A 57,671-nucleotide genomic window follows, 5' to 3' on the forward strand; every position below is an offset into this window, starting at 1 on the left:
ATACCGGCAACGCCGTGATCGTGGACGATCATGGACCGGGCGCTGACGTGCCCGCGCTCACCGTGTCCGACGCCGGCGACGTGAACGAAGGCAGCAACGCGGTCTTCAATGTCGCCCTGACCAAGCCCGTCGACGCGAATACCACGCTGACCTTCACGCTCGGCGGCCAGATCGAAGCCGGCGATGTCGGCACGCCCACCGTCACCATCGGCGGCCAGTCGGTTGTCGTGACCAATAACGGCAACAACACCTACAGCATCACCGTGCCCGCCGGCACCACCGGCGGCATCGTCGTCACCGTGCCGACCACCGACGACACGGTCTTCGAGGGCCGCGAGAGCCTGACGCTGGAAGCCACGCTCACCGGCAGCACCGCCAGCGGCGTGGCCCTGCCCGGCGGCATCACCGATACCGGCAGCGCCACCATCGTCGATACCCAGGGCGGCGGCAAGGATGTGCCTGCGCTCAACGTGTCCGACGCGGGCAATGTGACGGAAGGCAATACCGCGAGCTTCAACGTCTCGCTGAGCAAAGCCGTAGACGCCGAAACCACCCTTACCTTCACGCTGGGCGGCCAGATCACGGCGGCCGATCACGGCATGCCGACGGTGACGGTCGGCGGGCAGAGCGTCACCGTCTCGGCCAACGCCGACGGTTCTTACAGCTTCAAGGTTCCCGCCGGCACGACGGGCGGCATCGTGGTCCAGGTGCCCACTACCGCCGACGGCATCTACGAAGGCAACGAGAGCATGACGCTCTCGGCCACGCTTTCGGGCCAGACTGCCAGCGGTACTGCCCTGCCCCCGGGCATCTCGGACAGCGGCAACGCCGTCATCGTCGACATCAACAAGCCGCCCGTGGTCGGCAGCGCGTCCACCGCGGTGTCCGAGGAAGGGTTGAACGGCGGCATCAAGGACAACACGGGCACGTCGGACACGACCGACTCGGCGCAAGCCAACGGCCAGCTGAGCATTACGGACGACAATAGCAACGCGTCCTACACCATCACGCTGGTGGCGCCCGCCAACGGCAGCCTCAGTTCCGATGGCGTGCCCATCGTCTGGACGCTGTCGGACAATGGTCACACCCTGACCGGCCGCGCCGGCTCGACCGACGCGATCGTGATCAAGATCGACAACACGGGCGCCTACACAGTCCAGATGCTCGCCCCCGTCGACCATCCGGACACGACCCGCGAAGACACGCTCAGCCTGTCGGTGGGCGTCAAGGTGGCGGACGGCGTGAATGCGCCCGTCTCCAGCACGCTGGATGTCACGATCGAAGACGACGCGCCCGTGGTGCACCAGAGCGCGCCCGTGAACGTCGAATCCACCGGCATTCCCGACGTCTATACCGGCAAGGTTTCCTTCGCGGGCAGCTCCTCCAGCAATAGCCAGTGGAAGTTCACGTTCGGCGACGGCGCCGTGGAAGTGACGGCCAAGGGCTTCACGTCCAAGAACGACATCACGCTCATCGACGCTCAGGTCAACCAGAGCGCCTCGGGCCTGGGTGTGGCAAGCGTCGGGTCGCCTTACCACAACATCGCCAACGAGATCGACTATCGCGAGCTGAATGGCCAGGGCGCGTCCGAAGAGCTGACGATCCGCCTCACCGGCGGCAAGATCGCCTACGGCGCGACCATCGACTTCGCCGCCATGTACGGCGGGGAAGTCGAGAGCGGTATCGCCCGCTTCTACCGCGACGGCGTGCTGATCGCCGAACGCACCTTCACGTCCGACCAGAGCGGCGGCGATTACGCGGCGAACTTCCGGGTGGAGGAAGGCGGCTTCGACACGATCGTGGTGTCGGCCACCGACAATCACAAGAACTCGTCCAGCGACAACAGCGACTTCACTGTCACGGGCGTGACCTTCCTGGGCAGCCAGGACGTCCATGCCATTGCCTACGCCGACGGCACGCTGTCGTATGCCTACGGCGCGGACGGTCCGGGCAAGCTGCAGCTCATGGGTGTGGAAAGCGGCCTGACCACGCGCGACGGCGGCGCCATCACCACCAATGTGGCCACCAACGGCAATCTGATCCAGGGGCTGGATTCGTCCGGCAATCTGGTGTTCGAGATCCGCCTGACGCCGGCCACGGGCAAGTGGGAGTTCTACCAGTACCAGCCCATGAACGGCACGGCCGACGGCCTGATCGACTTCACGTATCGCGCCACGGACGCCGACGGCGATTACGCCACCGGCCAGTTCCAGGTGGGCGGCGTGGAACCTCCTGCTCCCACCCTGGTCATCGACGATAACAACGCGGGCGCGCCGGGCGTGTTGAGCGTGTCGGAAGCCCAGGCAAGCGGCGCCGGCTCCTTCACCATTACCGCGGCGGCGGGATTGAAATCGATCACCCTCGATGGCGCGGGCAACGCGGATGCCACGCTGACGCTGGACCGCCTGGCCGGCCTGGCCGGCAACCCGCTCACGTTGACCACCAGCAAGGGCACGCTGACCCTCACGAACTACGATGCCGCCACCGGCAAGGTGAGCTACACCTACCAGACCAGCGGGGCCCAGCAGCACACCGGCGACGACACCAACGTCCAGGACCATTTCACGGTCACGGTCGAGGATCAGTTCGGCGGCAAGGCCACGGGCGACCTGGGTGTGCTCGTTACCGACACCGCTCCGGCGCTGACCTCGATTGCACAGAGCGCGGCCCTGGCCTCGCACGGCACCAATATCATGCTGATCCTCGACAGCTCGGGCAGCATGAAAGACGGCAGCGGCGTATACAAAAACAACTCGCAGCTCTCCCGCATGGATGTCTTGAAGTCGTCCGTCGCCACGCTGCTGGACAAGTACGGCGAAAACGGCGACGTGCGCGTCCTCATCGTGGACTTCGACTCCACGGCCACCCAGAAGGGCGGCGGCTGGATGTCGCTCGCCGACGCGAAGACGCTGGTCGCGACGCTGGACACGGTGGGCGGCACGAACTACAAGGATGCGCTCAACACCGCGATGAGCTCGTGGAACAACTCCGTGTCCGGCAAGCTCGAAGGCGACAACGTCCAGAACGTGTCGTACTTCTTCACCGACGGCGAGCCCGAGAACGGCGCGGTGAATTCCACCCAGCAGGCCACGTGGGAGCAGTTCCTCGCGGCCAACGGCATCAACTCGTTCGGCATCGGCCTGGGCACCAGCGCCACGGGCACGTACATCAACCCCGTGTCGTACGATCCCGATGCGCCGAATGCGCCGGCCAGCAACAACACGATCCTGGTGACCGATCTCAACGGTCTGGACGCCGCTATCGCCGGCACCATCGCCTCGCCCATCATCGGCGACATCGCCACGGACGGCACACTCGGGGCGGACCTCGCCGGCGCGCGCATCACGCAGCTGGTGATCGATGGCAAGACCTACAACTACGACGTCGCGACCAACAAGGTCACGGCCACGTCCGGCGCGGTCTACAGCTTCGATACGGCCACGTCCGAACTGACCGTGACGACCTCGCATGGCAAGCTCACCATCGACCTGGCGGGCGAGAACCTGGGCGACTACCGCTACCAGCCGCAAAGCGCCGGCACCGACACCATCCAGTACACGGTGAAGGACGGCGACGGCGACACGGCCAGCGCCAGCCTCACCCTGAACGTGTCGGCGCCGGTTTACCAGACGCCCGATGCGGTGAACGACAGCGTCATCACCAACATCCTGAGCCCGCAACTGACGGTGCAGTCCGGCTCGCTGCTCGCCAACGACGTGCGCGGCACGGGCGCGCTGACGATGGGGCCGCTGACGGTGAATACGGGGTGGAAGGACAAGGGAAGCGATTTCACGTCGAAGTCCAAGACGCCAATCGACTTCACGGATGGCTTCCTCTCCGGCAAATCGTCCTTGACCGTGAGCCGCGGCAGCTTCACGCAGATCGGCCAGGATCTGGCACAGGTCAAGATAAACGGCGAACTGGCCGCGGTGGGAGGCTCTTGGTACCGCAGCGATACCGACATCATCACCGTCTCGCTGCTGGCCGGCGAGGTGCTCTCGTTGAGCCACAATCTCGGCGCAAACGAGATCTCCGTCCAGTACCGCGTGGCAGGCAGCTCGGGAAGCTACGCGGACGTGCCGGCCAACGGCATCGCCGCCACGCAGGACACCAGCTACGAAATCCGCATCGTCAACCTCGACGACAATGGGCCGAACAAGTCGGGGGGCACCGGTGCTGAAGACTACTACCAGCTCACGATGACCGTCGACTACTCGCACGCCGTCAGCACGCCGGACGCCAACGCTTCCTACACCATCCAGACCGCGGATGGCCACAGCGACAGCGCCAATGTCTCGGTGTCGTACCAGGCGGGCGACCACCTGCTCGGCACCGACAAGGGCGAAATCCTGCTGGCCGGCAGCGGCAACGACACCCTGGATGGCGGCAAGGGCAACGACGTGCTGGTCGGCGGCCAGGGCAACGACACGCTGATCGGCGGCGACGGTTCCGATACGTTCCGCTGGGAGCTGGGCGACCAGGGCACGACCGCCACCCCCGCGGTCGACCGGATCAAGGACTTCTCGCTGGACAAGCCGGCCGACGGCGGCGATGTGCTGGACCTGAAGGACCTGCTGGTGGGCGAAAAGGACGGCAACCTGTCGCAGTACCTGAACTTCCACAAGGAAGGCAACGACACGGTCATCGACGTCAACACCCAGGGCAAGCTCGGCTCCCAGGGCGCGGACCAGAAGATCGTGCTCGAGAACGTCGACCTGACCCACGACGCCAGCGGCCAGGCCCTGACCAACCAGGCCATCATCAATGACCTGCTGCAGAAGGGGAAGCTCAACGTCGATCACCACTGATCCCGCGGCGGGGAGCCGGCGGCGCGCGGCCGGCTCCCGGCGGACCGGGCCGGCGCGGCGCGCGGCCATGGTTGCATGGATGTTCCCGGAATCGTCCTCAGATGAGGCGATTCCGGTTTTTTTCATGGATGAAACGGCGGAAATCGGACGAAAAATGTGAAAATCCGTTTCATGCCTTCTCTCCTCCGCTACCGACGCGTGCTGAACCTGTGCCGCCTGGTGTTGCTGTGCCTGGCTTGCGCCTGGGGAGTCAGCGTCGCCCTGGAGATCGACGCGGGCCGGCTGCAGGGCCTGGCTGCGCGCTATGGCGCCAAAGGGTCCCGCGCGGTGGCAAGCTGGCTGCAACTGCTCAACGCGCCCCCGCCGCCGCAGGAGAAAGACCGGCTGACGCTGGTGAACGACTTCTGGAACCGCTCCCTGCTCTCCGGCGAAGACATGACGATCTGGGGCCAGACCGATTTCTGGGCCACGCCGCTGGAGTCCCTGGGCAAGGGGGCCGGCGATTGCGAAGACTATGTCATCGGCAAATATTTCAGCCTGCTGGCGCTGGGCGTGCCGGCGGAAAAGCTCCGCTTCATTTATGTGCGCGCGCGCATCGGCGGCGCCTATAGCAGCACCCAGGTGGCGCACATGGTGCTGGGCTATTACGAGAAACCCAATGCAGTGCCGCTGGTGCTCGACAGCCTGATTTCCACCATTCTGCCGGCCACGGAACGGCGTGATCTCACGCCGGTTTTCAGTTTCAATGCCAACGGCGTGTACGTCGACGGCAAGCCCGCCGCCTCGGTCGACCGGCTGAGCCGCTGGCGCAATCTTCTTCAACGCATGGAACGGGAAGGCATCCGTCCGTGATGCGCCTGTGATGTCCCCGGGAAACAGATCATGTCCATACTCAGACAGCTCCTGCTCAGCGTAACCCTCGCCATCGGCGTGATCCTGCTCGGCACGCTGGCGCTCAGCGTGAACGCGGCGCGCGAATACCTCTCCGGCCAGCTGCGCGTGCAAAGCACGGACGCCGCCGTGTCGCTCGCCCTGTCGCTCTCGCAACCCGCCAATAACGACCCGGTGGTGCAGGAGCTGCTGGTTTCGGCGCTCTTCGACGGCGGCCACTTCTCGCTGGTGAGACTGAGCGACCCGGAAGGGAAAGTGCTGATCGAACGGCGCTCGAATGCAACGGCAGTCTCGGTGCCCGGCTGGTTCAAGGCGCTGGCGCCCTTGACTTCCGAATCCGCGACCCACACCGTCAGCGACGGCTGGCGACAGATCGGCGAAGTGACGCTGGTGGCCAACGACGCCTATGCCTGGGAAGCGCTCTGGCGCAGCAGCCTGAAGATGATCGCGCTGGTGGTGGGCGCGGGCCTGCTGTGGGCTCTCTTCGCATTTGCGCTGGTGGGCTGGATCAAGAACCGCCTGCTGCGCGAGATCAGCGACCACGTGCGCAAGATCGGCCAGCACGCGCCGCCCGAGCAGGTGCAAGCGCGCGTGCCGGAGCTCTCGGGCGTGGTGCAGGCGCTGAACCAGACCCGCGAGCGGGTCTACGCCAGCGCGGAGGAGCAGCATGCCAAGATCGAGTCGCTGGAACTGGAGCTGAACCAGGACCCCGTCACGGGCCTGCCCAACCGCAAGTATTTCATCAACGAGTTCCGCCGCACGCTCGAAACCGCCGCCCCGGCCGCGGGCGGCCACATCCTGGTCTTCCGCCAGCGCGATCTGGCCGATCTCAACCGACATATGCCACGGGAGTTCATCGACCACTGGCTGCGCGCCGCGTGCGAACGCATCCAGGGCACGCTCACGTCGCTCGGCTCGGGCACGGCCATGCTGGCCCGCCTGAACGGCTCGGATTTCGCGCTGCTCATGCCCGGCAGCGCCGCTCCCCAGGCCATGCTGGCCGCCGAGCGCGTACGCGCCGACCTGCATGCTTCGCGCATTCCAGTGGGAGAAGGCCACTTGTGCCGCTGGGCGCTGGCCATGACGGACTACGCGGCGGGCCAGCCGGTGGGACCGGTGCTGGCGCGGCTGGACTTCGGCCTGATGCAGGCCGAAAGCGCGGGCAGCGACCACGTGGTGTCGGTGGGCGAGACCGATGCGCAGGGCCCGTCGGCCACAGGCGAACGGGCCTGGAAGGATGCCATCCTGACGGCGCTGGAGGCGCAGCGGTTCGAACTTGCCACCGCCTCCCTGCTGGACGAGCGCGGCGAACCGCTGCGCGCCGAAGCCATGCTGATGCTGCGCATGGACCCTGCCCAGCCGCCCATTCCCGCCACGCTGTTCATTCCTCCGGCGGTGCGCCTGGACCTGGTGGCCGACTGCGACCTGGAAGCGGTGCGGCTGGGGCTGGACTGGCTGGCCAGCCACGCCGGCGAACTGGCGGTGCGCGTCGCGCTGCCCACGCTGCGCTCGCCGAAGTTCATGCGCCAGCTCGCGCTGCTCTTCACCGAGCGGCGGCCGCTGGCGTCACGGCTCTATCTTGAGGTCGACGCCCACAGCCTGGTGGAATGTCACGAGCAGGTAACGGCGCTGGCGCGCATCGCCTCGGAATTCGGCGCGCACCTCGGTGTGCGGCGCCTGGCCCAGCAATTCGGAGCGGTGGCCCAACTGCACACGCTGCCGCTGTCGTACGTGAAACTCGGCGGGGGATTCGTGGGCGGCATGCGCGCCAGCCCGGGCAGCCAGCAGCTCACGGCCTCGGTCATGGAAACCGCGCGCGCGCTGGGCATCGCCGTCTATGCGGAAGACGTGCCCGACGCGGAAACGCGCCGCATCCTCGCCGGCCTGGGCATCCGCCACATGCGGGGACCGGGCGTGCCCGAGAGCGGCGCCTGAGGCGCGGCGCCGGCCGCGCCCCGGTTCATGCGCCCGCCGGGGTCAGCGCGCGGCGGACTTGCCCCTGGCCTGCTCGTAGAGCGGCAGCACCTGCTGCGAGGCTGCCTGCAGATCGGCAATGCGCGACTGGGCCGACGGGTGGGTGGAGAGAATCTCGGGCGGCGCGCTGCCCTGCTCGGCCGCGCCCATCTTCTGCCAGAGCGTAACGGCCGCCCGCGGGTCGAATCCGGCCCGGGCCGCGAGCTCGACGCCCATGCGGTCCGCCTCGGTTTCGTGGGTGCGGCTGTTGGGCAGGGTGAACATGACGCTGGTGAGCTGCTCGCCCAGGTCCGAGGCCACCTGCGAGCCGGTTGCGATGGACAGAACCTGCAGGCCCAGGCTGGTGGCCATCTGCTGCGAGACGCGCTCGCGCGCATGCTCACGCAATGCGTGGGAAATTTCGTGGCCCAGCACGGCGGCGAGCTCGTCGTCGGTCGGCTTGATCTTCGTCAGCAGCCCCGTGTAGACCGCGATCTTGCCGCCGGGCATGCACCAGGCGTTGACCTCGTCGCTGGAAAGCACGTGGACTTCCCATTTCCAGCTCGACGCGTCCGGCCGGAACACGGGCGCCTGAGCGATGAGCCGCTGCGAAATCGCGCGCACGCGGCTCGTCTGCTGCGCGTCGCGGTCCAGCAGGCCCTTGGCCCTGGCCTGGCCGATGATCTCGGTGTATTGCTGGCTCGCCTCCTGGTTGAGCGTTTCGGAGGGCACCAGGCTGGACATGTACTGCGTGCGGTTCACGCCTATGGCGCCGGATTGCGTGGTATTGACGCCCGCGCAGCCGGCGATGGCAACACAGGCGAGCGCGGCGGCGGCGCCGCGCAGGAACGTGTGAGTGGGGCTCATCGGACTCTCCGGTTGGGTCGGCGTAGCGCGGCGGCCGCGCGTGCCGTCAATACTGACCGCCGCACTGGCCGCGATGGCGCAGCGCGTGATCGATCAGGACCAGCGCCAGCATCGCTTCAGCGATGGGCGTGGCGCGTATGCCTACGCAGGGATCGTGCCTTCCGAGGGTCTGCACCATAACGGGTTCGTTGGCGCGGTTCACGGAACGGCGCTCCACGCGGATGCTGGACGTGGGCTTGATGGCCAGCGACACGGTGATGGGCTGCCCGGTGGAAATGCCGCCCAGCACCCCGCCCGCGTTGTTGGTGAGAAAACCGTCCGGCGTGATTTCGTCGCCATGCTCCGAGCCCCGCTGCGCAATGCAGTCGAAGCCCGCGCCGATGGATACGCCCTTGACCGCGTTCAGGCCCATCATCACGTGGGCGATGTCGGCGTCGAGCCGGTCGTAGATGGGTTCGCCCCACCCGGCGGGCAGGTTCTCGGCCACGACTTCGATGCGGGCCCCGACCGAATCGCCGTCGCGGCGAAGCTGATCCATATAGGCCTCGAGCTCGGGCACGATGCCGGCGTTGGGCGCATAGAAAGGATTGTTCGGAACCTCGTCCCAGGATTCGAACGGAATGGCGATCGGGCCCAGCTGGCTCATGTAGCCGCGGATGCGCACCCCATGCTGCTCGGCCAGCCATTTCCTGGCGATCGCGCCCGCGGCCACCGTGGGCGCGGTCAGGCGCGCCGACGACCGGCCGCCGCCGCGCGGGTCGCGCAGGCCGAACTTGCGCCAATAGGCGTAGTCGGCATGCCCGGGACGGAACGTGTCGGCAATATTGGAATAGTCTTTGCTGCGCGCGTCGGTGTTGCGGATCAGGAGCGCGATGGGCGTGCCGGTGGTCATGCCCTCGTACACCCCGGACAGGATCTCGACCTGGTCGGCTTCCTGGCGCTGGGTCACGTGCCGCGACGTGCCGGGGCGGCGGCGGTCGAGCTCGCGCTGGATGTCGGAGGCGTCGAGCAGCATCCCCGGGGGGCAGCCGTCCACCACGCAGCCGATGGCGGGGCCGTGCGATTCGCCGAAATTGGTGACGCAGAAAAGAGTGCCTAAGGTATTACCGGACATAGGGTCTAGGGTTGGGTTGCGGGCAACCCTGATTATGACACCCCTGCCGCCAAAGCCTGGATCTCGCAAGCGGGCGCGGGGCGCCCCAGCAGGAAGCCCTGCATGACCCGGCAGCCCAGCGCCTTGAGGATTTCGCGCTGGCCCTCGGTTTCGACGCCCTCGGCCACCACGGGCAGGCGCATGGCCTGGCACAGCCCGAACAGGGCCGATACCACTTCCCGGCTTCCGGCATCGGATTCCAGGGTCGAAATGAAGCTGCGGTCGATCTTCACCCAGTCGATGGGCAGGTGACGCAGATGGTTAAGGCTGGAGTAGCCGCAGCCGAAATCGTCCAGGGCCACCGAAACGCCCATGGACCGCAGCGCGTTGAGGATTTTTATGTGCTTTTCGTAGTGCAGGATGAACAGCGACTCGGTGATCTCGAGCACCAGCTTGCGCGGCGACAGGCCGGTGGCCTCCAGCACCCGGGCCACCAGCGGCACCAGGCCATCCGCCTCCATCTGCTTGACGGAAAGGTTGACGTGCACCCGCCAGGCCGCCGGCCATTGCACCGCCTGCGAGCAGGCGCGTTCGAGAATCCAGGCGCCCAGGGGCACGATGAGCCCGCTGCGCTCGGCGATCTCGATGGTGATGCCGGGCGATACGCTGCCCAGCACCGGATGGTGCCAGCGCAGCAGCGCCTCGCAGCCTTGCACCGTGCCCGTGCCGCCGTCGCACACCGGCTGGTAATAGAGCTCGAACTGCTCCATGTCGGGCGTGGACAGCGCCAGCCGCAGGTCGTTCTCCAGGCCCTGGCGGTCGCGCTCGCGCGCCAGCATGCGGAAATTGAAGAGAGTCCACGACGCCCCCTCCTGCCCGTCCGGGGGCAGCAGGGCCACGCGCGCGCAGCGCTGCAGCTCTTGCACGCTGCGCCCGTGGTCGGGATACAGGGCCGCGCCGACGCGGAACAGGGCGATGATCTGGCGTCCGCCCAGCCTGTAGGGCGCGTTCAGGTCGCCCAGCAGCTTCGCGCAAACCTGGGCCGCGCCGTCCTCGTCCACGTCCGGGATGCACAGCGTGAAGGTATGGATGCCGGTGCGGGCGACCATGCCGCCCAGCGCGCGCGCCGTCACGCGCAGGCGCTGGGCCACCTGGACCAGCAGCTCACGGTCTTCGCCGGCGCGCAGCAGGGCGCAGATCTCGGCATATTGCTCGAACCGGACCAGGAAAAATGCGCCGCGGCGCGCGCGCTCCCGGGCTCGCTCCAGCCATGCGCCCGCGCGGCGGTCCAGCTCCCGCTGGCTCAGTCCGCCGGTAAGTTCGTCCTGCATGAGGGCGCGCCGCAGCACGCGCTCCCTGCGCAGGAAAAGCACGCTAATCGCCGCCAATGCGCCGACCAGCGTCAGGCACAGTGCGAGCAGATAGCTCTCACGCACGGAGCCTCCTTTTCATGAAGCCTTGACGTTGCGGTCCGAGCCTGGGCCCAAGGCACATAACATTTCTTAAATAGTGCATTATTGTTGCAAAAACACCTCGATCCAGAGGCAACGCGCCCTGTTCTGCTGCAATAGGAAGATTTGCGTGTGCCGCCATGCAGGGCGGGCGGCCTCCCGCGGCATCTCCCGTGACTTGAACCCGGATTTGGTAGTACTACGACATCAGGCCACCGAAAATTAATACGTCCTCTCGCAATAGTTCTCACCCCCACGGTCCGGCAGGCGAAATAATTGCATAGCTTGTCTGATGTCTTCGTAGATTTCGTAATATTCTGTATGTTCTATGACGCCGAGGATTACACCCCAGGCGGCGCGGATGCGGTATTAGTAACGTGTGTCACGTTTCTTATCCATATCAACCGCTCACGGGAAACAAGAACCGCCCGGCGCCGTCCAGCGCGCGCGGGCAGGACAAGCGAGCGAATCCGTCCCGCCGTTCGCTGGAAGGGGAAAAGACCATACACATGCTCTCGATACGCAGGCTCCTCGTATTCAGCGCGTGCCTGATCGGCCTGGTCGTATTGGGCACCCAGGCCCTGAGCATGCTCGCGGCCCATCGCTACCTGCACGGCCAGCTCGCGCAGCAGAGCCAGGGCGGCGCGCAGGCGCTGGCCTGGGCGCTTTCGCATGCGCCCGGCGACGCCCGCAGGCGCGCAACGCTGGCCGACGAGTTGTTCGGCCAGGGAGCCTACGCCCTGGTCAGGATCACCAACGAGCGCGGCGCCACCGACATCGAGCGCAGCGCGCCGCCGCCCGACGCCGGCGACGGGGCCGACGAATGGGTGGAGCATTGGCTCATGCCCGAAGCGCCGGAGTCGTCCCAGCCCTTCGTCTCGGACGACGGCCGGTTCCGGGGCATGGTCACGGTGCGCGCCGACGCTCACACCGCCCGCGAAACGCTGTGGCAGGGAGGGCTGAGGGTAGTCGGGCTGGCGCTCGCGGCCGCGGTCTGCTGGCTGCTCTTCGCGACCGAGCTGCTCAAGTGGCTGGACAAGCGCGCCCCGCGGACCTCCCTTTTCTCCGGCTGGCCCGGCGAGGCCGCCGCCCGCCCCGACGCGGCCGCGCAGACCGAGGCGCAACGGGTGGCGGCGGCGATCGAGGCGCAGAACGCGCGCATCGAATCCCTGCAGAGCGAAGTCTACCGGGATGCCATCACCCGCCTGCCCAACCGCCGGTACTTCGTCGAGCAGTTCCGGGCGGCCCTGGCGGACGCCGCATCCGCCGGCGCGGGACACATCCTGATGTTCCGCCAGCGCGACCTGGCGCAGATCAACCGGCATCTTTCGCGCGCTTTCACGGATCAGTGGCTGCGCGCGTCCGCCGAACGCCTGCGCCGGCTGGTGGCCGCCCACGGCGGACCGTCAGCGACGCTGGCCCGCATCAGCGGATCGGACTTCGTGCTGCTGATGCCGGGCAGCACGGCGCCGCAGGCGAGCCTGCTGGCCGAACGCGTGCGCCGCGAGCTGCGCGCGCTGCGCGTGCCCATGGACGGGCATTCGTGGTGCCGCTGGGCCCTGGCGATCGCGGATTTCTCGCCCGGCGACGGCATGAGCGAAATACTGGCCGGGCTGGATCACGCCCTGATGTGCGCGGAAAGCGCCGACGACGACCAGGTCACGCCCGCCAGCCAGGCGCCCCAGGGATCGCGCATCGGCGAGTACAGCTGGCACGACGCGCTGCTCACGGCGCTGGACCAGCACCGGTTCTCGCTTGCCGCCCGGCCCCTGCACGACATCGGCGGAACGCTGCTGCAGTACGAGGGCTGCCTCACCCTGCATGACCAAAGCGGCACGCCGCCCGTGCCGGCCAGCGTTTTCATGCCCCCCGCCGTCCGGCTGGGGCTGTCCGCCGAATGCGACATCCAGGCGGTCCGCCTCGGCCTGGATTGGCTGGTCACGCATGCCGAAACGCTGGCGGTTCCCATTGCCCTGGCCTCGCTGTCGCAGGACACCTTCCTGCCGCGGCTGCGCCGCATGCTGGCCGACCGCCCCGACGTGGCGCGCCGGCTCATCCTGGAAATGGACGCCTCGGGCCTGGCCGCCAACGAAACCGAGACGCAGCAGCTGTGCGAGATCGTCACCGGCGCGGGCGCGCGGCTGGGCGCGGCGCGCCTGTCGCAGGACTTCGGCGCCATGGAACACCTGCACGAGTATCCCCTCGCCTACGTGAAGCTATGCGGACGGTTCGTGGCCGGCATCGTCCAGAGCCCGGGCAGCCAGCAGCTCGCCGTTACGGTGGTCGCCATGGCCCGCACGCTGGGCATGGACGTATATGCCGACGACGTGCCCGACGATGCCGCCGCCGAGGTGCTCAAGCGCATCGGTGTGCGCGCCCTCAACGGCCCTGTCGTAAACTCCGGGCGCGGCTGCGATCTCGCGCTCGATCATCGATGGATTTCCAGTTGACGGAAGGACTGTTGTTTCGCCCCTTCGGAATTTTTCGCGCACGCGCGCGCGGCCGGCGGTTTCCGCGCATCCCCGGCGCGCTGGGTCTTTTGCTCGCCCTGCTGGCCTGGCCGCATGCCGCATTGGCGTTCGAAATGTCCGGCTACATCCCCACCCTGCAGGCGGGCATCGTGGCGGGCGCGGCGCTGGCGGGCGTGGTTGTCTGCCTGGCCCGCTGGGCCTTTGCGCGCTCGGCCGCCTTCGCGGCGGGCACGGTCTTTTTCCTGGTGGAAGGGGCCTACCGGTCGTTTCCGGGCCTGCTTCCGCCCGCGGCCATGCAGGCCGGATCGGCGGCCACGCTGCTCGCGGCGGCCGCGCCGCTGCTGGCGGACCATTCCTCGCGCCTGGCGGCCGCCGCCCGCGCCGCGAGCCTGGCCTTGGTCGCCGCCGCGGCGCTCACCCTCATCTTCATCTATCAGACCGACGCGCCGGGCCTGACGGCAGCCATCGAGATCGCCTGTGCGCTCGCCAGCCTGGCGCTGTGCGCCGCCCTGCTGCGGCAGGCCGCCAGGCACGGCGTGCGGTGGCCCAGCGCCGCGCTGGCCCTGGTTTTCGTGCTGTCGGCGGGGCTGTGGGCGCGCGACGCCTTGTCCAACACGATGGCCCCGGCTTTCACGCTGGCGCTGCTGCGCATGCTGGGAGTCCTGGCAACCCTGGCGGCGCTGCCCGGGCATGCCAGCCATGGCAGGCATGACGCCGACCCCGCCGGCCGGGGCGAGCTGCGGCTGTCGGAGATGGCCGGCGCTCTCGAAAGCCAGCGGCAGATGAACGCGCTGGTGTCGCACGAACTGCGCGCGCCGCTGGCCACGATCAGCGCGGCCGCCCAGTCGCTGGACATGATGCTCGCCGATACCGACGAAGCCGTGGACAGCCGCCTCGCGCGCATCCACCGTTCGGTGACGCGCATGACCGAGCTGGTGGAGCAGTTGCTCAGCCAGGACAGGCTGGGCCAGCAGGCGCTCACGCCCCGCGCCGAATGCGCCGACATGGCCGACATCGCGCACGACGTCGCGGCGGCCATGCGGCCCGACACTGCCCATCCCCTGGAAATCAAGGCCGAGCGGGGCATTCCCGTATTCTGCGACCGGCCGCTGACCAGCGTGGTGGTGCGCAACCTGGTGCACAACGCCATCAAGTATTCCCCCGCCAGCGAACCCGTGCGCATCGAGGCCGGGCAAGGCGAGGAGAACGGCCAGCCCGTGGCCTGGCTGTCGGTCACCGACCGCGGGCCGGGCATCAGCGAAGAAGACCAGGCAAGAATTTTCGAACCGCATTTCCGCCGGGCGGCGCACCGCGAAACCAAGGGCCTGGGCATCGGGCTCTACCTGGCACGCAACATCTGCGAAAACCAGGGCGGCTCGCTCACGCTGCACAGCAAAATCGGCGAAGGTACGCGCTTCGTCGTGACGCTGCCCGCGCTTTCGCCGGCGACCTCGCAAGCGCGTCAGGCGGCGAAGACGTAACCCTGGCCGCGCACGGAAAGCACCGGCAGCTTGAGGCCCGCGCTCTGTGCCTTGGCCCGCAGGCGGCTCACCAGCACGTCGATGCGCCGCAACTCGAAGCCCTCGGGGCTTTCGGGCAGGAACATCTCCGCCAGCTCCTGGCGGCTCACCGCATTGCCCGCGGCGTCCATCAGCGCCATCAGGAAGGTGCGCTCCTGCGCCGACAAATGCAGCGAAGCGCCGTCCGGCGCCACCAGTATCCAGCCGCCGTCCTGCAGCGACCAGGACGAATCGGCCGCCGGGCGGGCCTCGGCATCCGCGGCACGCGGCGCCTTGGCCAGGCGCATGCGGCGCGCCAGACTACGAATCACGGAACTGAGTTCGAGCAGGTCGACAGGCTTGGTCATGTAGACGTCGGCGCCGCCCTCCAGGCCGCGGACGCGGTCTTCGAGCGCGCTGCGCCCGGTCAGCATGACGATGCCCACCGGACTCAGCGCGCGCAGCCGGGTGGCGACCGAAAAACCGTCTTCTCCGGGCAAGTGCACATCGAGAATCACGATATCGCAGGGCTGTTCCTGCAGCCGGCGATAGAACGCCCCGGCGTTATCACAGGCAAACGCCACCCGGAATCCATAGCCACCCAGACCCAAGGCCAATTCCTCGCGGAAGTCGGCATCGTCTTCCAGGAGACCGATACATAGCAAACCATCAGCGCCAGGCATTTTTAGAGTGCTTTATATTGAAAATTGTCGACAAAAGCCCCCGGACACGGCGAGCCATGTAGAATTTCGCGCAAGGACAATCTTACGTCTTTTACAATGGAAACGAATAATTGCACTGAAAAAAAATGCGGTTTCCAGGCATTCGTGGTTTTTTTTGTCCGCGCTGGGGATTTTTTTCCGATTTTCTGCCGTAAATATAGAAAACCGGCCGGTCAGGACGAACAGCTCACCTCGATGGACGAAGCCCAGTCCGGCGGCAACGCGGCATACTTTTCGTAACCAGGACGGGCCTGGCACGGCGCGCGCAGCAAGGTCAGCAAAGTGTCGATTTCGCCAGCATCGCCGCGCTTCGCGGCCTGGATGGCTTCTTCGGCAAGATGGTTGCGCAATACATAAAGCGGATTGACCGCGTCCATGGCTTGCGCCACCTCGGCGGGCGACCTTCCGTCCCCGGCCTGGCGCGCCAGCAGGCGATCGAGCCAGGCGCCGGCCGCGGGCCGGTCGATGAACAGATCCTCGAACGCCTGCCGCTCTCCCCGGACCGCATCCGACAGCCTGCGCCAGCTCAGCGTGAAATCGGCGTGGTTCGCGTGCATCAGCCTGAGCAGGTCGTCCAGCAGCGGCTCGTCGTCCGGCCGCCATGCGGCCAGCCCCAGCTTGGCGCGCGCGCGTTCGTGGAACGCCCGGGTGAAAATGCCTTCGAATTCGTCCAGCACGGCGCGCAGCGCGTCCACGTCCTGCACCAGCATGTGCAGGCTGCCCCCGAGGCGGTACAGATTCCAGAGCGCGACCGAAGGCTGCCGATTCCAGGAATAGCGCCCTTCGGAATCGGAGTGGTTGCAGACATGATCGAGGCGGAATCCGTCCATGAAACCATACGGCCCGTAATCGAGCGTCAGCCCCAGGATCGACATATTGTCGGTGTTCATGACGCCGTGGCAGAAACCCACGGCCTGCCAGTCCGCCATCAGTTCGGCCGTGCGGCGGGTGACTTCGCGCAGCAGCGCCACGTACGGCGCCTTGTCGTCCGCCGGCTCGCCCGCGGGCGGCATCCTGCATTCGGGGTAATCATGGTCGATCACGTAGTCGGCCAGCGTGCGCAGCATGTCCGGCTGGCGGCGCGCCGACCAATGCTCGAACGAACCGAAACGCACGAAACTGGGCGACATACGCGTCACGATGGCGGCCGTTTCCACGGTTTCGCGCATGACCGGATCGTCCGAAACCACCAGGGCCAGGGCGCGCGTGGTGGGAATGCCCAGCCCATGCATGGCTTCGCTGGCCAGGTATTCGCGCACGGACGAGCGCAGCACGGCGCGTCCGTCGCCCATGCGCGAGTACGGCGTCATGCCCGAGCCCTTGAGCTGGAGCTCCCACCGGCCTTGCGGCCCCGCCACCTCGCCCAGCAGGTGCGCCCGGCCGTCGCCCAGCTGGCCGGCCCAGATGCCGAACTGATGGCCGCTGTAGACCGCCGCCAGCGTGTCTCCGCCGGGCAAAGGCTGGGCGCCCGAGAACACGGCAAGGAACTCCGGCGTGCCGAGCGCGCCGCGATCCAGTCCGATAAGGGCGGCCGCCTCCGGATTCGCATGCAGCAGGCGCGGCGCGTTGAGCGGCTGGGGAGACAGCCGCGTATAGAACGGCGCCGGCAGCGCCGCATAAGTATTGAGGACGCGCAGCTCGTCCAGGGTATGTGCGGTCATGCGCGTTGGCTCCGGGCAGCCCGCTTGGCGGGCCGCACATAAAAAATGGCGCTCAGGAAGAAGACGCCGGACAGCAGGATTTCCCCCCAGGCCATGACGACCGACAGCGGCGCCGGGTCGGACATGGCGCGCACCGCGCCCTCCATGAGGTAGAGCAGCGACAGCATGGACGCCCACTGGTATGTATAGAGGTTGCCGCGCACGATGCCGCGCAGTGGAAAGGCCAGCGGCAGCGCCTTCAGGAGCAGCCAGGACCCGCCCGGCCGGACCGGCGCGATCACGGTTTCCCAGGCCGCGCAAAGCACGATCAGCGCCAGCAGCGATGCCGTGGCCGCCAGGCGCAGGCGAGGATTGAGATCGGGGTTCATACTGCTATTATCGCCTGATGAACCGCCCCGCAGAGCCTGCCCCCGCCGCGACGGTGGCGCCCGAGCCCCCTGCTTCGCGCTCTTCATGGATCGCGAAGGCCGGGCGCGCATTGCTCTTCACGGCGCAGCGCGCCAACGAAGAAAAGCTGTTGCAGGTCGCATCCAGCCTCACGTTCACCACCGTGCTCGCCATCGTGCCCATGCTGGCGGTGGTGCTGTCCCTTTTCACCGCCTTTCCCGTATTCCAGGAATTCCGCATCGCGCTGGAACATTTTCTCTCCACCAGCCTGATGCCGCCGTCCGTCTCGGACAACATCATGGAATACCTCAACCAGTTCGCCCGCCAGGCGTCCCGGCTCACCGCCATCGGCGGCGCGTTCCTGCTCGTCACGTCCGTGCTGCTCATCATGACCATCGACACGGCGTTCAACGACATCTGGCACGTGACGCGGCAGCGCCCCCTGCAGCAGCGGGCGCTGGTGTACTGGGCCGTGATCACGCTGGGGCCGGTGGTGGCGGGCGCCAGCCTGTGGGCCACTTCGTTCGTGGCGCGCGAGTCGCTGGGCCTGGTCAAGGACGTGCCGGAAGCGGTCAGCGTGCTCGTGTCGTTCATTCCGGTCGTCCTGACCGCGCTGGGCTTCGCGGCCCTGTTCGTGGTGGTGCCCAACCGCAAGGTGCTGTGGCGCGACGCGCTGATCGGCGGTTGCGTCACCGCGGTGGCGCTGGAAGTCATGAAATCGGGCTTCGCGTATTACCTCACCCGATTCCCCACCTACACCGTCATCTACGGCGCCTTCGCCACCCTGCCGATCTTCCTGCTCTGGATCTACCTGTCATGGCTGGCGGTCCTGCTGGGCGCAACGCTGGCGGCCAGCGCGCCGCTGATCCGGCTGGGCCGCTGGGAAATCAACCGCTACCCCGGCGCCGCCTTCGTGGACGCCCTGGACGCGCTGCGCGCCCTGCGCCGCAACCAGACCGCGGGCGGCGCGGGGCTGCCCTCCAGCTCCCTGGCGGCCCGCCTGCGCCTGCACCAGGACGAGCTGCTCGCCGTGCTCGAGGAGCTGAGCGACATGGGCCTGGCCACCCGCACGCAGAACGATCACTGGGTGCTCACCTGCGACGCGCGCGAAACCTCGCTTGCGCCCGTGGTCGATCATTTCCTGATCGACCGCAGCCGGCCGCGCGTGCGCGACGACGCCGCCATCGTGCGCGTCGCATCGTCCGTCCTGTGCGGAGAAGACGCCCCCACGCTGGAAGATCTCTGCCAAGAAGCGCAGAATACGGAAAATACCGTCGCCGCCCTGTTGCAATGGGAAGCGAAAAAGAAATAGCGATTGAAATCGGGGCAATGCCCTGGGAGGAACCGATGTTGAAGGTCAGCGAAATCTTGCGCGTCAAAGGAGACACGCTTTATACGGCATCGCCGGACACGCCCGTTTCGGAAGCGGTGCGCACCATGAGCGAGCAGGACATCGGCTCGCTGGTCATCATGGAATTCGGCACCCTGACCGGCATGCTCACCTTCCGCGAAATCATCCGCCACATGCACAAGCACGGCGCGGCGGCGGGCGAAACCACCATACGCTCCATCATGGACGACGCGCCCGTGAGCGTCTCGCCCAACACCAGCGCGGAAGAAGTGCAGCGCCTCATGCTGGAAAAGCACGCGCGCTACATCCCGGTCATGGACGGCCCCACCCTCATGGGCGTGATCTCGTTCTACGACATGGCGCAGGCCATCGTGGCAGCCCAGCAGTTCGAGAACAACATGCTCAAGGCCTATATCCGCGACTGGCCCAACGAAGAGAGCGCCGAAGCCGCGAAAGGCTGAAACGCCGCATCCGGCCGCGCGGCCGGCCCGCCGTGCGCTCAGCCCGCCGCGGGCGCGGCGTCGGCGGCCAGCGCCTGCTGGCCGGCGGGCCTGCGCTGGGTCGCCCGCCATGCTTCGTAGATCAGTGCCGGATCATTTTCCGCGAGGCGGGCCGGATCGGACAGCATGCGCCGCCAGCGGCGCGCGCCGGCCTGCCCGTTCACCAGGCCCAGCATGGGCCGCGTCATGACGCGCAGCGGCACGCCCTGCGCCACCTGGCGCGCCGCGTAGGCCATCATGGCGTCGACCACCTGCGCGTCGCCCGGCAACCGCACCGAGGGCCACAACTGCAGCGACACCTCGGAAAGCACGCGCGGGGTATGCCACGCCGCGCGCCCCAGCATGACCCCGTCGAACTCGTTGGCCGCTCTCACGGACTGGGCCGCGTCGGCCAAACCGCCGTTGAGCACGAAAATGCTGTCCGGGAAGTCCTGCTTGAGCCGCTTGACCACGTCGTAGCGCAGCGGCGGAATCTCGCGGTTGTCCTTCGGCGACAGCCCCTTGAGCACCGCATTGCGGGCATGGGCGATGAAGACGCGGCACCCGGCATCGTGCAGCTTGCCCACGAAATCCCGCACGAACCCGTACGATTCGTCGTAGTCCAGGCCCAGCCGGTGCTTGACGGTCACCGGCAGGTCCACCGCGTCCTGCATAGCCTTCACGCAATCAGCCACGAGGCCGGGCTCGGCCATCAGACAGGCGCCGAAAGCGCCCTTCTGCACGCGTTCGGACGGGCAGCCGCAATTCAGGTTGATTTCGTCGTACCCCCACTTCGCGCCCAGGCGCGCGGCCTGGGCCAGCGCGTCGGGTTCGCTGCCGCCGAGCTGCAGCGCGACGGGATGCTCGCTGTCATCGAAGTCCAGGTGGCGCGAGACATTGCCGTGCAGCAGCGCGCCCGTGGTGATCATTTCCGTGTAGAGGCGCGCGCGCGGCGCCAGCAGCCGGTGGAAGAAACGGCAATGGCGATCGGTAACGTCGATCATGGGGGCGACGCACAGCCGCCAGTCGGGGGAGTTCAAGAATCGCTCTGCAAAACAAGGGGATGCGCCTATTTTACGGTGCCTGGCCGGCGGGCGGCTCGCCCCCCGGGGCTCCGCCTCCCCGAGGCGGCGCAGGAACCCCGCGCGCCCGCGCCGGGCGCCCCGCATCCCGGCGCGGGCATTGATCGCCTCCATGTGGTCTAAAATTGCCGCGCCGCCGCACCGTCTTTGCCGGGCGCCCCTCAACCGCTCATCATCCACACCAATGGCCGTATTCACCCCCGTATCCGACGACGACGCGCGCGCCCTGCTGGCGCATTTCGACCTGGGCGAATTCGTCTCTCTCCGAGGGATCACCGCAGGCATCGAGAACACCAATTACTTTCTCCATACGACCCGCGGCGAATACGTGCTCACGCTGTTCGAGGTGCTGACCGAGGCGCAGCTTCCGTTCTACATCGAGCTCATGTACCACCTGGCGCAGCGCGGCATTCCGGTGCCCAGCCCGCAGACGCTGCGCGACGGCAGCCGCCTGACCGCCATGCATGGCAAGCCCTGCGCCATCGTGACCCGGCTGCCCGGGGGCTACGAGCCCGCCCCCGGCCCGGCACACTGTGCGCTGGCGGGCGCCACCCTGGCCCGCGCCCACCTGGCCGGCCAGGACTTCCCCCTGAAGCAGCCCAATCTGCGCGGGCTGGCGTGGTGGGTGGAAACCGCGCCCAAGGTGCTGCCCTTCCTGGAAGCCGGCCAGGCCGCGCTGCTGAACGCCGAGCTCACCGCCCAGCAGGCCGCCGCGGCCACCCCGCTGTGGCAAAGCCTGCCCGCAGGGCCGGCGCATTGCGACCTGTTCCGCGACAACGTGCTGTTCGCGGGTACGTTCGAGAATCCGCTCATGGGCGGCATCATTGATTTCTATTTCGCCGGCTGCGACACCTGGCTCTTCGATGTTGCCGTCAGCGTAAACGACTGGTGCATCGAACGGGAAACCGGCGTTTTCGTGCCCGAGCTCGCCGACGCCTGGCTGCGCGCATACGCCGGAGTCCGTCCGTTCACGCAGGCCGAGCGCGAGGCATGGCCGCTCATGCTGCGCGGCGCCGCCCTGCGCTTCTGGCTCTCCCGCCTGTACGATTTCTACCTGCCTCGCCCGGCCCAGACGCTCAAGCCGCACGACCCCCGCCATTTCGAAAGGGTGTTGCAAGCGCGCCACCGGCCCGGCCTGCCCGTCTTGCCGTAATCCGCATGCCCCCCATAATGGGCATGGCGAGTCCCTATCCGAGAGCCTCCATCTGAAAGAGACCATGCAAGCTGCATTCCTTCCCGCGTCATCTGGCTGGCAATGGGTTCGAGACGGTTTTCGTCTGTTCCGCAAGCAACCGCTCGCCATGTTCGCCTGGGCGATGGCCATCAGCCTCCTGGTTATCTTTGCGAGCGCCATCCCGCCGCTGGGGCCCATCCTGTTCGTAGCGTTGATGCCCATCGTCACCCTCATGACGCTCTCGGCCTGCAAGCACGTGGAAGCCGACCGCGTCATGCTGCCCTCCATGTGGCCCAAGCCGCTGCAAAAACCAGGAGTGTTCAAGAAGCTCTTCACCATGGGGCTGCTCTATGCGGGGCTCTGCATGCTGGCGGGGCTCGTGTCATTCCTGCCTTTCTCGGGCGCCCTCACGGAAGGCATGCGCGCAGCCTCGGTCGAACAGAGCCTGGCGCCGCTGCTCTCCGCCATGGCCTGGCCGCTCACGGTGTTCGCCGCGCTGTATGTCTGCATCGCCGCCCTCTTCTGGCATGCGCCGGTGCTGGTGGCCTGGCACGGCCTGCGCCTGGCGCAGGCCATGTTCTTCTCCGGGGTGGCTTGCTGGCGCAACAAGTGGGCGTTCCTGGTGTACGGCCTGGTGTGGGTCATGGTGTTCATGTTCATCGACCTGTGCGCCGGCCTGCTGGTCTCCGTGGGCCTGCCTCCCAACGTCGCGAGCACCATCCAGATTCCTTTCAACATCGCGGCGGGCGGCGTGCTGTATTGCAGCTTCTATCCGGCCTATACCTCCGTGTTCGGCATCAACGACACCAGCTCTCAGCTCGACCACGGCAACAGCGCGCAGGCATAGCGCCACTCTGCCCGGCGCAAGCCCCCGCCGCACGGAGATCACCCTTCCCTGCGGACCCACGAACGCCACGTCGATGGCATGACGCATGCCGAAGGTATGCACGGCGCGGCATGGCGCCAGCAGGATGCCCGAACGCGGCCCGGGCGCGGGGCGGCACAGCAGGCCCCGCAGCCGTCCCGTCCAGTTTTCCACCCGCAGCAGCCTGAGCCGCACCCGCGGCGCCCGGGCTTGCGCTTTCATTCGAGCCCCTGCAGCAGCTGCATCGCGATGGGATAGGCCAACACGATGAACGTGCACGGGAAAATGCACGCGATCAGGGGCAGCAGCATCTTCAGGGGCGCCTGCATGGCCAACTGCTCCGCTCGCGTATGGCGCTCGTTGCGGCATTGGGCCGCCTGCGCCCTCAGCACCGGCCCGAGGCTGATGCCCAGGCTGTCGGCCTGCTCCAGCGCCGCGGCCCAATTGCGCAGCAGCGGGCTGCCGCCCCGCTCGGCCATGGCGCGTATCGCGGCCGAACGGCCCAGCCCCGCGCGCATGTCCGCGAGCGCGGCGCCGAGCTCGTCGCGCAAGGGCCCGGCCGGACCGGCGTGGGCGGCCTGCTGCAGCGCGGCCTGCACGCCCAGGCCGGCTTCCACGCACAAGGTCATCATGTCGAACAGAAACGGCAGGTCGCGCTCCATGCGCGCAAGCCGCCGGCGGCCCGCCGCCCTCAGCCACGCCAACGGTGAACACGCCGCCACGCCCGCGCACAGGACCGCCGCCGCCAACGCCGGCAGGCGTTCCGCGCCCGCCGCCAGCCCCCCTCCCATCGCAATGCCCGCGGCGGCCAGGGCCGCGCACAGGCACAAGGCCGCCACGCGAGCGTGGTCCGCGTCCGGCGGCAGGCCGGCCCGGGCGGCGGCCTGCTGCAGCCGCCTGCGCACCCGCCAGGTGCACAGCGTGCCCGCCCAGGGAGCCAGCGCCTCGGCCCAGGGCCACAACGAGCGCCACCACCAGGGCAAGGCGGTGGCCGCATCCCGTGGCCGGACATGCGCAGGCCCCGTCCATGACGCGAGAAGCGGGCCGACGAGCGCGCGCAGCGCAGGGCCGGCCAGGCGGAACGCCAGCCAGCCCGCGCTCAACGCGCCCGCGGCCATGGCCACATAGATCAGCATCGGCGTGCCCTCAGAATTCGATGCGCATGATGCGCCGGATCAGCAGCACGCCCGCCGCTTCCAGCACCAGGATCAGGGCCAGCACGGCCCAGCCGGCGGGCGTCGTCCAGAGCGGCCGCATGAGCGCGGGCTCCAGGCTGTTGAGCACGGCCAGCAGCACCAGCGGCAACGCGCCGACGATCCAGGCCTGCAGCCGGCCCTGCGAGGTGAGCGCCTGCAGCTTGGCCTGCAATTGCAGCCGGCCCCTGAGGGTTTGCGAAATATTGTCGAGCGCCTCGGCCAGGTTGCCGCCCGCCTGACTCGCGATCCGCATGGCCGCCACCACCAGCGTGGTGGCATCGGAGGGCATGCGCTGCCCCAGGTTTTCCAGCGCGCGGTCCCAGGGCAGCCCCAGCCGCTGCTCCCGCAGCATCAGGCCGAATTCCTGGGCCAGCGGCGCGTCGGCCCGCTCCACCACGTGCTTCAGGGCCGTGTTGAGCGCGATTCCCGCGCGCAGGGCCGCGGCCACCATGAGCAGGGCCAGCGGCAATTGCTGCTCGAAGCGCCGCACCCGCCGCCGCCGCAATGCGGCCAGCGCCAGCCCCGGGATGCGCGCCGCGCCCAGGGCGGCCGCGCCCGCCAGCACGCCGCTGCCCGAGACGGCAAGCGCGAGGGCGCCCCCGGCCGCCGCGCACCCCAGGGCCGCGCCCCAGAGCTGCCCGGGTTCGATGAACAGAAAGACCTCTTCGAGGCGGACGGCTGCCTCGTGGGTATAGACCTCCCGGTATCGCCGCATCGCCGGCGCGAACCAGGCGTGCGCGCGCCAGGCGAGCAGGGCCGCGCATGTCATTGCCGAAAGCGCCGCGATCCAGATCATGGCGCCCCCTGCGCCCCGTCATGCGCGGAGGAAAACCACCGCGGCTCGAATCCGATGCCGCTTTCGCGCCAGGCCTGTGCGAACGAAGGCGGCGCACCGCAGCCCGCGAAGCCCGAGGACCGGTCGAAGCGGAACAGCTCCTGGATCTGGATCCTGCCGCTTTCCATGCCGACGAGTTCCACGACGGACGTCACCACCCGGCGGCCGCACGCCAGGCGCGCCTGCTGGACCACGATGTCGACGCTGGCGGCGATGTGCTCGCGCACGGCCGCCAGCGGCAGGTCCAGGCCGGCCATGAGAATCATGGACTCCAGCCGGGACAGCGCGTCCCGCGGAGAATTGGCATGCAACGTGGTGAGCGACCCTTCGTGGCCGGTGTTCATGGCGGTCAGCATGTCGAACGCCTCGGGGCCGCGGCACTCGCCCACCACGATGCGGTCGGGACGCATGCGCAACGCATTGCGCACCAGTTCGCGGATGTCGACGCGACCCCGCCCTTCCTGGTTGCTCGGCCGTGCTTCCAGCGCCACCAGATGCGCGTGCCGCAAGCGCAGTTCCGCGGCATCTTCGATGGTGACCACCCGCTCGCCCTCGGGGATCTCGTTCGAGAGAATGTTGAGCAGCGTGGTCTTGCCCGACCCGGTGCCGCCCGACACCACGATGTTCCTGCGCGTGGCGACGCACTGCGACAGAAAGGCCGCCATCTCCGCGCTCAGCGTGGCGCCCCGGACCAGGTCGGGCATGGCGGGACGCGCCGCGGGAAACTTGCGTATCGTGAGGCTCGACCCCTTGAGCGCCACGGGCGGAATGATGGCGTGCACGCGCGACCCGTCGGGCAGCCGCGCGTCCACCATGGGCGAACTCTCGTCGATGCGCCGCCCCAGCGGCGTGACGATGCGCTCGATGACCCAGCGCACCGACGCTTCGCTGCTGAAACTGCCCGCATGCCGCTGGAGTTTTCCCGCCCGCTCGACGTAGATCTCGTCATGGCGGTTGACCATGATTTCGCTGATGCCCGGCTCGGCCAGCAGCGGCTCCAGCGGCCCCAGCCCGACCGCCTCGTCCAGGACCTCGCGGCACAACGCGGCCCGTTCTTCGTCGCTGCGCAGGCCGCGGTCTTCGAGGACCAGGCGCTCGAGCAGTTCCCGCGCCTCCGCGCGCAGCGCGGAGTCACTCATCGAGGCCACGTCGCGGCGGCGCAGGTTGAGCGCGCCGAGCAGCGCGGCATGCAGACGGCGCCGCTGCTCCCGCGAGAAGGTTTCCGCTGCCGGGAATGCCGTGTCATCAGACACGCACGAGGCGGCGCCCGCATCTCCGGCCGGCGCCGGCAAGCACGCAACCGCCGCGCCGGCGTCCCTGCCGGCCGGCCCGGCCGGCAAGACGGCGGCCGACGGCGCCTGCATGCGCTCCGCCCCGACGCATGCATCCGTGACGCGCAGGCGGCAGGGCCCGATGAGGATCTCGTCCGAGGGCAGCACGGGCTCGTGCCGGGCGACCCGCACGCCATTGACCAGGGTGCCTCCCAGCGTGCCCAGGTCTTCCAGCGCGATGTGAGGCCCACGGCGCAGGAACCGCGCGTGCTGCCTGCCCACCCGCCAGTTCACGATGCGCAGCGCGCACGCCGGGCTGCGCCCGACCAGCAGCGGCGCCGTGTACACCTGCCGCCTCGGCGCCGACGCCTCGAAGGTGATTTCCATTTCGAACATGCTTACTCCTTGGAGTCGAGGCCGCCGCGGCGCTGCGGCGGCGACCATTGCGAACCGGGCCCTGAATAGGGATCCCAGCCCGCGCCCTGAGGGGTGATACCCAGCCGCGCGGGCGTGGGGAAACTGGCCTCCACCAGGTCGCGCCCGCGCTGGGCGGCACTGGACATGGCGGGATCGCCCGGGCCGAGAATGCGGGGCGTCACGAAAATGGCGAGCTCGGTTTCGCGGGCCAGGAAACGCCGGGACGAGAAGAGCGCGCCCAGGATGGGAATGTCCTGCAGCCAGGGCAACCCGCTCACCGTCTCGACATGCTCGCGCGACAGGAATCCTCCTATGACCAGGGTGCTGCCCGACCTGACGTTGAATTCCGTGGAGGCGCGCCGCGTGCGCAAGGCCGGGCCGCCCGGCAGCGCGAGCGAGGCGTCCACCGAACTGGCTTCGACTTCTATCAGCGAGCGGATGCCGCCATGGCGATCTATGCGCGGCGTGATCTTGAGCGACACCCCATACGGCTTGAACTGGGTGTGCGTGGCGCCGCGGGCATCGGTGGTGACGTAGGGCACCTCGCCGCCGGCCAGGAACGTCGCGCTGGACCCGCTGCGCGCCAACAATTGCGGCTGCGCCAGCATCACGGCTTCGCCGGATTCGGCCAGCGCCGCGATGCGCGCGGACAGCAGGGCGTTCACGCCGAAGTAGCCCGCGCCCGGCGAGGCCGCACCCAGGGTTTCGACAGGCCCCGCGCCCGGCCGCCGGATACGCCCGGTGGAGCCTCCGTCCCAGGCCAGGCCGGCGCTCACCCCGCCCTGCGCCGCGCCGTCCCAGCGCAGGCCGATCTCGCGCATCCGCGAACTGGGAATCTCCACCACCTGCACATCGAGCAGCACCATGCGGTCCCAGCCCACCTGGCCGGTGAAATCGACCACGTCCGGATAGCGCTGCGCCAGCGACGCGATCCGCGCCCTGTCGTCGTCGGAGAGGTCTTCTCCTTCGATGAGAAACCGGCCTCCCACCATGGCGCCCCGCGCGCCGGGAATGCGCGCGAGCAGCGCCTCGATTTCGGCGCGCCGGCGCGATGCGCCGGCCGGCACGACGCGGATCTCGTAGGCCTCGGGCTGCCTGGACGGCCCCCATACATGGATGGAAGACACGCCCTCGGCGCGTGCGAAGACCACCACGTCGCGGCCCTCGGCCACCACCGCGCTCAGCACCTGGCCGTTTCCCACCGCGACGCGCTTGACGCCCGGATGCGCCAGCACGCGGGTCTGGCCCACCTCGAGCTCGAGCGCCGCGCTCCCGGCCGTGGCCGCCGTGCAGAAGGCAATGGCGAAAGCCAGCCACAGCCTCGCCCAGAACGCCGCCTTCATGGCCCGGCTTCCGGCAAGGCAGGCAAGGCGCCGCCCGCTTCGGGAAATGCCGCCGCCTCGATGCGGTCGCCATAGACCACCGTCACGCCCCTGGCGGGCGGCTGCTTGCGTTTTGCCAGCCCAAGCACCGCGTCCAGTTCCTGGGAAGCCTCGGCGGACGCCGTTGCGTCGTCGCCGCGGTGCCGCAGCATGGCGGTAAGCGAGCCCGCCTGCCGGGCCGCCACGAAGCGCATGGCGTCCTGGGGATCCGCCGCCAGCATGACGCCGCCGGCCGCCGCTCCGTCCGCATCCGCGCCCACCGCGAGCACGCGCACACCCTGCAGCAAGGGAACGGTGCGCGTCTGGTCGCCGTGCGGGAAAGACAGGTAGATATCCAGGGCATCGCCGGCGCGCACGTCGTCGGCCAGCCCGCCCAGGTCTGCCGCCGGGACGTGCAGCGCGCGCTGGCCTGCCTCCAGGCGCGAGGACAGGGCCGGCGCCGCGAAGCTGAGGTAGGGCTTGAGCAGAGGCTCGCCGCGCGCCAGGCCCCAGGCCAGCGTCGCCCCTTCCAGCGCAGCGATTTCGTGCGGCTCCAGGCTGTCGCCCATGGCCCACTGGACCGGGATTTCGCGCACGGCAAGGTGCGCTTCGTCGAGCCGCGTTCCCGCGGGCAGGTCATGGGCGGCGACCAGGCGGCTCACGGCCGGCGCGCGCGCCTGCGCCTCCAGGGCGTCCACCCGTTGCCGTATGTGCTCTCGCACCGCCCATGCCGCCGTGAGTCCGGCCGCCAGCGCCAAAACATAGGCGCCCGCCTTGCTTCCGTGGCCGGCAATCCGCAACCAGGCCGGCATCATGGCGACCACCTCCTGATTCTTATCGCGCTGCCCGCGTCCAGCGGCTCCACCCGCCATTGCATGCGCGCGCCGCGCCGCCGCCAGCATTGAGTATCGCCGGAAATGTCCGCCGGCAGCCAGCCGGCGCGCCGCAGACCCGTTTCGAGCATCTCGGACACGCGCTGAGCCGCGAGCTCATGCCGCCAGATCTGCTCGGTGAGGTCGTGTCCGGTTTCCTTGAGGGAAAAATCCAGCACCAGCCGCGCGCCCGTGGGCAGCCAGGCGGGAGGCACGGTATCCGGGCCGGACTCGGCGGCAATCACGGCCACCACGCCCACGCTGCGCCCCGGCTCCGCGCCTTGCAGCAGGGCCAGCCAGTGCCGATCGGCGGCCCGGCCCGAGAGAATGGCCTGCCCGGGCATTACCGCAAGATCGGCCAGGGCCGGCTGGCTGCGCGAGAGCATTTGCAGCATTGCCGGCACGGCCGCCGGCGCATCGAACGCCAGCGCCTGCGCCGGCACGCCATACAGGCGCAAGTCCTTGCCCAGGCTGGCGAGTGAGGTGCCCGGGGGCCAGGCGATCCGCTCCAGCCCGAGGCCGACGCCGGACTCAGGCAGCGGCTTGGCGGATCGCTCCGCCATGGCAGGGGCGGCGAGCGCCAGCAGAAGGATGGGCAGCGCCTGGCGCGAGCCGGCCGCCGCCAGGGACAGCATGCGGGCCCTCGTCATGCCCGCGCACCGGGAGGCGCGCAGCGGGCGAGGCCGGACCGCAATGCGCCGAACGGCGGCCCTGACGCCCGCGGCAGCAGGGCGAAGCAAGAAACGCACGGTTTTCATGGCCGCCTCGCCGTCACGACACGGCTGGACGGCATGGCGTCGGCCCAGTCCTGCACCCAGTCCAGCGACAAGGGCGCGCGCCCCCAGGGCCCGTCCATGCGGGCGACGACAGGATTCAGCGCGCGCGCGGCCGCGGACGAAGCCGATTGCGCCTGTTTCCAGCCCGCGCCGGACCCGGCCACGCGGCGTTGCCCGCTTGCGTCGTCCGCGGCATGACCCGTGCCGCCGACCACTGTGGCGGCACGCCGCACCCGCAGAAGCCCGCCGCCCGGCCAAGCTCCCAGGGCGCGCTCGGCGACGGCCCTGTGCCAACGCACCGGGCCTTGCAGCCAGTCTTGCTCGAACGCGAGAGACGGCGGCGAGTGCCGGCCGCCGCGCCCCGCCGGCGTGACGTGCGCCACGCCAGGAACGGCGGGCATGCCGCGGGCGGCGGAAAACGCGGCATGGCGGCTCTCCTGGCCGGCTTCCAGCAAGCGGAATTGCGCCGAGCCGACATGGGCCACGGCCAGCAGCAACAGGCCGAGCAGGGGCATCACGAGCAAGGCTTCCAGCACCGCCTGCCCGCCCTGCCGCGCGGCAAGACGCGGGGACGGCACCGTCATGGCAGCCTCCTTGCGCTCGCCGCTTCCCGCGGCGTGACCGCCGACAGGCGCGCCTGCCAGTAGGGCCGGAACAGCGAAGCCAGTTCGTCCTTGCCGTCGCTGCGCGGCCCCGGCCGCGAGAAATAGGTTTCGGCGGCGCTGGTGACCGTGACCGCCGGCGCGCTCGCCGATACCGCGAGGCGTATCTGCCCGAGGATGCCGTGCGGGACGCCGGCCGCGACGGACGGGGACGGCGCGCCGCTGCGCTGCTTCAGCGCCACGGCGAAGCGCAAGGCGTGGGCGTGGCGCGCGGCCTGGACCTCCCGATAGGGAGGCAGCCCGGCGCTTTTCCAGCGCGCAGCCGAGAACATGGCGAAGGAATTCGCGAGCGGATTGGTCTTGCCGCTGAAGATATCCCACGACGTCGTGTGGGCCACCCAACGCCAGAAATCCTCTTGGGAAAAATCCGCGGGCGGGTTTTCCACGTAGTCCGTTCCGGGTGGCGGCTTGGCATTGCGGCCCTGCGTGGCGCCCCAGCCCATGGCGTATTCTCGGTAGTAACAACCGATCCAGCGGTTGGAACGCAAGGCATAGAAAGACTGGGTGTCGAGCGCTCCCCAGCGTCCGTCCATGTCCAGCCATGAGAACCCGCGGCGCCGCAGCTCGTGCCTGCGCAACGGGCAGCGGTAGCTCACGGGCCAGGCGTTGCGGCGGGTGAAATCGCGGCGCTGCAAAAAGCCGTAGCGCCCCGCGGCCCGATGAACGGTCTGGCGCAGGAAGCCGCCCACCTGCGACCGCGCCGCGTAGACGAAGCCGGGCCAGCCGTCCGAGAGCCAGTGCAGGGCCACCGATCCATGCGTGGAGCCTGGACCGAGATTGGCTTCGATGACCTCGCGCACGAGCTGCTCGCGCGCCCTCGGCAGATCGAGCTGCGCGCGCCGCGCCTCGGCCTCCACCACCACCTGGGCCGCGCGGTCGTGCAGCGCGAAAGCGGACGCCAGGCGCGCCAGGGCGCCCGGCTGTTCGCGGGCCGAACCGTAGGCCAGCGCCAGCGAGGGCCCGAACAGCATGGCGATAAGACCGGCCGGCGGGTGGGCGCGCCCGTGCCGCGCCTGCATCGTCGCCGCCTGCTGCGCCGATGCGGCAAGCGTGACCAGGTGCGCCATGGCGATCTGGTGCGCCACCTGTGTTCGGTTCGCGTAGGCGAGGTAATTGAGATGGCGGGCCTGCAGCACGGCCCCGCTGTATGCCGCGGCGTCCGCGGCGTGCGTCAGCCGCGCGCGAGCCTGCGCCGTCTGGCCCAGGTGATGGAGAGCGAAAAGCGCCAGCCCGCCGATGGCGGCGAGCGCCAGGCCGGCCGCCAGCGCCTGGCCCTCCTGGAGATGGAAACGGCGGATATGCGCGGCGCTCATGTCACTTGCCGTCCGTGGCGTTGCCGGTGAACGATTTGAGCGAGCGCGCCTTGGACTGGGCGGCGGCCTTCTGCGCGGCTTGCCGTGCCGCCCGGGATTGCGCGCCGCCGTCCTCGCCGGCAAGTTCGCGCGCCATGGCCGCCGTCTGCGAGCGCACCACCTGCCCGAAATACTGGTACACGGCGATCGCGGCCACCGCCACCAGGGCCACCACCACGATGTACTCGGTCATGCCTTGCCCTGCCTGCCGCTTTGCCGGCAAATTGCGCGAGAATTCCATACCCGCCTCCGTTCGATTGATGAAGAAGCAGTGTCGGCCCGGGCCGCCGCGCCCACAATTCGTACATGCCGAGGAGGACGGATCGCTCCCGGGACGCATGCCCCCGGCGAAGCGCTTGCCGGGCGGACGGCTTCCGAACTCAAAGGGACGGATTGCGGGCACAAGACCCAGGGTTTCCCCTATTGCCCGGCCTGCCCCCCGGCAGTAGATTGAAGTCGTCCGGCTGTCTGACACCCATCGCGTGCGAAGCTGGACAGGAGCGCCCCAGACTCACCTCGAGCTGGGGCGCTCTTCATTTGCCAGGGCGCCCTTCATCCCGCGGCACGCAAGCCACTGCGCGCCGACGCCCGGCTTTTCACTGCTTGACAGTCGCCCGGCCGCAAAAGCCATAGAATCCCCAGCGTCGACGGCGCCGCAGAAGCGCCGCGATCACGCCCCACGGGCGTGGCGCGTACTAGCCACGCACTCCCTCTGCGCGAGTGCAAAAGGTCCCCGCAGCGGGCGCCGCGCACACCCCCAACAACTCAGTTCGTACCAGCCGCCGCCATGACGGCCGCAGGCGCTTGCGCTCGCATGGACGGCAGGCCGCGAACACCGATCATTTGCAACTGCGGAAGCACTAACGGATGCTTGAGAGAGGCCCCCTCGTGGCAAAGGCCGCCACATCGTCGACAAGGTCGAAAAGACGCCAGCGCGCCTTGCGCCGCCTGATCCTGTGGGCCGCATTGTCCCCCGCCATCGCGCTGGCGGGTGCCGATGGCGCCTATGACGCGCTGATCCTGCGGGCAAGGGCGGGCGATTACGAGCCCGCGCTCGCCATGCTGGCCCGCAAGGGCTCCGGCCCCGGAAACCGCTATGCCTACGACCGCATCCTGATCGCCGCCTGGGCAGACCAGCCCCGTGTCGCCGTACAGGCCTACGAGGCCCTGGCCCTGCCCCGCGAATTGCCTCCGGATGTCCGGCTCGCCGTCGCCCGCGCGTACCGCGATCTGCGCCGCTGGCCCGAAGCGCTGGCGCAATACCGCGAAGGGATGAGCCGCCATCCCGGCCGCCTCGCCTTTGCGGCCGGCGCAGCCATGACGCTGGCGGATGCCGGCCAGTCCGACGCGGCGCTGCGGCAGGCCCGCATCGCGGCGGCACGCTGGCCGCGCGAGGCGGATGCCTATCTGGCGCTCGCCTATGTGCAGGCTGGCCGCAATGCGCCGTTCGAATCCCTGTACGCCGCAGACCGCGCACATGATCTGGCGCCCGGCACGCCTTATGTGCAGCGCGAGTACATCTATGCCCTGAAGCGGGCCCGGCTGGCGGGTCCGGTCCTGGATCGCGCCCGCCGGCATGCGTCGCTCTTCAGCGAGGCGGAGATGCGCGGCTTCGAGGCCGACGCGCAGGCCGAACTGGTGCGCATGGCCGACATGCCGTCGCGCGGCGAGGCCGAGCGCTATGCGCTGGCCGACCGCGCGCTTGCGCGCTACGACGAACTGATCCCCGCCTGGAAGACGCTGGGCAAGGCGGCCGAAGCCGACGTGCTGCGCGCCCGCATCGACCGCCTGCATGCCCTGCGCGCCCGCGTGCGCATGGCGGACCTGGTTGCCGAATACGAGGCGCTGCGGGCCGAGGGCGTCGCCCTGCCCCGCTACGCGCTCAACGACGTGGCCTCCGCCTATCTCTATCTGCGGCAGCCGGAGCGGGCACGCGACATCTACCGCCGGGCGGCCGCCGAGGCGGACGATCCGGAAGACAGGCTGGACAACGAAACGGGCCTGTACTACGCGCTTGCCGAGAGCGAACAGCATGACGAGGCCGGGGCGGTCATCGACCGGACCCGCGCAGGCTATCCCCCCTGGCTGTACCCCAAGGGGCAGGCCGCCCGCGTGCCGAACGACCTGCACCTGGAAAGCCTGCAGACCGCCGCGTCGGCCGCGCTGCAGGCCGACGACACCCCCGCCGCCCAGGCCCGGCTCGAGGACATGGCGGCGAACGCGCCCAACAACACCCACCTGCGCACCGCGCTGGCCACGGTGTACCGCGCGCGCTCGCTGCCGCGCGCGTCCGAGCGCGAGCTGAAGCTGGCCGAAACCCTATCGCCCCGCGACATAGGCGTGGAAAACGGCCAGGGCTTCACCGCCCTGGATCTGCAGGAATGGCGCCAGGCCGAGGCGCTGAGCGCCGACACCCTCGCCCGAGCGCCGGAAGACCTGCAATCGCGGCGCCTGGCGCGCGTATGGGAGATTCACAACAAGGCCGAACTGCAGATCAGCGGCTACCGCGGGCTGGCCTCGGACAGTCCGGTGTCCGGCAGCGGCGATTTCGGCATCGATGCGGTGTTGTACTCGCCGCCGCTCGACCACGACTGGCGGGCCTACGCGGGCGGCGGCTACGCCACCGGCAATTTCGAAGAGGGCCGCGGATACTACCGCTGGCTGCGGGCCGGGGCGCAGTGGCGCGTGCGCGACCTGACGGTCGAGGCCGAAGCCTCCGCCCACCATTATGGCCACGGCGCCAAGCCCGGCCTGCGCCTGTCGGCCGCCTATGACGTCGATGATCATTGGCAAGTGGGCGCGTCCGGCGAGATCCTGTCGCGCGAGACGCCGCTGCGCGCCCTGGCCAGCGACGTGTCCTCGAACTCGGCGACCGGCTATGTCCGCTGGCGCGCCAACGAACGGCGCGAATGGACGCTTTCGCTCTCCCCTTCTCGCTTCAGCGACGGCAACAACCGCTGGACGCTCGGCCTGGCTGGCCGTGAACGCGTGTACACCGCCCCGCGCCTGAAGGCCGACCTGGAAGTGGACATCTCGGCGCAACGCAACAGCCGCGGCAGCGACGTGCCCTACTACAACCCGCGTATGGACCTGATGCTGCTGCCGGGGCTGCGGCTCACGCACACGCTGTACCGCCGCTACGAAACCGCCTGGGAACAGATCGGCACGGTGGCCGCCGGCGGCTACGGCCAGCGGGGCTACGGCGCCGGCGGCGTGCTGGCGCTGGGCTATGGCCAGCGCTACCGCGCCAACGACGTGCTCGACATGGGCGCGATGATTACCGGCATCAGCCGCCCCTACGATGGAAACCGCGAGCGCGAGCTGCGCATCGCCTTCGACCTTGCCTACCGCTTCTGAGGCCGCCCCATGCCCAGCCTGCCCATCCGTATCCTGTTCGCGGCCCTGTCGCTGCTCGCCGTCCTGGCGTTGACGGCCTGCGCCAAGGACATTCCCATGTACGTGGCCCCGGCCGACCGGCCCGTGGCGCCCGAAGACCAGCCCTGGCCGCGCAACCAGTTGCTCGCCCTGGCCTACCACGATGTCGAGGACGACGACCCCGACCAGGCCTTTCTTGGCGTGCGTAGCGACAGGCTGGCCGAACAACTGGCCTGGCTGCGCGCCAACGGTTACCAGGCCGTCACGGTGGACCAGATCCTGCAGGCCCGCCAGGGCGGCGCCCCGTTGCCCGAGCGCGCGGTGCTGCTCAGCTTCGACGACGGCTATCGCAGTTTCTACACGCGCGTGCTGCCCATCCTCAAGGCTTACCGCTGGCCGGCGCTGCTCGCACCCGTCGGCGTCTGGATGGACACGCCGGCGGGCCAGCCTGTGGACTTCGGAGGCACCCCGGAAGCGCGCGAGCGTTTCCTGAACTGGGACGAGATCCGGGAGATCTCGCGCGCCGGCCTGGTCGAGATCGCCGCGCACACCAATGCCTCGCATTACGGCGCACCGGCCAATCCGCAAGGCAACACCGAGCCGGCGGCCGCCGTCCGCGCCTATGACGCGCGCGCCGGCAGGTACGAAACCGAGGAAGAATTCGAAGCCCGCATGGGCGCGGACGTGGCCGCCATCACGGAGAAAATCCGCCGCGCCACGGGCAAGACGCCGCGCGTCTGGGTATGGCCCTACGGCGCCGAAGGCGGCACGACGCTGCGCATCGCCGGCGAGCACGGATACCAGATGGCGCTCACGCTGGAAGACGGCCCCGGCACCGTGAAACGCCTGATGTCCACGCCGCGCCTGCTCCTGGCCAGCGACCCGAGGCTGCGCTCTTTCGCCTCCAGCGTGGTGGGCATGGAAGCGCGTCCCTTCATGCGCGTGGCCCATGTCGATCTCGACTATGTCTACGATCCGGACCCGGTGCAGGCCGACCGCAATCTCGGCGAGCTGGTGCAGCGCATCCACGACTTGCAGATCAACACCGTATTCCTGCAGGCCTATGCCGATCCGGAAGGCGACGGCCTGGTGAAGTCGGTGTACTTCCCCAACCGCTGGCTGCCCGTGCGCGCGGATCTCTTCAACCGCGCCGCCTGGCAGCTGCATAACCGCGCCAACGTGATGGTATACGCCTGGATGCCGGTGCTCGCCTTCGACCTGGATCCGTCCATCGCCCGCGTCACGCGCTGGGATCCGTCCAGGCCGGACGCGGCGCCACAGCCCGATCCGGATCTGTACCGCCGCCTGTCCCCCTTCGATCCCGCCGCGCGGGCCCGCATCGGCGACCTGTACGAAGACCTCGCCCGCTACGCCATCTTCGATGGCATCCTGTTCCACGACGACGCCATGCTGGGCGATTTCGAGGACGCCGGCCCCGCGGCCCTGGCGGCGTATCGCAAGGCGGGGCTGCCCGGCTCTATCGCGGAACTGCGGGCCGATCCCGCCCTGATGCAGCGCTGGACGCGCTACAAGAGCCGCTATCTGGTGGACTTCACCGACGCGCTCGCCAGCCGCGTGCGTGCAGTGCGGGGCCCGCAGATCAAGACGGCGCGCAACATCTACGCCGCCCCCATCCTGAACCCGGAAAGCGAAGCCTGGTTCGCCCAGAACCTGGACGACTTCCTGGATGCCTACGACTGGACCGCGCCCATGGCGATGCCGCTCATGGAGAACGTGGCCGAGGGCCGGGAAAACGCCTGGCTCGACGGGCTGGTCGACGCCGTCGCGCGGCGCCGTCCCGGCGCGCTGGACCGCACCGTATTCGAGTTGCAGAGCCGCGATTGGCGTTCCGGCCCCGGCCACGCCGGCCCCGCGGAAGTGGACAGCCGCAGGCTCGCCGGATGGATGCGGCGCCTGCAACTGCGGGGCGCGCGCAGCTTCGGCTACTACCCCGACGATTTCGCACAGGATCAGCCCCGGATGCAGGACATCCGGCCCGCCATTTCCGAAGCCTGGTATCCCCTCAAATGATGGACAGACTGCTTGCCTTTCTCATTCTGTGCGCCGTGCTCGGCGCGCCTTTCGGTTTCGCCCTGGCGCTCACCGGCGAAGCCCTGCTGGCCTTCGTCTTTCTCTACCCCCTGTTCATGTCCGGCGTCTGGATGGCGGGCGGCATCTATTTCTGGCTGCGCCTGGAGCGCCACTGGCAGTGGCGCCCCCAGCGCCAGGTGCCCGACCTGCCCGGCACCCCTTTGATCTCTATCCTGGTGCCCTGCTACAACGAGGCCGGGAATGGCGAGGAAACCCTGCTCGCCGCGCTGAACCAGAATTACCCGAACGTGGAGGTCATCGCCATCAACGACGGCTCCACCGACGGCACGGCGGCCATGCTGGAGCGCCTGGCGCTCCAGCATGGCCGGCTGCGCGTCGTGCACCTGGCGCAGAACCAGGGCAAGGCCATGGCGCTGCGCATGGGCGCGCTGGCCGCCCGCAGCGAATACCTGGTGTGCATCGACGGCGACGCCCTCCTGGATCCGGACGCGGCGGCCTACCTGGCCGCGCCCCTGCTCGCGCACCCGCGCATCGGCGCGGTGACGGGCAATCCCCGCGTACGCACGCGCTCCACGCTGGTCGGCCGCATCCAGGTCGGCGAGTTCTCGTCCATCATCGGGCTGATCAAGCGCACCCAACGCGTCTATGGCCAGGTTTTCACCGTCTCGGGCGTGGTTGCGGCCTTCCGGCGCAGCGCCCTGGAGCGCGTGGGCTGGTGGAGCCTGGACATGATCACCGAAGACATCGACATCAGCTGGAAGCTGCAGCGCGACCACTGGTCGATTTTCTACGAGCCGCGCGCCCTGTGCTGGATTCTCATGCCCGAAACGCTGCGCGGCCTGTGGAAGCAGCGCTTGCGCTGGGCCCAGGGCGGCGCGGAAGTGTTCCTGAAGAACCTGCGCTCGATCTGGACCTGGCGCCACCGGCGGCTGTGGCCGCTGATGCTGGAATACTGCCTGTCCACCGGCTGGGCGTTCGCCTTCGGCCTGTCCGTCCTGCTGTGGGCGCTCAGCCATTTCGTGGCGCTGCCCAACCACATGCGCATCGCCAGCCTGCTGCCGCCCGCCTTCACCGGCATGATGCTGGCCATGGTGTGCCTGCTGCAGTTCGTGGTGAGCATCCTGATCGACCGCCGCTACGAACCCGGCCTGGCCCGTTCCCTGTACTGGGTGATCTGGTATCCGTTTGCCTACTGGATGCTGAGCCTGTTCACCACCCTGGTCAGCTTTCCCAAAGTCATGTTGCGCCGCAAGGCCCAGCGCGCACGCTGGACCAGCCCGGATCGCGGCATCAACAAATCCACGAGTTCGCAATGATCGTCAAGACGCAACGCTCCCGCCTCGGCCTGGCCGTGGACATGCTGCTTACCGCCGCAGCCTGGATTGCCTTCTTTTATCTGTTCGGCTCCGGCATCGCCGCCATTCTGCGCGGCGCCGCGGACGGCCCCCAGGCCCCGATCCTGCCGGCGTTCCTGCCCACGATGCACACGCTGCTGGCGTACCTCGCGGTCGCCCTCGTCAACGCCGCCCTGCTCTATGGATGGGCGCTCTACAACCTGTACAGCTTCCGCGGCCTGGACCGCCGCCGCCGCGCCCCGCCCGTGGGCGACGAGCGCCTCGCCCGCAGCTTCGCCATCGGCGCGGCGCAGCTCGCCACCTTGCGGACTTCGCGCGTTGCTGTCATTCATCACGACACCAGCGGCGGAATCAGCGCCATCGAGCGCGGCGTTGCCCGCCTGCGCCGCCTGAGCGCCTAGCCGGGCGCCGGATTTCCCGCCTGTCGTCCGCCTGCGCGAAGCTGCTTTCAGGGTGAACTCGCCCTGAGCTCACCCGCCCAGGCGCCGCGCCCCGCCGGGGCCGGTGAAGCGGTTGCGCAGCACCCCCAGGCCCGTCAGGGCTACCTCCACCACATCGCCATCGGCCAGGTCGGGCGAATGGCCGTCGGTGCCCATCCAGAGTATGTCGCCGGGGTACAGCGTCAGGTAGCGGCTCATGGTGCTAATGAAGGTGTCGATGCCGAACAGCATGTCGTTGGTATGAAAGCGCGTGCTTTCCCTGCCGTTCAGGCTGACCACGGTTTCCATTTGTTCGACGTCCGCGTCCGTCTCGATCCAGGGCCCCATGGGCTTGAAGGTATCCGAATTCTTGGCTCGCCAGAAGGTGCGGTCCGATTTCTGCCAGTTGCGTTCGCTGACGTCATTGCCGATGGTGTAGCCGAATATGCAGGACCGGGCTTCGGCGGCGCTCAGGTTGCGCGCGCGCTTTCCGATCACCACCACCAGTTCGCCTTCGTAATGCACGCTGGTGGCGTCGGGGGGCATGACGACGTCCTGGCCGTGCGCGATGAGCGCGTTATTGGCCCGGTAGCCGACATCGGGCTTGTCGGGAATCCTGAGCCCTTCGGTCGCGATGTGCCGGGTGTAGTTCAGGCCCACGCAGTAAAAGGTCGGCGGAATCACCGGCACCTCGAACCGTATGTCATCCAGGCGCAGCCTCTCTCCGGTCTGCTCGAAGCCGTCAAAGGGGGTTCCCCGCACGGGCAATACCCGCTCGTCGTCGAGCCGGGCATAGAACACCTCCGCCGGCGCGGCGAGCGGTTTCGCATCGGGGTCCGCCAGACTGGCGCGTATCCATTTCATGGTCGTCTCCTCAGGCGCGCAGCGCGGGCATCGCGAACGCGGGCTCGTCTCCGCGCATGTCGTTGATCAGCCATTGGCCGTCCACGCAGGCCAGCTCGATATGTAAGGTGCGGATGTTCTCGATGCCGGCCAGGGGCGCGGGCCCTTGCAGCGGCGCGCCGCTGTCGTGGCGCACCACCAGCATGTAGGCTCGCATCACGCAGCGGCCATCGCCCTGGCGGTCCGCCATGAGGTTGACGATGAGATGATGGATGCGCTGCGTCCGGGACCGCAGGGCCAGGGCGTCCAGCACCGCCCGGCGGCCGGCCAGGGCCTTGCCCTGGCGGTGCCAAACGCCGTCGGGCGACAGCCGGCCGGCCAGGTCTTCATAGCGGTTCTCGTCCAGATCGCGATAGAAGGCCATGATCTGGTCGCGGCACAGGGCCAGGACGCCGGGGTCGCGGATGTCGCGAGCCCGTTCGGCGGAACGCGGCATATCGGGCATGGTCAATTTTCCTCCATGAGTTCGGGTACGCGGGCGGCCGCCTGCCGGGGCGCGTATGGCCCGTATGGCGGAAAGGGGCGAGGCAGGCGCAGTACGCCGGCGTCGATAGCGTCCAGGCTGGGCGTGCCGCAAAGCTGCATGGTGCGCGCCAGTTCATCGCGCAGGATGGCCAGAGCCTTGGCGGCGCCGGCCTCGCCGCCGGCCAGCACGCCGTACAGCGTGGCTCGTCCGGTCAGCACGCCGGCCGCGCCCAGCGCCAGCGCCTTGTAGATGTCGCTGCCGCGCCGCACACCGCCATCCAGCAGCACGGGCACGCGGCCGGCGGCGGCCGCAACCACCTCGGGCAGCGCCCACAGCGTGGCGATGCCGCCGTCGAGCTGGCGGCCGCCGTGGTTGGATACCACCAGCGCGTCGGCGCCGAGCCGCACGAGAGGCTCGACGTCTTCGTTGTGCACGATGCCCTTGACGATCAGCTTGCCCCGCCAGCGGTCGCGCAGGCGGGCCAGGGCGGCCAGGTCGAAGGCCGGATCGTAGTTGCGGCCCGCCACCGAGCGCATGGCCTTGCGGTCCGAGGCCACCGCGTTCAGGCCCGCCAGGCTGGGCATGGCGGGCGGCCTGCGCAACGCCATGTCCAGCGACCAGGCCGGCTTGCAGGCGAACTGGAAGAAATTGCGCGGCGTGATTTTCATCGGAAAGGCCAGGCCATGGGCGAGATCGCGTTCCCGCTTGCCGCCCACCGGGAGGTCCGCCGTGATGACCAGCGCTTCGTAGCCGGCCGCGTCGGCCCGCGCGATCAGCTCATGGAGGCGGTTCTTGTCCTGCAGGATGTAGGCCTGGAACCAGAGCCGGCCCGGCGCCTGCTCGGCGATCTCCTCGATGGAAGCCGTCGCCGAGGTCGACAGGGCATACGGAACGCCGGCTGCGGCGGCCGCGCGCGCCAGCATCACGTCGCCGCCGCGCCAGCCGAAACCCACCGCGCCGGTGGGTCCGATGGCCAGCGGCAGGCCGGACGGGCCTCCCACCAGCGCGCCTGACAGCTCCACGCGGGACACGTCGCGCAGTATGTGCGGCGCCAGCTGCACCCCGGCGAATGCCGCGGCATTCGCCTCCAGCGTGCGCTCGTCCTCCGCGCCGCCGTCGAAGAAATCGAAAACGGGACGCGGCAGGCGACGCCGCGCGCGCTGGCGCAGGCGCTCGATGGAATAGCAAAGGTCGAGACGATGCGTCATGATGCCGGCGCCCGGGTCATTCCTCGCCCTTGACGTGGCCGCGCTCGATGACGCCGGCCCAGCGCACCTTGTCCCGCACCAGGAAATCGCGAAACTGCTCTGGCGTGCCGCCCACCGGCAGCGCGCCCAGCGAGGCGAACTGCTGCCGGACCTCCGGCCGCGCCAGCGCCCCGTTGACCGCATGGCTCAGCTTGTCCACGATGGGGCGCGGCGTTCCCGGCGGCGCCAGCAGGCCGATCCAGGAGGCGCCCTGGTCGAAGTCGTGGTAGCCCAGCGACTCCATCGTGGGCACGCCCGGGAACTCCGGCATCGGCTCGCGGGTACCCACGGCCAGCACGCGCAGTTGCTTTTGCTGCACGTAGTTGGCAATGCCGATACTCGGGTAGAACATGAAGGAAATCCGCCCCGCCAGCATCTCCTGCAACGCCGGGCCATTGCCCTTGAACGGCACGTGCACCATCTTCAGGCCGCTCGAGGTCGCCAGCATTTCGGCGGCCAGGTGCGCCGAACCGCCCACGCCCGACGACCCGAAGGTCAGCTTGCCCGGACGTGCCTTGGCATCGGCCACCAGGGTTTTGAGATCCTTGTACGGCGAGCCGTAGCTGGTCACCAGCACCATGGGCAGCTTGCAGATGTTGGTGACCGGCGCCAGGTCCTTGACCGGATCGTAGCGATAGCGGTCCGGGTACAGCAACGGATTCACGCTCCAGGTCAGCGAGGTCACCAGCACCTTGTAGCCGTCCGGCTCCGCACGCATGACGTCGCTCGCGGCAATGGATGCGCTGGCGCCGGGCTTGTTCTCCACCACGACGGAGGTCTTGAGGATATCGCTCATCTCCTTGGCCAGAATGCGGGCCAGCACGTCGGTCGGTCCGCCCGCGGCGTAGCCTACTTCCATCCGGATGGGGCGGGAGGGATAGTCGTCGGCGCGGGCCGGGCCGGCCGGCAGGCTGGCCGCCAGTCCGAGAACGGCCCAGGCGGCCAGGGTCTTGTATGTCTTCATATCTGTCTCCTTGGGTTTTATTCGTCGTCCGCGTGTGCGCCGCGGACTCGGCCGGTTCATCCAGCGGGCGTCAATACAACTCGGGAAAATACTTGTCCGCCATCACCTGGCAGCGCTTGATCAGGCGCGGCTCATCGGGCCGGTAGTCGGCCACCGCGTTGTGGATGGTTCCCATGTTGTCCCACATCAGCACGTCGCCCTCCGTCCAGTTGTGGCGATACTTGTATTGCTCCTGCACCTGATGGCGGAACAGAAACTCCAGCACCTCGGCGCTGCGCGCTTCCGGCAGCTCGTTGATGCGCACCGAGTAGCCTGGATTGGCGTACAGCACCTTGCGGCCCGTTATCGGGTGCGTCAGGAAAACGGGATGCGAAACGGGCGGCTTGCGGCGGCGCTGCTCCTCGGTCAGCGGCGGCCGCGCGCTGCCCTTCTCGCGGCGCATCATTTCCCAGAACTTGTTGAAGTCGTGCGTAATGGTCATGCCGTCCAGCTCCCGTTTCAGGTCTTGCGGCAGCCCCTCGTACGCGGCGTGCATATTGCAGAATTCGGTATTGCCCAGCGGCTTGCCATCCCGCATGGGAATGCGAATGCCGAACAGCACGTTGGCGAATGCGATGGTGCGGCTGTACGACATGTCGGTATGCCAGTCCTGGCCGGCGTCGCTCAGGCCGATGGGTTTGCCGTTCTCGACGATGTTCGAAAGAATCATCACCTCCGGCAGGTCGGGCTCGTGGTACAGGTTGGCCACGTTGACCTCCAGCTTGCCGAAGCTCTCCGAGAAGCGCTTGAGCTGCGTCGCGCCCAGGTTCTGCCTCGGGAAACTGACCACGCCGTAGCGGCCGAGCGCCGCTTCGATGGCGCGGTAGTCCGGTTCGGCCAGCGGCTGGGCCAGGTCCATGCCTTCGATGCGGGCGCCCAGCGGCGTGCCCAAGGGGATGATGTCCATGATGTCTCCTTCCGGGAATGAATTTCAGAATGCGGCGTTCAGGATGGCCAATACGTCGGCCGGCTGGCTGACGGGACGGGGATTCACGGCCAGCCCGCGTTCGGTCATGACCTGCGCAGCCAGCGCCGGCAGGTCGCCGGCGGGCACCCCCAGCTCACCCAGGCGGGCGGGCAGGCCATGGCGGCGCTGCAGCGCGCGCAGCCACGCGGACAGCGTTTCGTGGGGCGCGTGGGCGCCCGCGGGAGCGTGCCGCGGCGCGGCGCCGGCGCGGTTGACGCGATCAAGTGCCGGCGCCAGGCGCGCGGCCACGGCGGCGTCGGCTTCGTTGTAGGCAATGGCGTGCGGAAGCACCGCGCTGTTGACCGCGCCGTGCCCCAGCAGGTAGCGCGCGGCCACCACGTGGCAGATGGCATGGTGCAGACAGCTGCGCGCCATGGCCAGCACCATGCCGCCCAGGTGGGCGGCAGCCAAAATGTCCCGGCGTCGGCGCACGGCATCCTCGACCTGGCCCAGGGCCTGCTGGAACAGGTCCAGCGCCTGCATGGCCAGGGCGTCCGACACGGGAGAACGGCCGGTGGAATACAGCCCTTCCAGGCAATGCGCAATGCCGTTCATCGCGCTCTGATGCAGCGCCGGGGCCGGCACGTCTTCGGCCAGCTCCGGGTCTATAAGCACTGCGGACGCCGACACCTGCCGGTTCCAGAACATCAGCTTGTGGCCCCGGTCGTCGGCCACGCCGAACGAACAGGTAAGCTCGGCGCCCGAGGCCGTGGTCGGCAACGCGATGATGGGCAGCTTGGGCCGCACCCGCCGCGGAACGTGCACGCCCCGCGGCGGCTCGTAGCGGCAGACGTGGTCCTCCAGCTTTCCTCCCTCGGCCAGCAGCAGCACCAGCGCCTTGGCGCTATCGGCCACGCTGCCGCCGCCGATGCCCACCACACAATCGGGCCCGAAATCGCGCGCCCGCGCCGCCAGCTCCGCGACGAGCCCGGCGCTCGAATGCGGCGGGACGCCCGCCAGCTCGAGATGCTTCAGGTCACGCCATTGAGCGGCCAGCCCGGCATAGCGCGGCGAAGCGGCGATACGGGTCTGGGTCAGGATCACCGGCCTGCGGCAGTCCAGCGCATCCAGCTCGGCGCGCAGTCCGGCCGCCGCGCCGTCGCCAAAGCGCACGCGCGTGCCGTACAGGTGATAGTCGAACGAAACGTCGTCGGACAGCGGATCGCTCATCGGCTCTCTTGCGTATTTTTTGGAAAAAGCCGGCGCCGCCATCGTCCGGCGCGGCACTCAGCATGTGCCGCGTCAGCGGGGGCGGCCTCATAGGGAAAAGCAGTGTATAGGCCGGCCTCGATCGGCGACACCAACAAGGAATAAAATTATTTTTTCCAAACAGGAAAAGGCTGGAGAACGTGAACCTGATCGAATGCCTGGACGTGTTCGTCGAAGTCGGCAAGAGCCTCAACTTCTCCAAGGCGGCCGCAAGCCTGGGCGTGAGCAACTCGACCGTAACCAAGAAAATTGCCTGGCTGGAGGCGCATTTCGAGGTGCAATTGCTCAACCGGAACACCAAGCACGTCAGCCTGACGGAAAGCGGCCGCCTGCTGCTGGAAAACGCCGACATGCTGGCCCAGAGCGTGCGTGGACTCAAAGAGCTGGTCCAGGGCCCCGTGCTCACCGCCAGCGGCCGGATCCGCATCGGCACGCCCCCCTCCTTCGGGGCCGTGCACCTGGCGCCCGCCATCGAAGATTTCCTGCGCCGCTACCCCTCGATCAAGGTGTCGCTGTTGCTGGACGATGGCCGCAGCGACCTGATCGCCGAAAACCTCGACCTGTCGGTGCGCATCGCGCCGCGCCTGAAAGACACCAACCAGATCGCCTACCGCATCACCGTCGTGCCGCAAGTGGTGGTGGCCACGTCCGCCTATCTCCAGGCGCACGGCACCCCGCGCACGCCCGCTGATCTGGAGCGCCACAACTGCCTGGTGCACACGCTCAAGGCGCCCACCAGCCACTGGACTTTCACCGACAGCCGGCGCGCCACGCACGTCGTGCGCGTCAACGGCAGCTTCAGTTCCAACCTGGGCGAGTCGATCCAGAACCTCGCCCGGCTCGGCCACGGCATCGCCATGCACCCGCGCTACATGGTGGAAAGCGACATCGCCGCGGGCAGGCTGCAGGTGCTGCTGCCGGGCTACGAACCGCAAGGGCTGGACATCTACGCCATCGTGCAGACGCGGCGCAACCTGCCGCATAAGGTGCGACTCTTCGTCAAGCACCTGCGCGCCTGGTTCCGCGACGCGGACTGGAAGCGGCGGCCGGTGCTGGAGTGATCGGGGCTCGCTAGGGGTTTTGAACGACCAGCAACTGCGAATTAGCAGCCACGCGCCACCGCCCCGCCCCTTTCACGGCCGACAGCGCCGATCCGCCATCCCGGCCAGATGAGCCGCCTCCATCCGCCAGGCATGGTGTGGTAGCGAGCCAGGCTCATGATTACTCATATGCAGATACGGCTAACCCAAGACCGCTGGGGAGCCGGCAGTTTGCACCCTCCATGCCCTTTACACATCGCATTTGGGAGCTCTCCAGCAAAACTCATCGCTGCGAGTGAAATCATGCACGATCAGCCCGGTTCGGGCTGGCAGTGCTATGCAGACTTCGATGTATGGATTGTCATGGACGTTTCGCGTCAGCAGCCCTGTCCAATAGGAGACATAGTTTGAGGCCGTGTCGCTGCTTTCTGGCATGTCCAGCCAGCCCATATCTCGGAAATAAAAAGAGTTGGGCGGCGCGATTATTTCAAAAATCCTTATAGGATCTGAAGTCCGGTTTTCGGATCTGTGTGCAAACACCTTGGCATCGTGAATGGAGAGCGCCGCAAAAACGCTGCAAAGTCTAGACGGAACCTGGCCGCTAACGTTGGGGTTGTGTGTGCGGATCCGTTCTAGCATGAGCTCTCGCCTGATGTGTCCGGCGTGGTGGTCGTAATGGTGCCGTAAGAAAGGAGCATATGCGCGACCGAAGCAGGACAGCCCGTCGGCCCCAAGGCGAAGCTCTTGGTTTTCAGACAGCGTTCCTGCTATGTCAGCGTGATAGAAGACTCGATGCGGTTCCATAACCGAGGTTTTAGCATTCTGTGTTGGGCCGCTTGGTCGGGCATTCTTGCGTCGCCTGCTTGGCCAGCGGCAGGGCCTCCGGCTCGATCTCCCGTTCGCGGCGCTATGAACGCATGTGCCGCCAATATGGTCGCAGGCCGAATGGTGCCTACTTCCGCGACCTGGCTCGGCAGTGGCGTTAAAACCGGGCAGTATCCCCGATTTACCACCCCTGCCGCAGGCCGGGTTGGGGACCAAGGTAGTAGGGATGCCTGCCCTGCCCCCCTGAGCGCTCATCCTTGGGCGTTTTGGCGTGTCTCAGCGGTATCAAATGATGCGCCGATCCGTCTCAAACGACGCGCCGCGCTACAACTCGGTAACCGGAATTGCGGAAAAGAGTCCCGATTGCGGAAAAGAAAACGGGCCTCGGATTGCTCCGAGACCCGCGTCTTTCTTTGGTAGGCCCCCCGAGAGTCGAACTCGGCACCAACGGATTATGAGTCCGCTGCTCTAACCAAGCATGAGCTAGAGGCCCAGAAAACGATTACTGCCCTTCCAGGAAGCTCTTCAGCTTGTCGGCCCGGCTGGGGTGACGCAACTTGCGCAGCGCCTTGGCTTCTATTTGCCGGATGCGCTCGCGCGTAACGTCGAACTGCTTGCCCACTTCTTCCAGGGTCTGGTCGGTGCTCATTTCGATGCCGAAACGCATGCGCAGAACCTTGGCTTCACGCGGGGTGAGAGAGTCTAGCACTTCTTTCACCACGTCGCGCATGGAACCGTGCAGCGCGGCGTCGGAAGGCGCCAGGGTGGACGTGTCTTCGATGAAATCGCCCAGGTGCGAGTCGTCGTCGTCGCCGATGGGCGTTTCCATGGAGATCGGTTCCTTGGCGATCTTCAGGATCTTGCGGATCTTGTCCTCCGGCATGTCCATCTTCTGCGCCAGGGTGGCGGGATCGGGCTCGGCGCCCGTTTCCTGCAGGATCTGGCGGCTGATGCGGTTCATCTTGTTGATCGTTTCAATCATATGGACCGGGATGCGGATGGTGCGCGCCTGGTCCGCGATGGAACGCGTGATGGCCTGGCGGATCCACCAGGTGGCATACGTGGAGAACTTGTAGCCGCGGCGGTATTCGAACTTGTCCACCGCCTTCATCAAGCCGATGTTCCCTTCCTGGATGAGGTCCAGGAACTGCAGGCCGCGGTTGGTGTATTTCTTGGCGATGGAGATCACCAGGCGCAGGTTGGCCTCGGTCATTTCGCGCTTGGCCTTGCGGGCCTTGGCTTCGCCGGTGGCCATGCGCTTGTTGACGTCCTTGAGGTCCTTGAGCGGCAGCACCACGCGGGTCTGCAGGTCGATCAGCTTCTGCTGGAGTTCCTGGACGGCCGGGATCTGGCGCTCGAGGGTCTCGGCGTACGGATGGCCGGCGGCGACTTCGTCCACGACCCACTGCAGGTTGGTTTCGTTGCCGGGGAAGACCTTGATGAAGTGCGAGCGCGGCATGCCGGCCCTGTCCACACACGTGTGCAGGACCGCGCGCTCGAGCTGGCGCACTTCCTCGACCTGGCTGCGCAGGGTGTCGGCGAGCTTCTCGACCATCTTGGCGGTGAAGCGGATGCCCATCAGTTCGTTCTGGATGGCTTCCTGGGCGCGCACGTACACTTCCGACTTGTAGCCGTCCTTTTCGTAGGCCTGGCGCATCTTGTCGAACTGCTTGCTCACCTCGTCGAACTTGGCCAGCGCCTTCACGCGCAGATCTTCGAGCTGCTTGCTCGACATGCCGCCCGCCGGGCCATCGTCGCCCTCGTCTTCGTCGGCCGAGACGCCGGCGCCGGCGTACTCTTCGCCGTCTTCCGGGTCGACCAGCCCGTCGACCACTTCATCGATCTGGGCCTGGCCGTCGCGCACGCGGGCGATATAGGCCAGGATTTCGTTGATGGTGGTGGGGCAAGCCGAGATGGCCATGACCATGTGCTTCAGGCCGTCTTCGATGCGCTTGGCGATCTCGATTTCGCCTTCGCGCGTGAGCAGCTCGACCGAACCCATTTCGCGCATGTACATGCGCACCGGGTCGGTGGTGCGGCCGAAGTCGGAGTCCACGGTGGTGAGCGCGGCCTCGGCTTCGTCTTCGACGTCGTCGTCGTTGGAAGCCACGGGCGCGTTTTCGCTCATCAGCAGCGTTTCGGCATCGGGGGCCTGGTCATAGACCGAGATGCCCATGTCGCTGAAGGTGCTGATGATGCCGTCGATGGCTTCCGCGTCGACCAGGTCGTCGGGCAGATGGTCGTTGATCTCGCCGTAGGTCAGGTAGCCGCGGTCCTTGCCCAGCTTGATGAGCTGCTTCAGGCGGTTGCGGCGCGCTTCGTATTCCTCGGGGGAGACGGGGCCGCGCGCGATCAGGTCCTTGGGATCGGCCTTGCCGCGCTTGCCGCCGCGCTTGGGCGGCTTCAGGTCGGGCAGGACCTCGCCCTCGCCGTCCATGGGATCGTCGAAGGTGTCGGAATCGTTGTTGGCATTCTTGGCCGGGCGGCCGGGGCGGCGCCCGCTGGGCGCCGGACGGGCGGCGCCGACCAGATCGGCGAGCTTGTCCTCGGCCTTCTTGGCGCGCGACTTGGCAGCCTTTTCAGGCTTGTCCGCCGCGGCCGCCTTGGCCGTCTTCTTGACGGCCGCCTTGGCGGCAGGCTTGGCGACCTTCACCGCCGTCTTGGCGGACGCTTTTTCCGCCGCCATGCTCGCGGCGCGCTTGGGCGCCGCTGCCTTGGTTTCGGCCGCGTCAATTGCAGAGGAGGTTTTGCCAGTGGATTTGGTCATAGTCGCTTCCGTGGTCGTCGCAACCCGATTGGGCATGTTGCACCGCATAAGGCCATCCATGGGCCATGGACGGGAACATACGGGTAAATCTGGTGAAGTCGGCGGAAATCATGCGGCCGCGTTGGTCGCGGCCCCGGCCCTGACGGGCCCTGCCGGACGCCGTCGGGGGGTGCACCCTTTCTGCGCGTCCTGCCTTACATGACTTCATCCAGCCGCGGATTCCGCGCGTCGGGCGGGGCTGCCTGCCTATGAAATAGGCTTTGCTTGCTCGGCGCATTGCCTGGAGCAGCTACGATGGACACAGCACCCAGGCCGCTGACGCCTGACGGAATGCCTGCGCTGAACTGCAAACTCACCGCTCAGCTAGTTTAATTAACTATGTAACAAACAGGGCGCAATTTTCCCTGCGAACCGGCCCGGCTTCCTACGCCAGGCAGCCGCAAGGCCCGCGCCCGATGATTCTTTGGTCTCCCGGCTTCCGTTTTGATGGACCCAAAACAATTAGATGCCTGAAAACAAAATAGATTCCGGAAAAATCTCCGTCCAGCGACTTCTTCCCCGGCTTTCCGCCGCCATCCGATGCAACAGGGAGCGCTTCCTGCCGGCCGCCGCCATGCGCAAAAAGCCCGAAACCTCGCCCGAAGCCCTGGAAAACCTTTGAGTTTACCGCAATCAGCGTATGCCGGCACCTTTCAGCACCATCATCCGCTTGGACAATTCCAGATAGCGCTTGCGCGCCTCCTCCGATTCCAGGCCGGAGGCGGCCAGCTTCGCCATTTCCGCCTTGGCGGCATCGAACTCGATGCGCCGCAGGGCGTCGTCCCATTCGGTCTGCGGGTCAGGCAGGTCTTCCTGGGCGAGAATGTCCGCCCTCAGCCCCTTGAGCACGGCAGCCAGGTCCGAATCCGGCTCGGCGGCCTCCAGAAGCGCGCCGACGTGCCGCGCGCCGCTGCCCTGGGCCAGCATGATCAGGTCCTTTACCAGACCTAGATGGGGGCCGCGGTCGATGACTTCAAGCTGCTCGTCTCCCATGGTGTCCACCAGCTCCGGATGGGCCAGCAGCAGACTCAGCAAGCGCTTGGCCAGCGAAGGCATGGTGCGCCGCCCTTCGTAGCCTCCCGGCTCGTTGTCGCGCCGGCCTTTCCAACTGCCCTTGCCCTTCCAGTCGCTCTTGCCTTTCCAGTCGCTCCGGCCCTTCCAGGCCGGCTGGCCGGCCCAGTGGCCCGGTTCCTGCGGCGCGCGCGCCCCCTCGCCCTGGAGGAAGTGCGGATAATCCGGCTCCCCCTCGTCGGCGGGAATATCGCTGAAGTCGTAGTTGGCGTAGTCGAAGCCCGGCTCCGGCGCAGGCCCGTCGGCCGGCACGGCGCCCGCCTCGTCCGGACCGCTCTTGGAGGGCGCCGCGAACGGCCGCGCCGCCGCGGTCTGCTGGGCCAGCATCTGGGCCATTTCTTCGGGGGTGAGCTGCACGAGCCGCGCCATTTCGCGCTCGATCTGCACTCTCAGCGCGCATTCGGGAATGCTGGCCAGCAGGGGCTTGGCCTCGTGCAGGCAGCTTGCCCGCCCTTCGGCTTCGTCCATGTTGTGGCGCGAGGCCAGTTCATCGAGCAGGAAGCGGGACAGGGCCACCGCCTCGCCCAGGCAGGCCCGGAAGGCATCCGCACCCAGTTCGCGCACGTAGGAGTCGGGATCATGCTCCGCGGGCAGGAACAGAAAGCGGATGGCAATGTCGTCGCGCAGCACCGGCAGGCAGGCCTGCAAGGCCCGCCATGCGGCGCGCCGGCCCGCCGCGTCGCCGTCGAAGCTAAAGATGACGCGGTCGCTGGCGCGCAGCAGCTTCTTGACGTGATCCGGGGTGGTGGCGGTGCCCAGCGTGGCCACGGCATTGGCGATGCCCTGCTGGGCCAGGCCCACCACGTCCATGTAGCCCTCCACCACGATGACCTGGCCTTCCTTGCGGATGGCCTGGCGCGCTTCCCACAGGCCGTAGAGCTCCTGCCCCTTGGAAAACAGCGGGGTTTCGGGCGAGTTGAGATACTTGGGCTCGCCCTTGCCGATAATGCGCCCGCCGAAGCCGATCAGGCTGCCCCGCGCGTTGCGGATGGGGAACATGATGCGCTCGCGGAAGCGGTCGTAGCGGCGCCCGTCTTCGGATTCGATGACGAGGCCGGCTTCCACCAGCACGGGGTCTTCGTAGTGGGAAAAAACCTGCGACAGGCCGTGGCGGTCGGTGCCCGACCAGCCCAGCCCGAAATGGGCCGCGATCTCGCCCGTGAGGCCGCGCTGCTTGAGGTAGCGAATGGCGGCGGGCGAATTGCGTAGCTGCTTGAGGTAGTGCGCCTGGGCCGCTTCCAGAACCTGGACGTGACGCGATTCCTCCGCCTTGCGGCGGGCCGTCTCGGCCTGCTGGCGAGGGCTGCGGTTTTCTTCGGGGACCGTCATTCCCACCGAAGCCGCAAGCGTGCGCACGGCCTCGGGGAAACTCGCGCCCGTGTGCTCCATCAGGAAGGTGATGGCGCTACCGTGCGCGCCGCAACCGAAGCAGTGATAGAACTGCTTGGTCGGACTGACGGTAAACGACGGGCTTTTTTCGTTATGAAAGGGGCACAGGCCAAGCAGGTTGGCCCCACCCTTTCGCAACTGCACATATCGCCCGACGACATCGACGACGTCGACCCGGGCGAGCAAATCCTGGATGAATGATTCTGGAATCAATAGATTCGGGAATCAGAAATCAATACAGGCGGGGCGGCAGTTGCTGGCTACGAATCCGCTTGTAGTGGCGCTTCACCGCGGCGGCGTGCTTGCGCTTGCGCTCAGCCGTGGGCTTCTCGTAGAACTCGCGCGAGCGCAGTTCGGTGAGCAACCCGGTTTTTTCGATGGTGCGCTTGAAGCGACGCAGGGCGGCTTCAAACGGTTCGTTTTCCTTCAGTCGAACGATAGGCATAAATGAGTTGGCCTGCTTTTATGGGTAACAAAAAGTTAATGACAAACCTGGCCTGCTTAACCAGCAACGCCATGGCCTCCGGCTTCGCCCGGGAAGCGGCGCGAGGGTCATGCCCTGCCCGCGCCGCGTCGCCGCGAACCGCCCGAAGCCTTCCAGCGCCAATCTCGGCTGGCTATTTTCCGTTACCCAGGCCGCCGAAAACGCACGCAATGCGCGCAACCGGCAGCGAAAATTGAGTAACAAGCCAAGTTCGGTTTAGCGATAACCAGCGATTCTAGCACGATCACCCCCGATTTGGCCAGGAAGAGGCCATAACGGAACGACCGGGCCGCGAAACGCGGAATCAGCTTTTGGAACCCTTGCGGACCCAGGCTTCGAGCTGGTGCGGCCGCAGGCTGTCGTAGTCTTCGAACGGCTGGTGGATCCAGGGGTTGGTGGGCAGCTTTTCGACATAGTAGTCGGGTGTGACCTGCGAATGCCCTTTCCACCAGAGCACGGCGCTGCGCAGTTCGGTAATGTCGGCGAACTGGCGCTTCAGATGGTCGAAGACCTTGCTGAACGTCAGGCCGGTATCGACCATGTCGTCCACCAGCAACACCCGGCCCGACAGCGTGCCGCGCGTAATGGTGATGAACTGGGCAATGTCCAGGTCGCCCTGCTTGGTGCCCGCGGCTTCGCGATAGCTGCTGGTGGCCAGGATGCCCAGTGGCACGTCGTAGATGCGGGACATGACATCGCCCACGCGCACGCCGCCGCGCGCCAGGCAAAGAATCTGATCGAATTTCCAGCCGGATTGATACACCTGCAAGGCGAGGCGCTCGATCAGGCGGTTGTAATCGTCCCAGGTAACCCACAGATGGCTGTCGTCACTGGTTGGCGAGCTCATAGGCTGGCAACTCCTGCATGAGAATACGAAAAGGCCGCCGCCGGTATGACCGGCGGCGGCCTTGTGAATGATAACCCGATGTCAGCCCTTGAGGGGATGGCGCAGCACGATGGTTTCGTTGCGGTCGGGGCCGGTGGACACCAGGTCGATCGGCACGCCGCAGACTTCGGCCACGCGCTCCAGGTAGCGGCGGGCAGCCTGCGGCAGCTTGCCGTACTCGGTGATGCCGACGGTGGACTCGCTCCAGCCCGGCAGCTCTTCCAGCACGGGCTCGGCCTGGGCCACGGCATGGGCGCCATAGGGCAGCACGTCGCGGAATTCGCCGTTGACGCGGTAGCCCACGCCCAGCTGGATGGTTTCGAGGCCGTCGAGCACGTCCAGCTTGGTGATGCACAGGCCGGAAATGCCGTTCAGGCGGACCGAGCGCTTCAGGGCGGCGCCGTCGAACCAGCCGCAGCGGCGCGGGCGGCCCGTGACCGAACCGAATTCCTTGCCGATGGTGGCCAGGCGGGTGCCGATTTCGTCGACCAGCTCGGTCGGGAACGGGCCCGAGCCCACCCGCGTAGTGTAGGCCTTGGTGATGCCCAGCACGTAGTCGAGCGACTGCGGCCCCACGCCGGCGCCCGCCGAGGCGGCGCCCGCCACGCAGTTGCTGCTAGTGACGTAGGGATAGGTGCCGTGGTCCACGTCGAGCAGCGCGCCCTGGGCGCCCTCGAACAGCAGGCGCTTGCCCTCCTGCTGGAGCGCATAGAGATTGCTGGAGACGTCCTTGACCATGGGGGCGATGGCCGGCGCCAGCGCCATGGCCTGGTCGCGCACCTCGCTGGCGGACACGGCTTCGGCGCCGAGATACTTGGTGAGCACGAAGTTGTGGTAGTCCAGCAGCTCGGCGAGCTTTTCGTCGAACAGCGAGGGATTGAAGAGGTCTTGCACGCGGATGGCGCGGCGGGCGACCTTGTCTTCGTAGGCCGGGCCGATGCCGCGGCCGGTGGTGCCGATCTTGGCCTCGCCCTTGCGCGCTTCGCGGGCCTTGTCCACGGCGACGTGGTACGGCAGGATCAGGGGGCAGATTTCGGAGATCTGCAAGCGCGAGCGCACGTCCAGGCCGGCGGCCTCCAGCTCTTCGATTTCCTTGAGCAGGGCTTCGGGAGACAGCACGACGCCATTGCCGATGTAGCAGGTGACGCCGGGGTGCATGATGCCCGACGGGATCAGGCGCAGAATCGTCTTCTTGCCATTGATCCACAGCGTGTGGCCGGCATTGTGGCCGCCCTGGAAGCGGACCACGCCCTGGACGGATTCCGCCAGCCAGTCGACGATCTTGCCTTTGCCCTCGTCACCCCACTGGGTGCCGATTACGACTACGTTCTTGCTCATGTTACGAATCAATATCGAGTTTCTCGGGAAATCCGGAAATCTCCCCGCGGCCCCCTTGTCTCCAAGAGGGAGTTAGTCACAGCGTTCTGACGGTCCATGCGCCATCCTGCAGCGCCAGCTCGCGATCGCAAACGAATTCGTCCTGATCCTGCTCGTGGCCGGGCAATACCTGAACGACGATTTCCCCCGACCGGCGCAGGCGTCGCACCGCTTCGATCAGGGCCGGGGACTGCCCCCAGGGCGCCCGCACGGCGCGCGCCCGTTCGGCCGGCGGCAGCCCTGCCGCCAGCTTGCGCAGATCCAGGCTGAAGCCCGTGGCCGGGCGCGCCCGCCCGAACGCCAGGCTGACGTCGTCGTAGCGGCCTCCGCTGACGAGCGCATCGTGCCACCCTTCGGCGTACAGCGCGAACTTCACGCCCGAATGATAGTTATAGCCCCCCACGTCGGCGAGATCGACGCCGAACGCCACGCTGGGCATGGCGTCCACCACGCGCAGCAAGGCGTCGAGCGCGGCGGCCACGCCGGGCAGCAGAGGCAATTGCCGGCGCGCGTCCTGCAGCACTTCGGGACCGCCGTACAGATTCGGCAGGCGCCGCAGGGCGTCGTGGGTTTCCTTGCGCAGGCCGGGCAGGCGCGCCGCCAGCTCGCCCAGGCCGGGCACGTCTTTTTCGCGCAGCAGGCGGATGATTTCTTCCGAGGCGGCGGCGGCCGCGGGATCGGACTCCAGCAAGGCGCGGAGCACGCCGGGATGACAGAGGTCCAGGCGCGGATTGCGCACGCCGGCGATCTCCACCGTTTCGAGCACGAGCTGGATGATTTCCAGGTCGGCCTCGAAGCCGGCATGGCCGTAGATTTCGGCGCCGATCTGCAGCAGCTCGCGGCTGGACAGCAGATCGGCCGGCCGGGCGTGCAGCACGTTGCCGCAATAACAGAGACGGGTCACGCCCGCGCGGTTGAGCAGGTGCGCGTCGATGCGCGTGACCTGCGGCGTCATGTCGGCGCGCACGCCCAGCGTGCGGCCGGAAAGCTGATCAGCCAGTTTGCAGGTACGCAGATCCAGGTCGCTGCCGGTGCCCGACAGCAACGAATCGATGTACTCGACCAGGGGCGGCGCGACCAGCTCGAAACCGTAAGTGCGATACAGATCGAGGAGTTCGCGGCGCAGTTCCTCGATGCGCCGTGCCTCTGCCGGAAGCACGTCGGCAAGGCTTTCGGGCAGCAACCAGTTACCCATGAATGTTTACCTGAATAACGCCTAGAGATGCGTGGGCGTCGCCCAAACGAAAAAGCGGCTGAGGGGGCGTAAGCCCGCTCAGCCGCTCGCGGAAAGTTTTCTAGCTTACGCGGTATTGTACATGGTTCGGCGGCTTGCGCCAGCCGCGCGGCCGGGCGTGCGCCCCGCCCTCGCCCCGGGTCCGCCGGACGGCGGGCGGCGGAAAAAAGCCCCCGCGGGCCGGGCCGGCGGGGGCTTTGGCGGCCGGGCGGCAGCGCCCGGCGGCTTCGTCGCCTCAGGATCTCAAGGCTTGGCCGGAATGGTCACGGGCGCGAGCGCCTGGCCCAGCGGATCCTTCATGAACTTGAAGAAGCTGGAGCTCGGGTCGACCACGAGCACGTCGCTCGGCTTCGAGAAGGAAGCGCGATAGGCCTCCAGGCTCTTGTAGAACGCGTAGAACTGCGGGTCCTTGCCGTAGGCCTGGGCGTAGATGGACGCGGCGGTAGCGTCGCCCTCGCCCATGATGCCCTGCGCCTTGGCGTAGGCCTGGGCGACGATGACTTCGCGCTGGCGGTCGGCCTCCGCGCGGATCTTCTCGCCTTCGGCCGCGCCGATGGATCGCAGCTCGTTGGCCACCCGGGTGCGCTCGGCTTCCATGCGGCGGTACACCGACTCGGAGATCTCGGGCGCGAACTCGATGCGGCGCAGACGCACGTCCACGATCTGCACGCCCAGCGGTTCGGCGCGCTTGGCGACGTTGGCGAGGATTTCCTCCATGACCTTGTCGCGCTCGGTGGACACCACGTCGCGCACCGTGCGCACGTTGACGGCGGCGTTCAGGGCGTCGCGGATCTGCGCCTGCAGGCGCTCGCCGGCCGCGCGCTCGTTGCCGCCGAAGGTGATGTAGTACAGGCGCGGATCGGCGATGCGCCATTTCACGTAGGAGTCGATCAGCAGGTTCTTCTTTTCGGAAGTCTGGATGCGCTCCGGATCGTTGGTTTCGATGGTGAGGATGCGCTTGTCCAGCGTGACGACGTTCTGGAACGGCGGCGGGGCCTTGAAATAGAGGCCGGGTTCGTTGATGACCTTGCGCACTTCGCCCAGCGAGAACACGAGGGCGTAGTCGCGTTCGCGCACGACGAAGACGCAGGAAGACAGGACGGCCAGCACGATGAGCAGGCCGACCAGGACGGGCATGAGGCGTTGCATGTTCAGGGCTCCTCCGGGTTAGCGCGACGTGCGGTCGCGGGGCAGCGTGTTGCTGGGGCTGCTGCCGGAAGATGGGGACGGCGCGGCGCCGCTGCGCAGCGGCGGCTGCGACGGGGCGCTGGCGCCGGACGAGGACGAGCCCGCGGCGCCCGGACGGGACGCGTCCTGGGCGGCCTGGTGCATGATCTTGTCCAGGGGCAGGTACAGCATGTTGTTGTTGCTCTTGGAGTCGACCATGACCTTGCTGGCGCGCGTGAAGATCTCCTGCATGCTTTCCAGGTACATGCGCTCGCGCATCACCTGGGGCGCCTTCTGGTATTCGGCGAGGATGCTGGTGAAGCGCGAGGTATTGCCCTGCGCGTCGCCCACCACCTTGGCCTTGTAGCCTTCGGCCTGCTCGATCATGCGCGAGGCCTGGCCGCTGGCCAGCGGCACGACCTGGTTGGCGTAGGCCTGGCCCTCGTTGATCTGGCGCTCGCGGTCCTGGCCGGCCTTGACGGCGTCGTCGAACGCCGCCTGCACCTGCTCGGGCGGCTGCACGTTCTGGATGGCGACGGTGCTGACCTGGATGCCGGTCTGGTAGCGATCGAGGATCTGCTGCATCAGCGATTGCACCTGGTTGGCGACCGTGGTGCGCCCCTCGTACAGCACGAAGTCCATGGATTGCTTGCCGACCACCTCGCGCATGGCCGTCTCGGAGGCCTGGCGCACGGATTCGTCCGGGTCGCGGGTCTTGAACAGGTAGTCGGGCGCGCCGTCGGCCCGCAGCCGGTACTGCACGACGAACTGCATGTCGACGATGTTCTCGTCCGTCGTGAGCATGAGCGCCTCGGGCATGACCTTGTTGCGCGAGCTGCCGCGGAAGCCCACCTCGAAGGTGCGCAACTGCGACACGTTGACGATCTCGTGGCTCTGGAT

At 67.9% G+C, this 57,671-nt stretch carries 46 protein-coding genes, 1 tRNA gene and 1 pseudogene (1 of these 48 running past the window's edge); 15 read left to right on the plus strand and 33 right to left on the minus strand.

The window, feature by feature from the left end; all coding sequences use genetic code 11:
* From NGJ44_RS15185 to NGJ44_RS15195, 3 genes are all read left to right on the plus strand, one after another.
* On the plus strand, positions 1–4,808 hold a 4,808-nt coding region (locus NGJ44_RS15185; RefSeq protein ID WP_251864440.1), incomplete at its 5' end, for a type I secretion C-terminal target domain-containing protein.
* A 171-nt stretch (positions 4,809–4,979) separates the two neighbouring features.
* Positions 4,980–5,660: a transglutaminase-like cysteine peptidase gene (locus NGJ44_RS15190; protein ID WP_200908034.1), complete on the plus strand. Its 681-nt coding sequence runs from the start codon at positions 4,980–4,982 to the stop codon at positions 5,658–5,660.
* Positions 5,661–5,690: 30 nt separating this feature from the next.
* Positions 5,691–7,634 carry a bifunctional diguanylate cyclase/phosphodiesterase gene (locus NGJ44_RS15195; protein ID WP_251864441.1) on the plus strand — a complete coding sequence of 648 codons (1,944 nt, stop codon included), beginning with the start codon at positions 5,691–5,693 and terminating at the stop codon, positions 7,632–7,634.
* A 42-nt stretch (positions 7,635–7,676) separates the two neighbouring features.
* Here the strand turns inward: NGJ44_RS15195 and NGJ44_RS15200 are convergent, their stop codons facing one another.
* The 3 genes from NGJ44_RS15200 to NGJ44_RS15210 are packed head-to-tail and all read right to left on the minus strand — an operon-like array spanning position 7,677 to position 11,048.
* Positions 7,677–8,519 (minus strand): M48 family metallopeptidase, encoded by an 843-nt coding sequence (locus NGJ44_RS15200; RefSeq protein ID WP_251864442.1) that lies wholly within the window; start codon positions 8,517–8,519, stop codon positions 7,677–7,679.
* 46 nt (positions 8,520–8,565) lie between these two features.
* Entirely contained in the window at positions 8,566–9,633 is a 1,068-nt protein-coding gene (gene aroC, locus NGJ44_RS15205; protein WP_251864443.1) for a chorismate synthase, read from the minus strand.
* Between the two features lie 32 nt (positions 9,634–9,665).
* Complete coding sequence (locus tag NGJ44_RS15210) at positions 9,666–11,048, minus strand: putative bifunctional diguanylate cyclase/phosphodiesterase (RefSeq protein WP_053245410.1); 1,383 nt, start codon at positions 11,046–11,048, stop codon at positions 9,666–9,668.
* Between the two features lie 524 nt (positions 11,049–11,572).
* Here NGJ44_RS15210 and NGJ44_RS15215 point away from each other — a divergent pair.
* Positions 11,573–13,513, plus strand: coding sequence for an EAL domain-containing protein (locus tag NGJ44_RS15215; protein WP_251864444.1), 1,941 nt, complete (start codon positions 11,573–11,575; stop codon positions 13,511–13,513).
* Positions 13,514–13,647: 134 nt separating this feature from the next.
* The gene (locus NGJ44_RS15220) at positions 13,648–15,015 is read left to right on the plus strand and encodes a sensor histidine kinase (protein WP_251864445.1); all 1,368 of its coding nucleotides are present in this window, start codon (positions 13,648–13,650) and stop codon (positions 15,013–15,015) included.
* Here NGJ44_RS15220 and NGJ44_RS15225 read toward each other — a convergent pair.
* The 3 genes from NGJ44_RS15225 to NGJ44_RS15235 all read right to left on the minus strand — a co-directional run bounded on the left by NGJ44_RS15225 (position 14,997) and on the right by NGJ44_RS15235 (position 17,784).
* The gene (locus NGJ44_RS15225; RefSeq protein WP_251864446.1) at positions 14,997–15,716 is read right to left on the minus strand and encodes a response regulator transcription factor; all 720 of its coding nucleotides are present in this window, start codon (positions 15,714–15,716) and stop codon (positions 14,997–14,999) included. The two genes, NGJ44_RS15220 and NGJ44_RS15225, sit on opposite strands and share 19 nt — an antisense overlap.
* Before the next feature lie 212 nt (positions 15,717–15,928).
* The gene (locus NGJ44_RS15230; RefSeq protein WP_251864447.1) at positions 15,929–17,416 is read right to left on the minus strand and encodes a protein adenylyltransferase SelO; all 1,488 of its coding nucleotides are present in this window, start codon (positions 17,414–17,416) and stop codon (positions 15,929–15,931) included.
* Complete coding sequence (locus tag NGJ44_RS15235) at positions 17,413–17,784, minus strand: DUF2069 domain-containing protein (RefSeq protein WP_251864448.1); 372 nt, start codon at positions 17,782–17,784, stop codon at positions 17,413–17,415. Before NGJ44_RS15235 ends, NGJ44_RS15230 begins: the two co-directional genes overlap by 4 nt.
* A 17-nt stretch (positions 17,785–17,801) precedes the next feature.
* Between NGJ44_RS15235 and NGJ44_RS15240 the strand changes: the two genes are divergently transcribed.
* Complete coding sequence (locus tag NGJ44_RS15240) at positions 17,802–19,115, plus strand: YihY family inner membrane protein (RefSeq protein ID WP_053245413.1); 1,314 nt, start codon at positions 17,802–17,804, stop codon at positions 19,113–19,115.
* Positions 19,116–19,150: 35 nt separating this feature from the next.
* Positions 19,151–19,615, plus strand: coding sequence for a CBS domain-containing protein (locus NGJ44_RS15245; RefSeq protein WP_053245412.1), 465 nt, complete (start codon positions 19,151–19,153; stop codon positions 19,613–19,615).
* 38 nt (positions 19,616–19,653) lie between these two features.
* Here NGJ44_RS15245 and dusA read toward each other — a convergent pair whose 3' ends face one another.
* A complete protein-coding gene (gene dusA, locus NGJ44_RS15250; RefSeq protein ID WP_286012372.1) occupies positions 19,654–20,673 on the minus strand; it encodes a tRNA dihydrouridine(20/20a) synthase DusA in 1,020 nt (339 codons plus the stop codon).
* 226 nt (positions 20,674–20,899) lie between these two features.
* On the opposite strand from dusA, the gene NGJ44_RS15255 reads away from it, so the two are divergent.
* Together NGJ44_RS15255 and NGJ44_RS15260 are read left to right on the plus strand one after the other, a co-directional pair.
* Complete coding sequence (locus NGJ44_RS15255) at positions 20,900–21,868, plus strand: homoserine kinase (RefSeq protein ID WP_251864449.1); 969 nt, start codon at positions 20,900–20,902, stop codon at positions 21,866–21,868.
* Between the two features lie 64 nt (positions 21,869–21,932).
* Complete coding sequence (locus NGJ44_RS15260) at positions 21,933–22,736, plus strand: BPSS1780 family membrane protein (protein ID WP_251864450.1); 804 nt, start codon at positions 21,933–21,935, stop codon at positions 22,734–22,736.
* Positions 22,737–22,742: 6 nt separating this feature from the next.
* On the opposite strand, the pseudogene NGJ44_RS23165 reads toward NGJ44_RS15260, so the two are convergent.
* From NGJ44_RS23165 to NGJ44_RS15305, 10 genes and pseudogenes are all read right to left on the minus strand, one after another.
* Positions 22,743–22,976 (minus strand): annotated as a pseudogene (locus NGJ44_RS23165) (DUF192 domain-containing protein); the annotation flags it as partial.
* The gene (locus NGJ44_RS15265; protein ID WP_251864451.1) at positions 22,973–23,890 is read right to left on the minus strand and encodes a type II secretion system F family protein; all 918 of its coding nucleotides are present in this window, start codon (positions 23,888–23,890) and stop codon (positions 22,973–22,975) included. The gene NGJ44_RS15265 and the pseudogene NGJ44_RS23165, both read right to left, overlap by 4 nt.
* 10 nt (positions 23,891–23,900) lie before the next feature.
* Positions 23,901–24,746 carry a type II secretion system F family protein gene (locus NGJ44_RS15270; protein WP_251864452.1) on the minus strand — a complete coding sequence of 282 codons (846 nt, stop codon included), beginning with the start codon at positions 24,744–24,746 and terminating at the stop codon, positions 23,901–23,903.
* Entirely contained in the window at positions 24,743–26,452 is a 1,710-nt protein-coding gene (locus tag NGJ44_RS15275) for a TadA family conjugal transfer-associated ATPase (RefSeq protein ID WP_251864453.1), read from the minus strand. The genes NGJ44_RS15270 and NGJ44_RS15275 overlap by 4 nt, the downstream gene beginning before the upstream one ends.
* Positions 26,453–26,454: 2 nt before the next feature.
* Positions 26,455–27,816 (minus strand): type II and III secretion system protein family protein, encoded by a 1,362-nt coding sequence (locus NGJ44_RS15280; RefSeq protein ID WP_251864454.1) that lies wholly within the window; start codon positions 27,814–27,816, stop codon positions 26,455–26,457.
* On the minus strand, positions 27,813–28,649 hold the full coding sequence (gene cpaB / locus NGJ44_RS15285) for a Flp pilus assembly protein CpaB (RefSeq protein ID WP_251864455.1): 837 nt from the start codon (positions 28,647–28,649) through the stop codon (positions 27,813–27,815). The genes NGJ44_RS15280 and cpaB overlap by 4 nt, the downstream gene beginning before the upstream one ends.
* Positions 28,646–29,356, minus strand: a complete 711-nt coding sequence (locus NGJ44_RS15290) for a hypothetical protein (protein ID WP_251864456.1) — start codon at positions 29,354–29,356, stop codon at positions 28,646–28,648. Before NGJ44_RS15290 ends, cpaB begins: the two co-directional genes overlap by 4 nt.
* Positions 29,357–29,460: 104 nt before the next feature.
* Positions 29,461–30,066 (minus strand): pilus assembly protein, encoded by a 606-nt coding sequence (locus NGJ44_RS15295; protein WP_251864457.1) that lies wholly within the window; start codon positions 30,064–30,066, stop codon positions 29,461–29,463.
* Complete coding sequence (locus NGJ44_RS15300; RefSeq protein ID WP_251864458.1) at positions 30,063–31,457, minus strand: hypothetical protein; 1,395 nt, start codon at positions 31,455–31,457, stop codon at positions 30,063–30,065. The genes NGJ44_RS15295 and NGJ44_RS15300 overlap by 4 nt, the downstream gene beginning before the upstream one ends.
* 1 nt (position 31,458) lies before the next feature.
* Positions 31,459–31,689, minus strand: coding sequence for a hypothetical protein (locus tag NGJ44_RS15305; protein WP_235490373.1), 231 nt, complete (start codon positions 31,687–31,689; stop codon positions 31,459–31,461).
* Between the two features lie 746 nt (positions 31,690–32,435).
* Between NGJ44_RS15305 and pgaA the strand changes: the two genes are divergently transcribed.
* Genes pgaA through pgaD form a run of 4 tightly spaced genes read left to right on the plus strand, consistent with a single transcriptional unit; the run spans position 32,436 to position 38,679 of the window.
* Positions 32,436–34,853, plus strand: coding sequence for a poly-beta-1,6 N-acetyl-D-glucosamine export porin PgaA (gene pgaA / locus NGJ44_RS15310; RefSeq protein ID WP_251864459.1), 2,418 nt, complete (start codon positions 32,436–32,438; stop codon positions 34,851–34,853).
* A gap of 9 nt (positions 34,854–34,862) precedes the next feature.
* The gene (pgaB, locus tag NGJ44_RS15315) at positions 34,863–36,902 is read left to right on the plus strand and encodes a poly-beta-1,6-N-acetyl-D-glucosamine N-deacetylase PgaB (protein ID WP_251864460.1); all 2,040 of its coding nucleotides are present in this window, start codon (positions 34,863–34,865) and stop codon (positions 36,900–36,902) included.
* Positions 36,899–38,239, plus strand: coding sequence for a poly-beta-1,6-N-acetyl-D-glucosamine synthase (gene pgaC / locus NGJ44_RS15320; protein WP_251864461.1), 1,341 nt, complete (start codon positions 36,899–36,901; stop codon positions 38,237–38,239). The genes pgaB and pgaC overlap by 4 nt, the downstream gene beginning before the upstream one ends.
* The gene (gene pgaD, locus NGJ44_RS15325) at positions 38,236–38,679 is read left to right on the plus strand and encodes a poly-beta-1,6-N-acetyl-D-glucosamine biosynthesis protein PgaD (RefSeq protein ID WP_251864462.1); all 444 of its coding nucleotides are present in this window, start codon (positions 38,236–38,238) and stop codon (positions 38,677–38,679) included. The genes pgaC and pgaD overlap by 4 nt, the downstream gene beginning before the upstream one ends.
* A gap of 69 nt (positions 38,680–38,748) precedes the next feature.
* Here pgaD and NGJ44_RS15330 read toward each other — a convergent pair whose 3' ends face one another.
* The 6 genes from NGJ44_RS15330 to NGJ44_RS15355 all read right to left on the minus strand — a co-directional run bounded on the left by NGJ44_RS15330 (position 38,749) and on the right by NGJ44_RS15355 (position 44,453).
* A complete protein-coding gene (locus NGJ44_RS15330) occupies positions 38,749–39,561 on the minus strand; it encodes a fumarylacetoacetate hydrolase family protein (RefSeq protein ID WP_251864463.1) in 813 nt (270 codons plus the stop codon).
* 10 nt (positions 39,562–39,571) lie between these two features.
* Positions 39,572–40,045, minus strand: a complete 474-nt coding sequence (locus NGJ44_RS15335; RefSeq protein WP_251864464.1) for a nuclear transport factor 2 family protein — start codon at positions 40,043–40,045, stop codon at positions 39,572–39,574.
* 2 nt (positions 40,046–40,047) lie between these two features.
* On the minus strand, positions 40,048–41,274 hold the full coding sequence (locus NGJ44_RS15340) for an alpha-hydroxy acid oxidase (protein WP_251864465.1): 1,227 nt from the start codon (positions 41,272–41,274) through the stop codon (positions 40,048–40,050).
* Between the two features lie 16 nt (positions 41,275–41,290).
* Positions 41,291–42,277 carry a Bug family tripartite tricarboxylate transporter substrate binding protein gene (locus NGJ44_RS15345; RefSeq protein WP_251864466.1) on the minus strand — a complete coding sequence of 329 codons (987 nt, stop codon included), beginning with the start codon at positions 42,275–42,277 and terminating at the stop codon, positions 41,291–41,293.
* A gap of 70 nt (positions 42,278–42,347) precedes the next feature.
* The gene (locus NGJ44_RS15350; protein WP_251864467.1) at positions 42,348–43,223 is read right to left on the minus strand and encodes a TauD/TfdA dioxygenase family protein; all 876 of its coding nucleotides are present in this window, start codon (positions 43,221–43,223) and stop codon (positions 42,348–42,350) included.
* A gap of 24 nt (positions 43,224–43,247) precedes the next feature.
* Positions 43,248–44,453, minus strand: a complete 1,206-nt coding sequence (locus tag NGJ44_RS15355) for an iron-containing alcohol dehydrogenase family protein (RefSeq protein WP_251864468.1) — start codon at positions 44,451–44,453, stop codon at positions 43,248–43,250.
* A 179-nt stretch (positions 44,454–44,632) separates the two neighbouring features.
* On the opposite strand from NGJ44_RS15355, the gene NGJ44_RS15360 reads away from it, so the two are divergent.
* Positions 44,633–45,553 carry a LysR family transcriptional regulator gene (locus NGJ44_RS15360; RefSeq protein WP_251864469.1) on the plus strand — a complete coding sequence of 307 codons (921 nt, stop codon included), beginning with the start codon at positions 44,633–44,635 and terminating at the stop codon, positions 45,551–45,553.
* Positions 45,554–45,781: 228 nt separating this feature from the next.
* On the opposite strand, the gene NGJ44_RS15365 is transcribed toward NGJ44_RS15360, so the two are convergent.
* From NGJ44_RS15365 to rpoD, 3 genes are all read right to left on the minus strand, one after another.
* Positions 45,782–46,171 (minus strand): hypothetical protein, encoded by a 390-nt coding sequence (locus NGJ44_RS15365; protein WP_251864470.1) that lies wholly within the window; start codon positions 46,169–46,171, stop codon positions 45,782–45,784.
* Positions 46,172–46,771: 600 nt separating this feature from the next.
* Positions 46,772–46,850 (minus strand) — tRNA-Ile (locus NGJ44_RS15370).
* 9 nt (positions 46,851–46,859) lie between these two features.
* The gene (gene rpoD, locus NGJ44_RS15375) at positions 46,860–49,124 is read right to left on the minus strand and encodes an RNA polymerase sigma factor RpoD (RefSeq protein ID WP_053245375.1); all 2,265 of its coding nucleotides are present in this window, start codon (positions 49,122–49,124) and stop codon (positions 46,860–46,862) included.
* Positions 49,125–49,629: 505 nt separating this feature from the next.
* Between rpoD and NGJ44_RS15380 the strand changes: the two genes are divergently transcribed.
* Positions 49,630–49,785, plus strand: coding sequence for a hypothetical protein (locus tag NGJ44_RS15380; RefSeq protein ID WP_160318579.1), 156 nt, complete (start codon positions 49,630–49,632; stop codon positions 49,783–49,785).
* A gap of 11 nt (positions 49,786–49,796) precedes the next feature.
* Here the strand turns inward: NGJ44_RS15380 and dnaG are convergent, their stop codons facing one another.
* From dnaG to hflK, 7 genes are all read right to left on the minus strand, one after another.
* On the minus strand, positions 49,797–51,836 hold the full coding sequence (gene dnaG, locus NGJ44_RS15385) for a DNA primase (protein ID WP_251864471.1): 2,040 nt from the start codon (positions 51,834–51,836) through the stop codon (positions 49,797–49,799).
* Positions 51,837–51,855: 19 nt separating this feature from the next.
* The gene (gene rpsU, locus NGJ44_RS15390) at positions 51,856–52,068 is read right to left on the minus strand and encodes a 30S ribosomal protein S21 (RefSeq protein WP_006218592.1); all 213 of its coding nucleotides are present in this window, start codon (positions 52,066–52,068) and stop codon (positions 51,856–51,858) included.
* A gap of 343 nt (positions 52,069–52,411) precedes the next feature.
* Positions 52,412–52,954, minus strand: a complete 543-nt coding sequence (locus tag NGJ44_RS15395; RefSeq protein WP_053245373.1) for a phosphoribosyltransferase — start codon at positions 52,952–52,954, stop codon at positions 52,412–52,414.
* Positions 52,955–53,035: 81 nt separating this feature from the next.
* A complete protein-coding gene (locus NGJ44_RS15400; RefSeq protein ID WP_251864472.1) occupies positions 53,036–54,331 on the minus strand; it encodes an adenylosuccinate synthase in 1,296 nt (431 codons plus the stop codon).
* A 76-nt stretch (positions 54,332–54,407) separates the two neighbouring features.
* Positions 54,408–55,565: an ATP phosphoribosyltransferase regulatory subunit gene (locus tag NGJ44_RS15405; RefSeq protein WP_251864473.1), complete on the minus strand. Its 1,158-nt coding sequence runs from the start codon at positions 55,563–55,565 to the stop codon at positions 54,408–54,410.
* Positions 55,566–55,847: 282 nt separating this feature from the next.
* A complete protein-coding gene (gene hflC / locus NGJ44_RS15410) occupies positions 55,848–56,753 on the minus strand; it encodes a protease modulator HflC (protein ID WP_053245371.1) in 906 nt (301 codons plus the stop codon).
* Between the two features lie 18 nt (positions 56,754–56,771).
* A protein-coding gene (gene hflK / locus NGJ44_RS15415) for an FtsH protease activity modulator HflK (RefSeq protein ID WP_251864474.1) crosses the window boundary here: on the minus strand, positions 56,772–57,671 show its 3' portion. The gene runs 399 nt beyond the window's last position; only the last 900 of its 1,299 coding nucleotides appear in the window; its start codon lies off the right edge, out of view; its stop codon occupies positions 56,772–56,774.

This window comes from Achromobacter sp. Marseille-Q4962, assembly GCF_943737005.1.
Classification (GTDB): domain Bacteria; phylum Pseudomonadota; class Gammaproteobacteria; order Burkholderiales; family Burkholderiaceae_B; genus Achromobacter.

Coding starts and splice junctions, on each gene's coding strand:
- NGJ44_RS15365 (WP_251864470.1), bottom strand. CDS start 46,171: ATGCTAGAACGGATCCGCACACACAACCCCAACGTTAGCGGCCAGGTT.
- NGJ44_RS15400 (WP_251864472.1), bottom strand. CDS start 54,331: ATGAGCAAGAACGTAGTCGTAATCGGCACCCAGTGGGGTGACGAGGGC.
- NGJ44_RS15235 (WP_251864448.1), bottom strand. CDS start 17,784: ATGAACCCCGATCTCAATCCTCGCCTGCGCCTGGCGGCCACGGCATCG.
- NGJ44_RS15220 (WP_251864445.1), top strand. CDS start 13,648: ATGTCCGGCTACATCCCCACCCTGCAGGCGGGCATCGTGGCGGGCGCG.
- NGJ44_RS15245 (WP_053245412.1), top strand. CDS start 19,151: ATGTTGAAGGTCAGCGAAATCTTGCGCGTCAAAGGAGACACGCTTTAT.
- NGJ44_RS15275 (WP_251864453.1), bottom strand. CDS start 26,452: ATGTTCGAAATGGAAATCACCTTCGAGGCGTCGGCGCCGAGGCGGCAG.
- NGJ44_RS15305 (WP_235490373.1), bottom strand. CDS start 31,689: ATGACCGAGTACATCGTGGTGGTGGCCCTGGTGGCGGTGGCCGCGATC.
- pgaC (WP_251864461.1), top strand. CDS start 36,899: ATGATGGACAGACTGCTTGCCTTTCTCATTCTGTGCGCCGTGCTCGGC.
- NGJ44_RS15200 (WP_251864442.1), bottom strand. CDS start 8,519: ATGAGCCCCACTCACACGTTCCTGCGCGGCGCCGCCGCCGCGCTCGCC.
- NGJ44_RS15255 (WP_251864449.1), top strand. CDS start 20,900: ATGGCCGTATTCACCCCCGTATCCGACGACGACGCGCGCGCCCTGCTG.
- NGJ44_RS15265 (WP_251864451.1), bottom strand. CDS start 23,890: ATGCTGATCTATGTGGCCATGGCCGCGGGCGCGTTGAGCGCGGGCTGG.
- hflC (WP_053245371.1), bottom strand. CDS start 56,753: ATGCAACGCCTCATGCCCGTCCTGGTCGGCCTGCTCATCGTGCTGGCC.
- NGJ44_RS15190 (WP_200908034.1), top strand. CDS start 4,980: ATGCCTTCTCTCCTCCGCTACCGACGCGTGCTGAACCTGTGCCGCCTG.
- NGJ44_RS15355 (WP_251864468.1), bottom strand. CDS start 44,453: ATGAGCGATCCGCTGTCCGACGACGTTTCGTTCGACTATCACCTGTAC.
- NGJ44_RS15260 (WP_251864450.1), top strand. CDS start 21,933: ATGCAAGCTGCATTCCTTCCCGCGTCATCTGGCTGGCAATGGGTTCGA.
- pgaD (WP_251864462.1), top strand. CDS start 38,236: ATGATCGTCAAGACGCAACGCTCCCGCCTCGGCCTGGCCGTGGACATG.
- NGJ44_RS15395 (WP_053245373.1), bottom strand. CDS start 52,954: ATGAGCTCGCCAACCAGTGACGACAGCCATCTGTGGGTTACCTGGGAC.
- NGJ44_RS15195 (WP_251864441.1), top strand. CDS start 5,691: ATGTCCATACTCAGACAGCTCCTGCTCAGCGTAACCCTCGCCATCGGC.
- NGJ44_RS15280 (WP_251864454.1), bottom strand. CDS start 27,816: ATGAAGGCGGCGTTCTGGGCGAGGCTGTGGCTGGCTTTCGCCATTGCC.
- rpsU (WP_006218592.1), bottom strand. CDS start 52,068: ATGCCTATCGTTCGACTGAAGGAAAACGAACCGTTTGAAGCCGCCCTG.
- aroC (WP_251864443.1), bottom strand. CDS start 9,633: ATGTCCGGTAATACCTTAGGCACTCTTTTCTGCGTCACCAATTTCGGC.
- NGJ44_RS15345 (WP_251864466.1), bottom strand. CDS start 42,277: ATGAAGACATACAAGACCCTGGCCGCCTGGGCCGTTCTCGGACTGGCG.
- NGJ44_RS15290 (WP_251864456.1), bottom strand. CDS start 29,356: ATGACGAGGGCCCGCATGCTGTCCCTGGCGGCGGCCGGCTCGCGCCAG.
- pgaB (WP_251864460.1), top strand. CDS start 34,863: ATGCCCAGCCTGCCCATCCGTATCCTGTTCGCGGCCCTGTCGCTGCTC.
- NGJ44_RS15340 (WP_251864465.1), bottom strand. CDS start 41,274: ATGACGCATCGTCTCGACCTTTGCTATTCCATCGAGCGCCTGCGCCAG.
- NGJ44_RS15270 (WP_251864452.1), bottom strand. CDS start 24,746: ATGATCTGGATCGCGGCGCTTTCGGCAATGACATGCGCGGCCCTGCTC.
- rpoD (WP_053245375.1), bottom strand. CDS start 49,124: ATGACCAAATCCACTGGCAAAACCTCCTCTGCAATTGACGCGGCCGAA.
- NGJ44_RS15380 (WP_160318579.1), top strand. CDS start 49,630: ATGCCTGAAAACAAAATAGATTCCGGAAAAATCTCCGTCCAGCGACTT.
- NGJ44_RS15215 (WP_251864444.1), top strand. CDS start 11,573: ATGCTCTCGATACGCAGGCTCCTCGTATTCAGCGCGTGCCTGATCGGC.
- NGJ44_RS15330 (WP_251864463.1), bottom strand. CDS start 39,561: ATGAAATGGATACGCGCCAGTCTGGCGGACCCCGATGCGAAACCGCTC.
- NGJ44_RS15300 (WP_251864458.1), bottom strand. CDS start 31,457: ATGAGCGCCGCGCATATCCGCCGTTTCCATCTCCAGGAGGGCCAGGCG.
- NGJ44_RS15225 (WP_251864446.1), bottom strand. CDS start 15,716: ATGCCTGGCGCTGATGGTTTGCTATGTATCGGTCTCCTGGAAGACGAT.
- NGJ44_RS15335 (WP_251864464.1), bottom strand. CDS start 40,045: ATGCCCGATATGCCGCGTTCCGCCGAACGGGCTCGCGACATCCGCGAC.
- NGJ44_RS15230 (WP_251864447.1), bottom strand. CDS start 17,416: ATGACCGCACATACCCTGGACGAGCTGCGCGTCCTCAATACTTATGCG.
- NGJ44_RS15350 (WP_251864467.1), bottom strand. CDS start 43,223: ATGGACATCATCCCCTTGGGCACGCCGCTGGGCGCCCGCATCGAAGGC.
- NGJ44_RS15295 (WP_251864457.1), bottom strand. CDS start 30,066: ATGACGGTGCCGTCCCCGCGTCTTGCCGCGCGGCAGGGCGGGCAGGCG.
- NGJ44_RS15240 (WP_053245413.1), top strand. CDS start 17,802: ATGAACCGCCCCGCAGAGCCTGCCCCCGCCGCGACGGTGGCGCCCGAG.
- NGJ44_RS15405 (WP_251864473.1), bottom strand. CDS start 55,565: ATGGGTAACTGGTTGCTGCCCGAAAGCCTTGCCGACGTGCTTCCGGCA.
- cpaB (WP_251864455.1), bottom strand. CDS start 28,649: ATGATGCCGGCCTGGTTGCGGATTGCCGGCCACGGAAGCAAGGCGGGC.